Annotated in this window: 34 protein-coding genes (1 of these 34 cut by a window edge); 8 read left to right on the top strand and 26 right to left on the bottom strand. The window is 44.3% G+C overall.

Annotated features, from left to right (window positions below; translation table 11 throughout):
- Both DS891_RS09665 and DS891_RS09660 read left to right on the top strand, forming a co-directional pair.
- Positions 1–287: the 3' end of a family 20 glycosylhydrolase gene (locus DS891_RS09665; RefSeq protein WP_254605787.1), read on the top strand. Its footprint begins 2,083 nt before the window's first position; the window shows 287 of its 2,370 coding nt (coding positions 2,084–2,370); its start codon lies beyond the left edge, outside the window; its stop codon occupies positions 285–287.
- Between the two features lie 7 nt (positions 288–294).
- Positions 295–1,194, top strand: a complete 900-nt coding sequence (locus tag DS891_RS09660; RefSeq protein WP_174169671.1) for an SMP-30/gluconolactonase/LRE family protein — start codon at positions 295–297, stop codon at positions 1,192–1,194.
- Between the two features lie 294 nt (positions 1,195–1,488).
- Here DS891_RS09660 and DS891_RS09655 read toward each other — a convergent pair whose 3' ends face one another.
- The 4 genes from DS891_RS09655 to DS891_RS09640 form a co-directional block, all read right to left on the bottom strand.
- On the bottom strand, positions 1,489–1,914 hold the full coding sequence (locus DS891_RS09655) for a hypothetical protein (RefSeq protein WP_174169670.1): 426 nt from the start codon (positions 1,912–1,914) through the stop codon (positions 1,489–1,491).
- 251 nt (positions 1,915–2,165) lie between these two features.
- Positions 2,166–2,558 (bottom strand): hypothetical protein, encoded by a 393-nt coding sequence (locus DS891_RS09650; protein WP_174169669.1) that lies wholly within the window; start codon positions 2,556–2,558, stop codon positions 2,166–2,168.
- Positions 2,559–2,705: 147 nt separating this feature from the next.
- Positions 2,706–3,338 carry a hypothetical protein gene (locus tag DS891_RS09645; protein ID WP_174169668.1) on the bottom strand — a complete coding sequence of 211 codons (633 nt, stop codon included), beginning with the start codon at positions 3,336–3,338 and terminating at the stop codon, positions 2,706–2,708.
- Positions 3,339–3,639: 301 nt separating this feature from the next.
- Positions 3,640–4,599 carry a DUF3137 domain-containing protein gene (locus tag DS891_RS09640; protein WP_174169667.1) on the bottom strand — a complete coding sequence of 320 codons (960 nt, stop codon included), beginning with the start codon at positions 4,597–4,599 and terminating at the stop codon, positions 3,640–3,642.
- Between the two features lie 1,496 nt (positions 4,600–6,095).
- Here DS891_RS09640 and DS891_RS09635 point away from each other — a divergent pair.
- Entirely contained in the window at positions 6,096–7,007 is a 912-nt protein-coding gene (locus tag DS891_RS09635; RefSeq protein WP_174169666.1) for an AraC family transcriptional regulator, read from the top strand.
- Positions 7,008–7,077: 70 nt separating this feature from the next.
- Here DS891_RS09635 and DS891_RS09630 read toward each other — a convergent pair whose 3' ends face one another.
- The 13 genes from DS891_RS09630 to DS891_RS24820 form a co-directional block, all read right to left on the bottom strand.
- Positions 7,078–8,955: a hypothetical protein gene (locus DS891_RS09630; protein ID WP_174169665.1), complete on the bottom strand. Its 1,878-nt coding sequence runs from the start codon at positions 8,953–8,955 to the stop codon at positions 7,078–7,080.
- Positions 8,952–10,088, bottom strand: coding sequence for an NAD(P)H-binding protein (locus DS891_RS09625; protein WP_174169664.1), 1,137 nt, complete (start codon positions 10,086–10,088; stop codon positions 8,952–8,954). The genes DS891_RS09630 and DS891_RS09625 overlap by 4 nt, the downstream gene beginning before the upstream one ends.
- A 96-nt stretch (positions 10,089–10,184) precedes the next feature.
- Entirely contained in the window at positions 10,185–12,335 is a 2,151-nt protein-coding gene (locus DS891_RS09620) for a TonB-dependent receptor (RefSeq protein ID WP_174169663.1), read from the bottom strand.
- A 269-nt stretch (positions 12,336–12,604) separates the two neighbouring features.
- Positions 12,605–15,934 carry a hypothetical protein gene (locus DS891_RS09615; protein WP_174169662.1) on the bottom strand — a complete coding sequence of 1,110 codons (3,330 nt, stop codon included), beginning with the start codon at positions 15,932–15,934 and terminating at the stop codon, positions 12,605–12,607.
- A gap of 9 nt (positions 15,935–15,943) precedes the next feature.
- On the bottom strand, positions 15,944–16,819 hold the full coding sequence (locus DS891_RS09610) for an ABC transporter ATP-binding protein (protein ID WP_102058257.1): 876 nt from the start codon (positions 16,817–16,819) through the stop codon (positions 15,944–15,946).
- Positions 16,820–16,842: 23 nt separating this feature from the next.
- A complete protein-coding gene (locus DS891_RS09605) occupies positions 16,843–17,673 on the bottom strand; it encodes an ABC transporter ATP-binding protein (RefSeq protein ID WP_217448615.1) in 831 nt (276 codons plus the stop codon).
- Between the two features lie 8 nt (positions 17,674–17,681).
- Entirely contained in the window at positions 17,682–18,755 is a 1,074-nt protein-coding gene (locus DS891_RS09600; protein WP_217448614.1) for an iron ABC transporter permease, read from the bottom strand.
- Positions 18,752–19,765, bottom strand: coding sequence for an iron ABC transporter permease (locus DS891_RS09595; protein ID WP_174169661.1), 1,014 nt, complete (start codon positions 19,763–19,765; stop codon positions 18,752–18,754). The genes DS891_RS09600 and DS891_RS09595 overlap by 4 nt, the downstream gene beginning before the upstream one ends.
- Positions 19,766–19,784: 19 nt before the next feature.
- Positions 19,785–20,741: an ABC transporter substrate-binding protein gene (locus DS891_RS09590; protein ID WP_174169660.1), complete on the bottom strand. Its 957-nt coding sequence runs from the start codon at positions 20,739–20,741 to the stop codon at positions 19,785–19,787.
- 182 nt (positions 20,742–20,923) lie between these two features.
- The gene (locus DS891_RS09585) at positions 20,924–21,622 is read right to left on the bottom strand and encodes a thioesterase II family protein (RefSeq protein ID WP_174169659.1); all 699 of its coding nucleotides are present in this window, start codon (positions 21,620–21,622) and stop codon (positions 20,924–20,926) included.
- Positions 21,623–21,699: 77 nt separating this feature from the next.
- Positions 21,700–26,229: a non-ribosomal peptide synthetase gene (locus DS891_RS09580; RefSeq protein WP_174169658.1), complete on the bottom strand. Its 4,530-nt coding sequence runs from the start codon at positions 26,227–26,229 to the stop codon at positions 21,700–21,702.
- On the bottom strand, positions 26,226–35,978 hold the full coding sequence (locus tag DS891_RS09575; RefSeq protein WP_174169657.1) for a non-ribosomal peptide synthetase: 9,753 nt from the start codon (positions 35,976–35,978) through the stop codon (positions 26,226–26,228). The genes DS891_RS09580 and DS891_RS09575 overlap by 4 nt, the downstream gene beginning before the upstream one ends.
- Before the next feature lie 3 nt (positions 35,979–35,981).
- On the bottom strand, positions 35,982–38,978 hold the full coding sequence (locus DS891_RS24820; RefSeq protein ID WP_174169656.1) for a salicylate synthase: 2,997 nt from the start codon (positions 38,976–38,978) through the stop codon (positions 35,982–35,984).
- Positions 38,979–39,496: 518 nt separating this feature from the next.
- Here DS891_RS24820 and DS891_RS09565 point away from each other — a divergent pair.
- The 3 genes from DS891_RS09565 to DS891_RS09555 are packed head-to-tail and all read left to right on the top strand — an operon-like array spanning position 39,497 to position 44,302.
- A complete protein-coding gene (locus tag DS891_RS09565; protein ID WP_174169655.1) occupies positions 39,497–41,311 on the top strand; it encodes an ABC transporter ATP-binding protein in 1,815 nt (604 codons plus the stop codon).
- Positions 41,312–43,063, top strand: coding sequence for an ABC transporter ATP-binding protein (locus tag DS891_RS09560; protein WP_174169654.1), 1,752 nt, complete (start codon positions 41,312–41,314; stop codon positions 43,061–43,063). It abuts the gene before it with no gap.
- Positions 43,064–43,099: 36 nt separating this feature from the next.
- Complete coding sequence (locus DS891_RS09555) at positions 43,100–44,302, top strand: MFS transporter (protein WP_217448613.1); 1,203 nt, start codon at positions 43,100–43,102, stop codon at positions 44,300–44,302.
- Between the two features lie 125 nt (positions 44,303–44,427).
- Here DS891_RS09555 and DS891_RS09550 read toward each other — a convergent pair whose 3' ends face one another.
- The 4 genes from DS891_RS09550 to DS891_RS09535 are packed head-to-tail and all read right to left on the bottom strand — an operon-like array spanning position 44,428 to position 47,617.
- Complete coding sequence (locus DS891_RS09550; protein WP_174169653.1) at positions 44,428–45,666, bottom strand: ATP-binding protein; 1,239 nt, start codon at positions 45,664–45,666, stop codon at positions 44,428–44,430.
- Between the two features lie 7 nt (positions 45,667–45,673).
- Positions 45,674–46,363, bottom strand: a complete 690-nt coding sequence (locus DS891_RS09545) for a response regulator (RefSeq protein ID WP_174169652.1) — start codon at positions 46,361–46,363, stop codon at positions 45,674–45,676.
- Entirely contained in the window at positions 46,363–46,767 is a 405-nt protein-coding gene (locus tag DS891_RS09540; protein WP_227388036.1) for a DUF3019 domain-containing protein, read from the bottom strand. The genes DS891_RS09545 and DS891_RS09540 overlap by 1 nt, the downstream gene beginning before the upstream one ends.
- Positions 46,742–47,617 carry a MipA/OmpV family protein gene (locus tag DS891_RS09535; RefSeq protein WP_227388037.1) on the bottom strand — a complete coding sequence of 292 codons (876 nt, stop codon included), beginning with the start codon at positions 47,615–47,617 and terminating at the stop codon, positions 46,742–46,744. Before DS891_RS09535 ends, DS891_RS09540 begins: the two co-directional genes overlap by 26 nt.
- Positions 47,618–47,829: 212 nt before the next feature.
- On the opposite strand from DS891_RS09535, the gene DS891_RS09530 reads away from it, so the two are divergent.
- A complete protein-coding gene (locus tag DS891_RS09530; RefSeq protein WP_174169651.1) occupies positions 47,830–49,833 on the top strand; it encodes a beta-propeller domain-containing protein in 2,004 nt (667 codons plus the stop codon).
- A 92-nt stretch (positions 49,834–49,925) separates the two neighbouring features.
- On the opposite strand, the gene DS891_RS09525 is transcribed toward DS891_RS09530, so the two are convergent.
- From DS891_RS09525 to DS891_RS09510, 4 genes are read right to left on the bottom strand one after another with little or no spacing between them, the layout of a single operon-like run.
- The gene (locus DS891_RS09525; protein WP_174169650.1) at positions 49,926–51,179 is read right to left on the bottom strand and encodes a HAMP domain-containing sensor histidine kinase; all 1,254 of its coding nucleotides are present in this window, start codon (positions 51,177–51,179) and stop codon (positions 49,926–49,928) included.
- On the bottom strand, positions 51,179–51,871 hold the full coding sequence (locus DS891_RS09520) for a response regulator transcription factor (RefSeq protein ID WP_174169649.1): 693 nt from the start codon (positions 51,869–51,871) through the stop codon (positions 51,179–51,181). Before DS891_RS09520 ends, DS891_RS09525 begins: the two co-directional genes overlap by 1 nt.
- A gap of 8 nt (positions 51,872–51,879) precedes the next feature.
- Entirely contained in the window at positions 51,880–52,251 is a 372-nt protein-coding gene (locus tag DS891_RS09515) for a DUF3019 domain-containing protein (RefSeq protein ID WP_102058272.1), read from the bottom strand.
- Positions 52,252–52,261: 10 nt separating this feature from the next.
- The gene (locus tag DS891_RS09510; RefSeq protein ID WP_010603906.1) at positions 52,262–53,053 is read right to left on the bottom strand and encodes a MipA/OmpV family protein; all 792 of its coding nucleotides are present in this window, start codon (positions 53,051–53,053) and stop codon (positions 52,262–52,264) included.
- 246 nt (positions 53,054–53,299) lie between these two features.
- Here DS891_RS09510 and DS891_RS09505 point away from each other — a divergent pair, with 246 nt between their 5' ends.
- Positions 53,300–54,457 (top strand): serine hydrolase, encoded by a 1,158-nt coding sequence (locus tag DS891_RS09505; protein ID WP_102058273.1) that lies wholly within the window; start codon positions 53,300–53,302, stop codon positions 54,455–54,457.
- A gap of 46 nt (positions 54,458–54,503) precedes the next feature.
- Here the strand turns inward: DS891_RS09505 and DS891_RS09500 are convergent, their stop codons facing one another.
- A complete protein-coding gene (locus DS891_RS09500; RefSeq protein WP_174169648.1) occupies positions 54,504–57,539 on the bottom strand; it encodes a TonB-dependent receptor in 3,036 nt (1,011 codons plus the stop codon).
- Positions 57,540–57,671 lie beyond the last annotated feature (132 nt).

Here is a 57,671-nt window from a genome sequence, read left to right as displayed (position 1 = left end):
GTGATAACACTGCGTTAGCGCACATTGGCGCGATATTGCAACGTTGGCAAGCGGGGCTTGAGGCGTTAACACTGTTACAGCAAAGTCCCAAACTTACAGAAGCACACTCAACGGCGTTAAAGGTGACGCAGTTTATTGAATTGAGTCAGCAAGTGCTTAAGGTTTGTAAAGGGGCTTTACAGGCTCCGCACCTAGATAGCCATCTGCTAGCGCTGCAAAATTTAACGGATGAAGTGGTCATAACTGGAATATATCCAGTTCGAGCGCTTTACCTTCATTGTAAATAGGAAAGTCATGAGAAAAGTCATATTCAGTTTATTTTTGCTACAGAGCAGTGGTTATGTAGCTGCCAACACGGTTGTAGATACACAAGATTGGATAACGGATGGGGTTTTCACGCAAGGTATTGAGGGACCTGCGGTGGATGCTGCTGGCGTGTTATATGCGGTTAACCATCAACAGCAAGGCACTATTGGTAAAGTGACTGCGCAAGGCAGAGCGGAAACCCTGCTGACGTTAAAAAATGGCTCTATTGGTAACGGTATTCGCTTTGATAAGCAAGGAAATATGTATATAGCCGATTACGTCAATCATAACGTGCTCAAAGTCACCAAAGCAGCTCTTGCACAAGGTGGTGATTTGTCACAATCCGTGTCGGTATTTGCTCACGATAATCGCATGGATCAACCTAATGACCTTGCGATCATGGACAACGGAATTCTTTTCGCCAGCGATCCTAATTGGCAAGCCAGTAGCGGTAAACTTTGGCGTATAAATACAAACGGAGCAGTAACCCTATTAGAAACGGATATGGGCACCACCAATGGCATTGAAATTAGCCCTGACAATAAAACACTTTATGTGAATGAAAGCGTGCAGCGTAAAGTATGGCGCTATGAGTTAGACGAACAAGGCAATATTAGTAACAAACAATTATTTATCTCGTTTACCGATTTTGGCTTAGATGGTATGCGCACGGACAACCAAGGCAATCTTTATATCGCCCGTTATGGCGCTGGTGTGGTCGCTGTAGTTTCACCTCAGGGCAAGCTAATTAAAGAAATTAAACTGAAAGGCAAGTACCCGACCAATGTGGCTTTTGGCGGCGAGGAAGGTAAACGCTTATTTATTACCATGCAAAAACGCGGCGCTATCGAGATGGCTGAGGTAGAGTTTGCAGGGAGAAAGAAATAGTTGGGTTACAGGTGCATATATTTTTCTCCTTGTTACAACAATATTGCAAAGAAGCGCCCATCAATATCTTTACATGTACGCAAAAAGCTTTGCTTTATATAGGAAGTTTATAATGAATAGATAAGTGTTTTTGTATATTCCGCTGTTCTATATATTTCATAAAAATTTCCTGTTTAGGCAAGTGTTTAAAATTCATAGTGAGCGTTACAGTATTTTACTCACTATGAATTATAGGTTTTAAAGTCAGGGTGTACTGCGTTATAATCGAACGCCAATGCCATCAATCTAATTAAACTAAGCTGGTTGAACCAAAATACTATAATTCTTCCTCATGGCATCCACAATAAGCTCAATTAACATCACAAATAGTTTTTGTTCGACCCACTCTGGAAGATATGGTATGTCGAATTTGCCATTCATACGTGATCCAAGCACTGATGCCAATTCCTTTGCATCTTCATCAGAGATACCATCCGAAGTATCTTTAACCAAACCATAAAGTTCATTAGGTAGGTTTTGATATAATAAGCGGTCAACCAGCTTTACAATTTTTACGAAGATAGTTTGCTCGGTCCCTTCTTTAATAAAGGGTATATTAATCTTTTCGTTTAATTTTGTAGCCAACACTTCAATTTCTTCATCGGATAGCATTTCTATTTTATTATCCATTTCTGCTTTAACTATTTCGCGTTGTTCAGTGGTTAATGTAATGGTTGTCATGGCTCTCTCCTTTCGTGCTCCATTAGTTATAGAAGGCAGGTATTGGAGCAACGTATCTGCCTTTAGGAAGCTAATCTACTAGTGATAGCAGTACGATGTTGTAAATTAATTGATGAAGCATGGTCTACTAGGCTTTCCTTTGACCTTATTACTTTATTCTGTAGCAACACGAAAGTATTTTTGTACACTCTAGGCCGGAGAATGTTAATTCTGCTCATTTAAATCTCCCAATTCCTGTTTTGTTACTATATCTAAAACATCCTTTGGTGTTTCTGAGATAAAAAATCGAAATATAAACCTGGATCATCAACAATAGTAAAGTATATGATTTTTGTGGTAACTTCAGGGTCAACTGAAGTAGAGGTTAAATCTCTTAAAGCATCAAAAGTAATTTTATTGTATGGTTTCGTTGTGTAAACATTTTTTACTTCCCTTAGGTTTTCTGATTCTAAATTTCCAAATCGACTTAACGTAAAGACTTCGTTATCAGAAAGGTTTACGTCAACGGGTCTAATTCCGTTGTTTTTTATTGATATTATGACTTCAATACCGTACTTATTCATTTGAGCTACGCTTAATTGATAAATATCAATTACAAACTCTAATGCTACTTGTTTTGATTCAACTCGGTGCACTTCTTTCAATGCCTAAAGAACTGCAATCATAGTTACCTAGTTGTGCCATACTTCAGAGTTAATTTTTCTTCGTTCTATCTTGTCCAAAACTTATCCTCCAATAATGAAAGTAGTCTCAAATCGTAACTTTTAACTATTTTCAAGCTGAGATGAAAATCAGTCGATATCATCACTGTCACAAGAGTGAGGCATCTTTCTGTTTTTTAAACTGGTACATAGAGCTTGACACATGGGCTTACTTAATTGATAGGTATCGAGGTTGTGCATACTTACTAGGATAGACTCGGCTAAGTCCCCAGAAATATAACTGAAGTCACATTTATTGCTGGAACGGGTTTGGTCTCTAGGGTGTATCAATCCAAAGGAATGATTTCTTTCGTGAATAAGCGTATTTGCAATTGCGATTGTTTTTCGGTCTAATCGCCACTTATTGAGGGTTGTGGTGTTTGTGTTAGGCGTCGTTTTTGCCGTTGTTGAAGACCACGGGTTCCATTTCCACCAGAATCTAATCTCCTCTTCGCTGTATGGGCCGTCATTTTCAAATTTATATAATAGCCATTCAGTGGGAGTGCTATGAATTGAAATTTCTTCCATATTAGTGGGAGTCCGTTTATCCCACTCTATGGCACTTTTGCTTTCAAGCTCTCTTAGTATCTCTTTGAAAAGGGGGTTGCTTAAAGCAGATTTTTGCATTGCAACCGCATCAGAGACTTTTGAAGGAAAGTTTTTCGTTCCTGTCGTTGTGCACCCTGTTATTATTATCACAAGTGTCATTAAAGCTCGTTTCATCTCTAACCCCAATCGTTAATTAGTAACATTACAATTTAATACTGACCGACATAGCCATCTTTCTGCTGCATTTAGATTCGTTCATTCAGAACATTAAAAATTTGTTAGTGTAAAAAGACGACGAGTATTCATAGACTCTTAAAATCTTAAAACGTAACTGAACCTGTTTATACGGCTTGCATGCAGCCCAAGAAACCCGATGGTATAGATATTAGCCTAGTTACTGGGAAATTAAATTACACTAAATTACACTTGTGGTAAGTGATTGATTTTTTTTGTGGTTACAATAAAAAGCCTGCTGCTAGCGAACCAGACTTTTTGCTAGGTTTTCAATCAGTAAGAATTGTTTGGCTATGTCTTCGGCCCAGCTGGGATCGTATTCTTTTTGTAGCTTTTTAGGGCTAAATAGGTTGGCTCCATAGTCAAGAGAGATCAGTATATCGCTACCTTCTATAAACATTTGGGCTTTTACTTCGGGGATTTTTAACCCTTTTGGTAGGTGACTGGATGAGAAGAACGTTTTGACTTGCGACAATTGCGCCATATATTCTGGCGTGAGTACTTCGCGGCAGGTTTCTTCATCTTTAGCATAGACTTGATACTCTTTTTCAAAGTCTTTTTGTTCAAATTTAACTCGCTGTAATCCTTTTAAAGATTGACGTCGATTTATCAGCATGTTCCAAAGCCCCGCATCTTGTAACACTACGATTGGAGTATCTACAGGTTCAGGCATACTCAGTTTTATAACTGCACCATTAAACAAACGTTTGCTGTCATTGTTCTGGTGATGCGTGCGTATATGCACTTCAGTAAAGTAAAAGGGAATGCCATTTACTTCGCCGTTAAATCCATCTTCAGCCACAGCTCGGCCTCCTTTGGCTAATATACCTGCACTGATAGCTTCCTCGCAGATAAGTAAATTACCGCCGACTGAATATTCTAAGTTAAGTGCTGAAGCAATTGGCGCCATCATATAAGCTCTAGTTAACACACCCTTAGTGAAAGACTTAAGAGAATGTTTTAACAAAAAGTAAATAGGAATTATTGAGATTAAGAGAAAAGGCGCAAGAAATAGTAAGGGGATTGCAATACCAACCGCCCACCATTTATAGCGCTTAAACGACTTCAATTTATTGTCAAGATCGCTATCAAAGCTGGATGTGGTTTTATCTAAATTGTAATAGGCCTCTTTTAACTGCATCTCAACGCCAGCTAGGCGTGGATCAATATGATGCAGAGACCTCTGTTCTAATAATGGCATAACTTTTCCTTGTAAGTCGCAATGGAGATTGAGAAAAAATTGTACCTTGTAATACTTTATAAAGTAAGTGATAAGAGTGGTGAATATAATAAAAGGCGAGTTCAACTTTTTACGTGACGTCTTTCACTAGGGCGTTTTGACCTTTGCTGTTTGATTTTTATTCTTCTGAGTGTGTTTTGGTCACGACACTCGACTTGCAGGGCATAAACCAGTTCGTACGCAAGCTTTGGCCTATTTAACTCAAACCCATGTCGAACATAAATTGAGTATCCGAATACCTGAGTGTTGTTTACTATCGTCTCGTCAATAAAACCTCGGGATTCCCCGTTGCTTTTAATGGCTTGTTCGCGATAGGAAATGGGACGGTATCAAGATGAATGACGCAAATTTTTCTGGATGCTTAATCCCTTTTTATTATTATCAATGGTCAAGTGAGGTTTGATTTGGCACTTCGACACAGGCAGCGAAATCTATGATCACAAAAGTATCTGAAAAAGTCATCATCTCACATTGGCATATGGTTCTAAGGTCGTTATTTTCCTTGCCTATTGTTGTTAAAAACACTCTATGGTCAATCTACACCTTATAGAAGCGTCATGGTAAAGGGCCAAAATTTCATAAGGAAATATTAAAAACCCGCATAACTTTAGGTGCGTCGGGCTTTTAGTTTATTTATATAAATTGGATAAGATTAAAAATGATAACTGACAAATACCGCGGTGTTACTAATACTACTTTTGAAACAAACTAATGGTTGTAGTCAACACTCAAGGCGATAGTGTCGCTCAAATGCCAGTAGGCTATTACTAAAACAATGCACAGCATCCCACCTTGGCTTAGATACACGACTTATTTAACCTCTGGCCTATTGCAACAAATTTAACGCAGTAGAAAGAGATAACAGCTGCTAGAAAACATATTGTTATCCCGAGTTCAGGTTATTTATCAAGGCTGGCAGTCAAATTACCGCTTATTATACAGGTGCACACAGTCTTTTAGTTTGGGTAGTCGTGACTATGGATAACTAACTCATTTATAGCAGCCTGTTTCGGCGCCAACAGCTGAAATTGGTATAACACCTCAGATTTGGTACCTAGACTTTGGCAGGACACGAGAGCGAAACTATCCCTAAAACTCTCTAGTAAAATAAGGAATGCTCTAACTCTTTCCTTATGCAAATCTCTGGTTGAAAATTGTATTTTTTGGAATTTCTTATTGAGAATGATTTTTATTAGTGTTAACTTCTTAGGGAACATAACTCAGAATTTGTTTTTATCGTTTTTCATTTGTTAATATTTTGTTGTTCTGATGCGGTTAATAATGGGTGATGTAATAGATAGCTATATACGACTGAATAACTAAAAGTGAAATTCATTCTTATCTGACTTGTTGATATGGTGAAACATCCGGCTGTTCTCGGTAACTTACATGTTTCTCTAAAGGAAGTATTAGCTACAGATGCCTGAGTGATACGGGGATTGGAAGGGGGGTTAAAAATGACTATGTGTAGTGACATTGAAATAAGTACAGCGAATAAACAGCAGCATATTGATAATGTGGTTGGGCAGAATTTTGTGCAGTTGATGCCAGGGCTTTCTGTGAGCCTATCTTCAGCGCAGGATTTGGGGGCGGCAGATACTAAACATGTATTTCCTGGCGATGACCAATATATTCACATTAACAATGTTCTTGCGGGGAAGTTTGAAGCGACGGTCGGTAATACGCTTTTACAATGTGAGTGCGGAGACTTTAATATTGGTTTTTCGGGTGGGGAGAATTTTTGTGCTTACCATAGTAATGATTTTAGTAACTTAGAGATCATGATAAAACCCGAAGTGCTTAATGAGCTTGCTGGTGAAGAGCTCAGTGGGGTAGATCTAGGGAAAAGTATGTCATTCTTTGTGAAGCAAAGTGGCCCCAGTAGAAAAGTCAGCACATGTGCGAACCGTATTCATAAGTTGATAAAAGATCAAGAAGCCAACCCTCTGCTGCTGCATTCCGCTACGTTAGACTATCTATATTGGCATCTCACTGCACTGAAATCAGTTGACACGAGCAACCAACTCCCGCTTCGAGAGAAAAAGCAGCTTATGGCAGCAAGAGATTTTCTATTATCCGATCTTAGTTGCCCACCTACCATATCAGATGTGGCTAAGGTGGTTGGATTGAACCAGTGTAAGCTAAAAAAAGGCTTTAAGGTACTATTTAACAATACGGTTTATGGCTGTTTCCAAGAAGAAAGAATGCACAAAGCTATGAATCTATTAAAAGACAATAATGTAACCGAAACAGCCGTCTCGCTGGGTTATAGCAATGTAAGTCATTTTAGCGTGGCTTTTAGAAAACAGTTTGGGGTGTTGCCTAAAGAAGCGAGACTGAACCTCGCTCCCAGTATTGTTTGTGGTTAATCATTTTTGAGAGTGTGCCCTGCGGGCTTTGCCCGCAACACATAAATCCATTCTCCGTCGTCTTTTTCTGTTAACCAACGGCTTGAAGCGTTAGCGCTTTACTCAAAGTGATGTCAACAACACCTTCACCTTTAAAGTTCCAAGTTATGTTCAAATTACTCTGACTGGCTAAAAAGGCTAGTGCTTCTTGCTCCATTTCTCTCACCATGTCTGCAAGCTCAGGACAACCGAGCTCTTTAAACATAGCAGCATACGCACAGTCGGTGATAGAAATGCAAATCGTTGTGGAGTCAGCCTTTGATTCGCTTAGTGTAAATAGGCCAAGTTTGGCGTAGTTTCTAAGCCAAGTGAGCCAGTACTCTAAAATCACATTCTCTTTGTTTTCGAATATATTAAAGGATTCAGGATTAGGCCATAGCCAGCGCATTTCCATTTTGCCTGTCTCTAGAAACATGTCACGATATAATCGGTAGGCTTTATCCTGTCCTAGTAGTTTCCTCGCGTTGCCATAACCTGAGCTAAACATACTCATATCTTTAGTGATGGACTTCCAGATTTCGGTATATTCTCCTTGGTGTCTATCGCGCCAGTGCTGTAAGCCTTTATTATCTCGACGCCATGCTAACAGCGTAGAAATTACAAACTTTGCAAAGCTATACCTACTGGTGGCCTCTTTAAGTGCTCGCCATATCTCTGATTTATAGAGATATTCTTGTTGCCTTTTGGCCATTTTTGGATGTTGCTTTGTTACTGTATACCAATTTAACCCCAAATTTCTGAGACTATTGATGTCTGATGATACGCTGTCTACCCAGCCAAACTCTTGATCTGCTCGATGTGTGTTCTGGGTGTTTGCAGGTTTTGCCGTGACACCATATAAAGCCAATGTTTGCAGTAGCTTTTGGCGCGTTTTATAAGACAAATGCTCTACGGCTTTGACGCCATAGCTGTCAAAGAACACATTGTTTAGCCAACACTCAACCACAACACATGCCATCTTGGCGGTTAGTTCATAAGAAGAAATAACCCCGTGTAACATTAGCCCGGATTGCGGATTATTGTCTGGGTAAACCCATAAACAAGTATCGGGATCTGACTCTTTTTTGGTTTTGAGCTTTTGCCCATTGTTAAAAAACATCTTGGAGAAAAATGTATTTTTACGTTCGCCTAAGCGATATTTACTCATAAACTTTGCAAATCCAAGCGTTAGGTGTTGGATGTGATAACGACTATCTAGGTGCTTTATGTCTAGGTCTTCAGCAACATACTCACAACCAAGCCCAGCGACTTCAGGTGTTGCAAATGGAATTAGGTCGGCTGGCTTTTTCAATGCTGGAAAAGCAAACTGGTGTTGTGTGTCCTGCCAAGGCGTCTCAACCTGCTTGCGAGTCCCTTCTCGCCAGCAGGTTAAGTGATTGGTAAAGCTTGCTAAAATCGCTTGTGGACTGGTCTCGCCGCCACCATAGGCTGCGCCCATATACAAACGACATTGATAATAGCCCGTTGCAGATGCTTTTTTATGCGCAAGCTCAGTTAACAGTAGTGTTGAAATACCAGGGGAGAAGCCCATACCTGTGAGTAGCAAACGTTGTTTTGATTGGGCCTCAGTATTCAGTGCGTGTATTTGATCTGCAGCCTGTAGGCTGTCATTAATGTCGAGGGCATCTATATTCGCGTTCAAGCACAGTTGATGCGCCTGTAGGGCAAATTTATCCATTGGACCTAAAGCAATCACAGCTAAGTCGAACTTTTTGAGTGTTTCAATGCTTTTGGCTTTGTCATTTATATCAAAAGGAACAAAGTTAATATGCTCTGGCAATATGCCCGCTTTTGGTGTTCGCCGTGCCGCACAGCTTATTTTTAAATCTGAGAGGCGTTCACTGAGTAAGTTGATAATGCGCCTGCCCGACTCACCTGTACCTCCCAAGACGATGATATTTTTACTCATGCAGCCTCCTGTTTGGTGTTGTTGTCTGATTTAGAAAGAATAAGCCCTGCAACGACACCTGCTTGTTCGAGATCTTTTATAAAATGATTGGCATCAACAGCTTCATGTAGCATCATTGGACCTGTTTTGGTGATTTGATTGTTTAATAATTGCTTAGCCGTTATGCCGATGATAAAGCCTGTAGCCTGATAGGTATCTTCTAGAATGATTTGGCCATGGTGTACGCGGTTGTCAGCACATTTAATTTGGGCATCGACGGCGTAAATTGGGTCGAGCTTACGCATATCTTTAGCTGAGGCCTTACATAACCATCGCGCCGCACGAGCGATAGTTTTATGGTTTTTGTACATCTTGAATATCTTGGCAATCATGCAAACAAACATAGCGCGTGGTCCTAGATTAGCACCGTAGACTTTAGCTGTTTGTATGTCATGTTCGTTGGCGAGTTGCACAATTTCTTCTGCGTAAATCAACATAGTAGATGCGGTGCCAATGGGAGCTGGAAAGTGTGCTTTAGTACCTGCTTTTGAGAACTTTTCACGTTTAACTTGCTGGTTTTCCAAGTAGCAAAAGCCACGTTCGTGACCAAAGTCTCCTAACCCATTTATAATGTCCCATGCCGAATTGTAGCTCCAAGCGTCTCGGCCAACGTATTGCACTTCTAAAGATTTGATGTCCGCTCCACGACTACATTGTTGAATAAGATAGGCAGGGAATACGCCTGATAAGCCCGGTAGCAAACCGACGTTGATGATGAGCGGTACTTCGCTGCTATGCTTCTTTTCATGCTCGTGGAGAGACGCGTACACTGGATCGTAGCCACCAGCATCAATAATTGGTACGCCTAACTCTTTACAGGCCAATACTATTTGATCGCCAATAATGCCCGAGGGGCCAACACAGGCGACGACCAGATCTGTATTCTTTAACTGGGCTTTTAAATCGTCGGTGTTTTGGACATCTAGTTGTACAGTATTTATTCGGTCTTGATGTTGCAAAATTGCACTGGGCAATGAGGCTTTTCTACGTGAAGCAAACGTAAGTGCGGCTTGTGTATGCTCAAGTAAATACTCAGCTGCTTTTAAGCCTACTTGACCTGTACCACCGAGCAATAACACGGATTGAGCTTGCATGGTAACTCCCTTAATAAGCGTATCAACGCATTGATATTATTTATACAACGTCACGGTGGCGCTTAGTGCGTGCGCCACTTTCCACTCGTCATTGGTTTAGAAATTAGTACCTACAGTGAGGCCTATGGTTCTCGGGTTTCCTGCTTCTGCCGTGACACCGAAACCAAAGTTAAATTCAACTTTTGAGTAATATTCATCAAGCGCATTCTTCACCCATAAGTGCGCGTACCAGCTTTCGCTTTCAAGTCCTACTTTGGCATTTAAAAGGTGATATGCAGATTGCTTCATTTGGTTACCTGCATCAAAGTAGTGATCGCCCATATAAATGTTTTCTAACTGTGTGAATAAGGTGAAGTCGCTGTTGAGTTCTGTACGATTGCTAATGGACAGGTTGGCACTGATCTTAGGCGTGTTTGGTAAACGATTATCGGAATAATCTTCTATTGCACCAGTTGCAAAGTTCACACTTTCATACTCGCTATAAGTGGCGTCAACATAACTACTTGAGAAGCCAATGGTCCAATCCGGGTGAGGCTGGTAGCGCGACTCAAATTCAACACCCCGGCTGGTACTTTCGCCAGCGTTATCAGTGATAATGGTTGTGTTTTCTAACATCTGTTGCACTTGTTGGTCGTCTAAAGAAACGTAAAATGCAGTGATTGAAAAGCTCAGTTGGTTTTCTAGCGCTAGTGCTTTATAGGCGATTTCATAGTTATTACTGTATTCAGGCTCAAAGCTAGGCTTGCTTAAGTTGGGATATAATGTGTCAAATCCTCCTGCTCGGTAACCTTTACTCCAAGACGCGTAAACAAGGTCATTATTGGCAGTTTGATAAGAGAGGGCTAATTTGGGTAGAACTTCGCTGAATTCTTCCTTGCCACCGTGTTGCGAGGTTACTCCAGTGGACTGAGAGTCGATGTTAATATCGGCTTCTCGCTGTTCTTTATGGTAGCGTAACCCTGCAATGACGGTAATATCCTGAGTGATTGCGTAGTCAACCTGGCCAAATACTGCCCAAGCTTGGTCATCTTTCCCGATAATCGAACGATCAACCATGGGTCCACTACCTGGGTACATAGAGGAGAAGTTTAGATCATTTCTTGTCGTACTCTGGGTATCTGATTGATAGGCATAGAACCCGACTAGCCAATGGTAGTCTTCAGTATTTTTAGAGCTCCAACGCATTTCATGGGAGAGCTGATCAAAGTCGTCCTCAGAGTGACTATGGAACTGATATCCTGCGTCATTGCCTGTATCTTGATCCGCGGTGTTCAGGTTATCCCAGTCACGCCAGCTTGTGATCGAGATGAAGTTTACATTGTCACCGCTATAATCCAGTGTAACCGAAGCCCCAAGTGCATCACGATCGTCAACTCCTTCAAAATCATGTTCTATGTGATCTGGGTTGGCTTTGATACGCTCAAGTTGTCCCATCGCATACGAATCGCCACGAAAACGTTCATAATCCACCACAAAATTGGCTTCAAGATTGTCTGACGCGATCCATCTAAGTTTAGCTCTTGCACTCAGATCGTCGCGTGCACCAAAGTCTTTATCTAAGTAGGTATTTTCAAGATGTCCATCGGTGTTGTATGCCGAAGCTGATAAGCCGAGAAATAGATTATCCGCAGTCAAGGGGGTATTCACACCTAATCTAACCCGCTTTGAGCCAAAGTTATCTGCAGCAAAGGCGCCTTTGAACTCCGGCATTTCGTCTGGTTGTTTGGTGATGATATTAATAACACCAGCCAGAGAATTGCCCCCATATAGTGTGCCTTGAGGGCCCCTTAGGACCTCAATACGCTCTATATCCACAAGGTCCAAATCAAAAATACTATTGCTACTATAATTCACGCCATCGACGTAAAAACCTATGGTGGGTTCGGTGAATAAACCCGGGCCTATGCCACGAATAAATACATTACTGTCTCTTCGGCCACCCCAGCTATAAACGTGAACACTCGGGATCGCTTGTCCAAGATCTGTGATTGAATAGGCTTCAGAGTCGACTAGTTCTTGTCCAAAAATAGCCGTTACGCTAGAAGCAACTTCCATAATATTCACGGTACGCTTTTCAGAAGTAACCTCAATTCGTTCCAAGTCGATATGTTTGGCTTGATCATCAGCAAATACTGCTGAAGAGAAAACGCCTAAACTCATTGCTAACAAGGTACGCGAAATGTGATAGTTGAGTTTAGAAGTGGAGAAGAGAGGTTTGGCCGCAGACGTCAGCTTATAACGAAACATAGTAATTTAGCTCCTAGTAACAACGAATAGTAGAGTAGTTGGGCATTGAGTTATGCTGCGCTAGAAATGGGTTTTTAGGCTTACTTCTCGTCAGCGTTGACCATTTGGTCGGCCCTGTTTTTATTGCCCGTTATTGTCTGAATAAGCAAGGAAAGCCACTACCCGAAAACGGCCATTACCCCTCTGTGCGGTTTTTTTTAAAGGTAGCGAACAAGGCTGATAGTAATTAGGGCGCTTATGTGGCAGCCCTAATCGTTTGTAATGGGGGTTTACAGAGATAGATTTTGCACTTTTGCGTCATGTAGCGTCATTTGGTGAAATAATATATCTAGTTGTTTTTCATGTTTAGGTTGATTTACGGCTTGCAACAGCTTCAGGTACAACTGTTGTGCCGATATGGGCTGTGAAGCACTCTGCACTCGATAATGTGCTAGGGTATCATTGATCACATTGCTAAATTGCTCATTATCAATGAGCTGTGACACTTCATAAACAACAAGCTGCGATTTACTTTTGGCGTATGGTTGGTGCGTCAATGCTAAGGCGTTTTTCTCCACACCGGACTCTTTAGTACGTGCTAATAAGTAGTCATTTTTAATGCTAGCCAATAGTTGTTGTGTTGCTTTGCTACTCAATCTTGATTTGGTCAGCGCAAACCAAGTTGGCACTCCCTCAGACAGTATGGGGTAACCTGCGGTGTTTGCGATTGCGATATTCTGCCACCAAACCTGAGCAACTGCATCGTGTACGGTGTATTCTAACCAGTCGGAACTGGATGGATCATTATAATTGTGTTGCCAAGCGGACATTTCGGGGATAAGCACTAAATTTGCGCTAACCGTTTGTTCTCCCATACCCTGAGGTAACGCTGCTATTTTTAAGCTGTTGTATGGGTAGGTTCCAAATATTGCTTCGCCTTGTTCAAGTGCATGTTTTGCTCGTTGTGTCATGGAATGTAGAATGGCTTCATCGGTGTTAAGATAAAACAGTTCTATGGGAATATCTTTGCCGGTTTTTGCGCTTGTCCATGTAGACTGGTGAATTTTGTATCCGGCGCTCACAATGACAGGATCCCAATGACTCGCGGTCATTGTTTGAAATTCATAGCTGTGGCGCTGTCCTTGTGTTTGGTGTTTCTGCAGATCCCCCGGCGCCACAACTACTTGATTGTTGGGGGCGTCAATTTTTAGTTTATAGGTGAGCAGATCGGCGTCGTCGTGTTGGTACAAGTCTAGTGTTTGTGATTGGCTGAAAAAGTCTGGTGCCAGCGGGTCGAGGTTAAACTTCTCTCGTAACACGTTGTCTTTGATGATGTTGTTTTTCTCGAACCCAATGGAGGGCCAAAAACTTGCATCAATATAGCTGGCATTTTTTGTCACTTTGCCAATGTAATCAGTTGCGTGATTACTATAGCCTTGATATTTGACTGAAGCCGTAAAACTGAGCTGACTTTGTTGCTCATGAATGAGAGGCGTACTCAAGCCCCAAACCGAGGCATGATGCGTTTTGTCTAAAGCGAGCAGTGAAAGCGCTTGACCAGAAAGTAAGATTTCATCAAAAGCGGTATAGTTGTTGGTGTTGAGTAGCAACTGCTCGATTGCATTCTGGTGTGAATTAACCAGCGTTAAGTTGGCCGTGTATTGTATAGCGCGCTGATTTGGGTGTAGCGATATGGCAATTTCAGCGTGGCGAATTTTAGGCTGCGGTTGTGTATCGAATTGCCGGTATTGGTTTTCGTAGTCGGCTTGCACAGCATAACCATCGGCTTGTGTTTCAAATTGACCGTTAATGATCATCTCTTGATGAATTGAATAGGCTTGATAGCCAAAAACTGTGCCTGACAACAGCATAATAGCCAGTGATCGCGGTGTAACCTTTTGTGGTAAAGCTATTAATCTTTCTTTAAAAGGTGCAAGCACTCCTCGTGTCCACAGCCAGCTACTTAATACTAGCAATACACAATAAAAACTGAGCCAGTAGAGCATAAGATTGAGATCTCTGATGATAAATTGCTCGGTAGATGCAATTTCGGAGAGTTGAGCAATAGATGGCCATGCCCATAAATACATAAAGTTCTCTATCGCGTGAGTTTCATTGAATATCGCAGGAGAAATACAGAGCACCACGGCACATACCTGTGCGGCAACTTTAGACTGCAATAGCCCGTAACTAATGATGGCTATAAACACGTAAGCGAGCATTAATGGCAGCAAAACAAGCGTACTCAAATGCAATAAACTTTGCCAATCGGGGTCAAAATAACCTTGTATAAATTGTGTACCCAATAAGCCTGAAATAGGCACTAGCATTAATACGAACGCAACAAGAACAGCGCAGATTATATGGCTCAAAGGAGCTTGCCAATCGGGCGTTGGGCACACAGCGACCAGCTGTGCGGTATTTAGCTGGTGGTCTTTGTGGCACTGATCAACTATAAAAAAAGCGGCGGCAAGCATGGTAAAAATCAAACTGGGATAAATTAACACGGGAAGCAGCGTGTGCGTTCTTGGCAAAATAGCTGCGCTGCCCTCCATGCCCGGCAAACGGTAGCTTAAACCGGCGATGATCAGCATCAACGAAAGCGTCAACATTGATAGGTAAAACGCCTTATTAGTAATGATTTGGCGAGCTTGAAGATAACCGGAGTAGGCGCTGAATTTAAGCCAGTAGACTGTGGCTTTATTGGTTATCAAGGTTAATGGGTTCATATTTAGTTTGCTTGAACTGTGCGTGTGTTGTTGCGCTTTTGCAACGGGTTTTGCTGAGGCTTTTTTGTTGTTACTGGTTCTAAATTTCGTTAAATCGAAGCGCCACCATGCAAATACTAGCAAAGCTAATGCTAGTGCTAAATAAAGCAAACGATTGTAAAGTAACGCCCCATCTAAACTTAAAAACTGGGTCATTCTTTGCTGTGCCGTCCAGTAAAAGATTTGTCCTTCAACTGTAACCTTACCCAATGGATCAACAACTTGCAGCCAAGGGGCTTGTGGTGCGCCGTCACCAAACAAAGCGGTGATAATGACAAACGAGCCAACGGCTATCATCATCGCTGCATAAGCTGGTGTAGCGCGTCCAGTGAGTGCCGTGAGCGCAAACGGAATAGCGGTATAAACAATGCAAGCTGGGAGTACCCAAAGCAGTATAGCGTGTAAAATATGGGGCAATGAAGTTGCTATAAAATCACTATCTGGGTAGAGTCCAAAGAGGCTTGAGATCAGAGGTAAAGTCACCATGGCGATGACAACTGAGCTCATGACTAACAGCACAATAGCTAAACTCGCTAAATATTTACCGATAAAATAGTGTTTGCTATTGATATCAAAACTATACAAATAGTCTGCAGTTTTAGAATTAAGATCCCTGAGTAATGTTGGGACTACCAGTGCGCTACCCACCGTGGCAGCCCAAAATGTGTAGTACATAAACAAGTAGTAGATTGCATATGGCGAGTTGCGTGCAACCCTGCCACTTTGCATGAGTGTATCCCATTCACCGCCTAACATTTCTCGGTAGCCCATGGCTATCATGGCTATTAAACAACCCCAAGTGGCTATGGAGCGTAGTCGATATTTTAACTCAAACAAAAAACTGGTGAACATACATGCTCCTTAAACCGCAAGTTCAGGGACGTAGCTGAAGTAAAAGTCTTCTAGGTCCGCAGTGCTTTGAATAAAGTTTGCGGTGGGTGCGGTGTCGCTTTGGATAGTGGCTTGGATGTTGCCTTTAACAATACGTGTCGAAATCACTTTGTAATTGTCTCGTAGTGTTTTCAACTCATTTCTTGATACTGATTTGTGCCAAATCTGGTGCTCTATTGAGGCGACGAGCTCATCGGGCTTGCCGCGTGCCAGTAGAGTTCCTCGGTTGAGGATCCCCATATCATCACAAAGGTTAGTGACGTCTCCTACAATGTGTGTGGAGAGGATCACGATGGCACTGTCAGTGAGTTGGTGCAAAATACTATAAAAGCGGTTGCGCTCTGCAGGGTCTAGTCCTGCGGTTGGTTCATCAACAATGATGACCTTAGGGTTGGTCAATAAAACTTGCGCTATACCAAACCGCTGGCGCATACCACCTGAGTATGTATCTACCGCTTTATGACAATGCTCTGTGAGGTTAACCAGCTCCAACAATTCATTAATTCGACTTTTTCGTTCCTTGGCATTGTGAATACCCTTTAAACGAGCGAAATAGTCCAGCATATCGGTGGCGGATGCATTTGCATAAACACCAAAATCCTGAGGCAAGTAGCCCAGTTGACGACGGAACTCAGCAGGGTTTGTGAAGATATCTTGCCCATCAAAATATATTTTGCCACTGTCGGGCGTTTGTAGGGTGGCAATGGTGCGCATAATACTGCTTTTACCAGCTCCGTTGGGACCAAGCAGGCCGAACATGCCCTTGCTTATGGTTAAATTGATATCTTTTAGTGCATGAACACCGTTTGCATACGTTTTTGATACGTCACGAATTTCTAATTCCATTTCATTAGCTTCTGTTGTTGATTTTAGATTGCGACACTGCGCAGTGGTGCCGCTGAATTAGAGGTAAATTGATCCTCTGTTCCAAGTGGTAAGCACAGCGGCTTAGTTATCTGGCCATAGCACTGAGACACAATTGCAACATCAATGTTGAACAGCCGTTTAATGATTTGCTCTGTGACGACTTGTTGCGGTGTGCCATCAGCTATTATCGAGCCATTGTTAAGAGCGATAATTCGGTCACTGAATTGACTGGCTTGATTGATATCGTGTAGCACCATCACAATGGTTTTGTGTTCATGAATTTGTAACTGCTTAAGTAATTCTAAAAGCTGAAACTGATGACCTAAGTCTAGATAAGTCGTGGGTTCGTCTAGGAGTAAAATTTCAGATTGCTGTGCCAAGGCCATTGCTAACCATGCTCTTTGGCGCTCACCACCAGATAAATGCTGTAACGGCTTATGTTGCAACGCTTCAAGTTTGGTCTTTTTGAGCGCCCAAGTAATGGCATCCTGATCATGTTGCGATAATGTCTTGAACATTCCCAAATAGGGAAATCGACCATGACCAACAAGCTGTTTAACGAGCATACCACTTGGAGCTTGTGGACTTTGGCCGAGTAATGCGAGTTTCTTTGCTAACGTTTTAGGGGACCATTGGTGAAGCGGCTGTTGATCCAAAGAGATAGTCCCTTGCTGCGGTTTAATGAGTCCCCCAAGTAGTTTAAGTAAGGTGGACTTACCACTGCCATTAGGGCCGACAATTGCGGTGATTTGATGGCGTGCGATGGAGACAGACAAGTCTTTTAGCACCGGCCTATGTTGATAATGTAAGGTTATTTGATCTGCATTTAACATGATAAATCCTAATTTTGGCGGCGGATCAATAACAGCAAGATGGGAATGCCCATCAAGGTGGTTAGTGTGCCTGTGGGGATCTCCAAAGGAGAGATGAGCGTTCGGCTTGCAATGTCTGCCGCCAGCGTTAATGAAGCCCCAGCTAACATACAGACCACCATCAGGTGGGGGAGGCTGGTACCTAAGCCGAGTCGGTTAAGTAGCACTTTGGCAAAGTGTGGCACAATTAAACCAACGAATCCGAGTGGACCCGTGATTGCGGTGGCACTGGCCGCCAGTGCTACCGCAATCAATAAGCTAATTAAACGCCACCTAGTGACGTTTAGCCCTAAAGTTCGTGCGGCATCGCTATCTAATTGCAGTATCGACAAATACTTTAATAATGCGAAGCAACTAAGCACGCCAACAAATGTCCAAGGAAGAAGCAAAAACAATTGGCTAAAGTCCCTGCCATACAGGCTACCTGCTAACCAAATCAAACTGGTTTCTGTACGATTCCCTCCCCATGCCAAAATGGCCCACATAACTAAAGCATTTAACACCGCGCCTATCGCGACCCCGTTAAGCGCCAATTGATTAGGCTGTAGTTGCTGTCGCCAACTAAGTTTCAACACCAAAGCCGTGGCTAGCACCCCACCGAGCAATGCTACAGCGGGAAGCCAAGCAAAGTTAAAATTGAAATCACTGAAGCCGAATACATGAAGTTGAATATAATCCACCACAAGTAAACAAAGTACGATGGCTAAACTCGCGCCACCATTGACTCCTAAGATACTAGGGTCGGCAAGTGGGTTGCGGATCACGGCCTGTAAAATTAGTCCTGCCAGCGCAAAATGGATCCCAACCAACATGGCTAACAATGAGCGAGGTAAACGCAGCTGCCAAAGAATATTCGAATCACTATTTTGTGGTATTGAGGAAATCAGTATCTGCCAAACAGATTGCATCGACAGTGGTACAGACCCCATACTTAGCGCGGTAAAAAATAAGCAAATAAGTAGCGCGATGAGTGAGATTAATAAACCATAGAAAAGCCAAGGCTTAATTTCTCGGCAAGCGGATATAGTCATTGTTCGATTCATATAGACGCCTGCTGATAGCGAGATTGGATGAGCCAAACTAAGCTTGGTCCGCCAAACAGCACGCATAGTATACCCACAGGGATCTCCTGATAATTTGCCAGTAAGTCGGACAGACTGACAAGCACAGCACCGCTTAGCGCGCTGCCAAATAAGACATAGCGGTATTCAAAAGCCAAGTGCTTGGGCAGTAAAGTGCGGCACAGGTGAGGAGCAACCAGTCCCACAAAAGCGATGGGGCCCGTAACAGCCACGGTGGTAGATGTTAGCACAACGGCAACGGTGAGCGTTTGAATACGCCAGCGTTTTACACTTCCCCCAATACTTTTTACGACATCGCTATCGAGTTGTAAAATGGTGAGCGGGCGGGCTAACAGTGCACATAAAATAACACCGAGTAATGCGATAGGAGCTAATAACGAGACATGTTGCCAAGTGCGATTTGCAACGCTGCCAAGCAACCAATAAAACAACCCTCTAGTGTCAGTGCTTACCGAGATTAGTAGCAAAGTTGTTGCGGCGGCGCAAAACAGAGAAACGCATAAACCAGATAGAATAAGATTCACAGGCTCTAGTTTTTGCTTCCAAGAAAGCCATAGTGTGACTGACATCGCCAAAGCACCGCCAAATATACCCGCTATAAATTGGAAGTAGGTACTTAAACCGGTAAAAGTGAGGACCAGTACAATAGCCAATGCGGCTCCAGAAGAGACGCCGACGAGGCTTGGGGATGCGAGCTCATTTTGTGTTACTGCCTGAATAATGGCTCCTGCTATGCCAAGTGTTGTACCTGCGATGATAGCCAATGTTAGACGAGGTAGTCTCAGCTCCCAAACGACAAAACTAGCTTGTGACTTTGACGGGTTAATAAGTACAGACCAAACTTCTTTTAATGTGAGCTGATAGTCGCCGATTGTTACAGACAGCAGTAGGCTGAGTAGTAACATACATACGCCGATTAGATATAAGCCAGTGGGCGTTGTAGCGAAGCGAGGTCTCTCTGAGTTAATCATAGCGTGCTTACATTACCTGCTATAAATGACCAAATTGCATTGGTGTGGCCCGTGCTTTATTAGCTAGGTCGCTTGGTGGGGCAAATTGGTCAGGGTGCAATAGATGCGCTAATTCTTGTAAGACGAGCCTTCTAGCAATTGGGCCGTGAGGCATCACGTAATGGTCTGCGACTCGGTAGGCGCGGCCATTGGTAACGGCTTTGAGCTGCTTCCAAACTGGATGTGATTTAAAGGGCCCAGGTTCGCCTTTGAAGGAAATAATTACATCAGGGTTAAGCTTTAACAACGACTCCATCGAAATCGGGGCGGAATCAAGCTTTTTTAAGTCCGGCTGTGGAGAGGTGCCGACGCTATTTTTACCTTTGAGAGTTGCCATCATTTCAACGGTAAAATGATGGTCGTAAAATGCATAAGGTACATCTGACCAATGCCACAAAAACACCACAGATTGTGCTTTTAGAGGTGTAGCTGCAAAATGCTTGAGCTGATCTGCAAATACTCGGTTTAATTCAGCACCTTTTGCTTCCTTGCCCAGCGCTTTAGCCGCAGAGATTATAGCCCGATCTGAGTCGGATTTGGTGACCAAGTCATAAGCTAAAAAGGGACTGATTTCCTCAAATTTGGCTTCAAATGGCTCGGTGTAGGTACGCAGTCCGATGGTGAGATCGGGTTTTAGCGCAGTCAACACTTCCAAGTTCGTCTCATGAATTTCACCAAGATCTAGCATATGTTTAGTTTGCTCACCGAGGTAGGGTGACATCTGATGATTGAGTGTTGAGATCGCTACAGCTTGCATACCTAGAGCACTGAGTAAATCAGCACCAAATACTGAGACCGCGGCGACCTTTTTGGGTGAAGTGTTAATAGTAACAAGTTTGTCGCGGTCATCTTTCACTACGACAGGAAACTGAGCATTAACGCTGAGAGACGATAATGTTGATAAACATGCACAAAATAGCAATATGAAGCGACGCATTAGCGTTTCCTTGCGAATAATTGAGTTGGTTTAATAGGTACATTTTGCAATGCTTAAAAACCCAGCACTACCCAAATCGGATTTGTAATCCCCAAAAGAGATAATTTTTAACAGCGCTGGAAGAAGGAGCTGGGGGGCAGCTCCTAGTTTGAACAAACTTTACCCTCAAGGGGGGTTGGTTACTAAGGTGCACACAACCATGTTTTTTGCACTGGGAACAGCGTGCCCAAATGGGTCAAAATAGCCTCGACATGATTGGCTAAGTAGAAATGGCCACCTTCATAGACCTCAATGTTGATGGGCTGACTACTCACTTGTTGCCAAGCTTGGGCTTCTTCATAGGTGAGCTCGGTATCAGTTGACCCGAGCATCACTGTGATTGGAAGCTGCAATTTTGGTGCATTGAAGTTTGGTTGATAAGTCTCAATTAACTGGTAATCATTGCGCAGCAACGGCAACATCATTTCTAGCAGCTCTGGAAGGGCATTGAGATCAACCTCCGTACCATTAAGACGTTTAAGCTCATTAAGCATGATTTCATCGGGGGCTTTGTGTACTTCGGTCGCATGGTGGCAACTAGGTCCTTCAACAGCAGACACCACCAGTTGAGTTGGAGGCGGATAGCGATAGGCCTGAATGCGCATGGCAAGTTCGTAAGCGATACCACCACCCATACTATGTCCAAACAAGATATAAGGCTTGTTGAGTATTGCTTTAAGACCTGTGGCCAAGTTGCTGACCAAACGATCCATGTCTGGAATCAAAGGCTCAGCCATGCGGTTTTCACGACCTGGATATTGTACAACCACGACTTCTAAATCTGAGTCGGCGATATTAGCCCAGTGACGAAAGTAGCTTGCACTGCCCCCTGCATGAGGCAAAAATGATTAACCGTTTAGAGGCATTGGGGCGTGCTTTAAAAATGCGGTAACACGCACTGTTGTTGGTGTATGTGGTATTAAGCATTGTTGTACTTCTGTGTAAGTGGCTTGAGGTAATCGCGGCTGACCGCAAAGTTTGGGAGACTGAATTGGGCCAATATGGATTTTAGGTTATCTGTGGCGTATTGGTGGTGACCACCTGAGTCCATACCTTGCTTGAAGTAAAGCTCAACAAAGCTGCGCACAAAGTTGTCATTGAGTTTGTCTTTCCATGTTATAAAATCAAGTGGTTGAATATCGCAACCGAGTTCGTTAAACCAATTATAGATCTGTGCTACATCGGTACTTTGGTCTGACACTAAGTGGAAGTTACTGTTTTGGCCCGTCGCACCTTTCACTATGGCCGTGATGCAGGTTGCCACATAGTCTACGGGAACAATGTTTACCGCCAGCTCGGACGCAGGATAGGCGTGAATATTCAAGCAAGCACGATAAAATTTTAAGAATGCATCATCATTAATAAAGGGTGTTTCTGTGGTTGCCCAAGTGATGGTTCCGGGACGTAAAATATTGACTGGTACGCCGTGTCTTCTCGCTTCAGTAAATAAGGTTTCAGCCATAATTTTTGACTGCTCATACGTTAACTCCACTTCACGCCATGGCACCACTTGGGTATGTTCTACCACAGGCTGAGGTACATCACTTGGTAACGCGTGGTGTACTCCGATAGTAGAAATATAATGCACTGGCTTCACTTGATGCGAGCTTGCTAAGCGGATAATTTCACGGGCGCCTTCGACGTTGGTTGGGTAAAGAGCAGAAAGCGGATCCATGAGGTTAATGATCGATGCATTGTGAACTATCACATCCACTTGTGCACTCAGAGCTTGATAGTCTGTATTGCTTAAACCAAAGTAAGGCTCAGACATAGTACCGCTGATTATCTGAATACGCTCGTGAGGTATAGCTGTAGGCAGGCCTTTTTCTGCTGCGGCCTGCTCCAAGCGTGAGAATCCATGCTGAATATCATCACAGCGCATCAAGCATAGAATACGATAATCCGTAGTATCCAATATTTCGCGCAAAACATAGCTACCTAAATACCCCGTGCTGCCAGTCAATAATAGGGTTTTTGGTTCGGAATTCGAATCATACAGTAGGGCATCAGCAAGGCCTTCGAGTGCTTCAGTAGCCATGCGGTTTAAATCAATGCTCTCAAGCCATGCTTGTTTTGCTTCATTTGCTTTTGCCAGTGCTTCGGACATTTCGCTGAATACGGCATGATTGAAAATCAGGTCAATATCTGCATCAAAACCTGCTGCTAGAAATGCGCTTAGCAGGTTGATGGCATTTAAGCTGGTACCACCAAGTTGGAAAAAGTCATCGTGACGCGATACCTCCGTCACGTTGAGTAAATCACGCCAGATTTGCGCCACGGTTTGCTCAACATGATTGTCAAATGGTGCTTCATATTGTGTTGTCAGTTGCTGCTGTAATTGCGTCAGTTGTACTTTAAGCTGTTTTCTATCAACTTTACTGTTCTGACTAAGAGGAAGTGTGTCTAAGGTAAAGAAATGCGTCGGTAACATGTATTTAGGCAACTTGTCATTAAGTAAGGTGCCCAATTCAGTGAACATGATTTCGCTATCGGTTACTTCTTTGACAACCAGTGCCGCAGCTAAGTTACCATCAGTAGATAGATTGACCACCGCGACGTCTTTTACAGCTGGGTGTGCGGCAATAGTTGACTCTATTTCACCCAACTCAATACGATGACCATTGATTTTGACTTGGCCATCTTCGCGCCCTTGAATGGCAATGATGCCGTCATCCATAATGCAGCCTAAATCGCCAGAGCGATAAAGCCTTTCACCTGTTTGTGGATGTTTAATAAATAGCTCAGCAGTTTTTTGTTTATCGTTTAAATACCCTAATGCCAAACCATCACCTGCAATATACATTTCGCCGGTGACCCAAGTTGGGCAAGGCTCTAGTCGGTCATTTAAAATGTGAATTTGGTGGTTTGCTAGTGGCTTACCATATGGTACTGAAGCAGCATCATCCGCGATGTCTTTGACAGTGTGCTGGATACACCAAATCGCGGTTTCTGTAGGGCCACCTTGGCTGTTCAGGTCAATATGAGGCAGTTGTTGGATTACTTGCTGTGCGAGTTGGACAGGGATCCAATCGCCAGAAAGCATGGCCAGCCTAAGTGTACTGAGCGTCTGATCTTCCGCCCATGGCAAACTGGTCATCAGCATTTGCATTTGCGCAGGCACCGAATTCCACAGACTGACCTGATGCTTGGCGATCACTTGATGCCAGTGGTTTGGATCTCCTCGCAGCTCTTGAGCTGGTAATACCAAAGTCGCTCCAGCTGAGAGTGTACCAAAGATATCCCAAACTGAGAGATCAAAGCCGTAGCTCACCAGTCCTAAGGTTTTATCTTTCGGGTTGATATCATACAGGCGATTAATTTCCAGCACGGTATTCAGTGCTGCGCCGTGCGATAGCTGCACCCCTTTTGGCTGACCTGTCGTACCGGAGGTGTATATTACATAAGCTGGCGCTTCGACAAAAATTTGCTGCTGTCGACGTTGCGTGAATATTTCCAATAAACCTTGAAGGTCCTGCTGCGGAATAGCCGGTAGTAATTGATCTAATGCAATAACAGTGACATCAGAGCCAAAGTCTAGGTTAGCATATTGCAACTCTGTGAGTACGATTTTGGCGCCTGAGTTAGCGATGATTGATTGCTGACGAGCAAGCGGGTGTTTTGCCTCAATAGGTACATACACACAATCGGCAAACAATACAGCAAACACTGCTGCAATTTGTTGTGTGCTTTTGTCTGATACGATTGCAATATGGTCGTTCGGTTTTACCGAGTCGACAAAGGTGAGCCTGATTTGAAGTGCCAACTGTGCAAGTTGTTGGTAAGTCATTTCGCCGTTTTGGTCGATCACCGCAATTTGATCAGGGGTATCTAGAACATGTCGTGCAAATCCAGAGTGCAAATATCCTTTAGCTTGCTCTGTTTTGGTGTCGTTTAGCGCGGTGATGTGTACTTGCGTTTGCTTTGGCAAACTCACCGGGCTGGTGGACTGCCATAGTGCTTCATTATTAGCCAGCCCGTGTAATAGTTCACAAAATGCTTGATGTGCTTGCTCAATCACACCGGCTTGGAAAATCCCTTGACGGATATCCCAATCTACGATCAGCTCTCCACTGCGCTCCGTTGCTTGACAATCAAGCCAGACTTGCGGCGTTTGAGTAATTCCGTAACGCAACTGTGCATCATGCATAAATTGGTTGCTGTCTAACTCATCACCTGACAAACCAAGGGTGCTAGTGTAGACAATTGGTACTATGGTATTGCTTTGCTGTATTTGGTTCATAGCTCGTAATACTTCAACGCCAGTAAAGTCACTGTGTTCCAAATCACGCCAAAGTTGTTGCTGTAACTGACTTGCCCGCTTCGCGAAACCTGCTTGCGGATCTGGCGATACCCCTAACACGTTTACTGCGATAAAGTCGCCAACTACGCCACGGACATCTGGGTGTACATTGGCGCGATTCAACATGGTGAGGTTTAAACAAAAATTAGGATGGCGAGACCAGCGTCCAATTACCTCTGTAAATGCGGCTAATACAAGGCTAGAAGGTGTTAGTTTATGCCTTGCCGCTCGCTCGCCAAGGCGCTGCCAAAGGGTGGGGTCTAACTTAAAATGTAAGCGAGAAAACGCGACGCTTTCCTCGTTGCCTGTACTTTTTGCTCTTGGTAGCTCGGGAGGAGCTGGCAGCGTTTTAATGCGTTCTAGCCAATAGGCTTTGTGCTGTTCATAGCGCTGTGCTGTTTTAGGATGTTCTAACAAGGCTTTGCGTGCGATAACAATATCTCGGTACGAAACCCCCAGAGGCGCAAGAGCACGCTCTGGATGGTTATATAATTCACCGAGCTCGGCGAGCATAATTTGAATGCTAGCAAAATCGGCGATAAGCAAGTCGATAGAAAAATGTAGAATTGACCCTTCACCGGTTTGGCTAAGGTGTAAGTCATATTGTGGCCATTTATCCGGTTGATAGTGGCGGTGAGCCAGCTGTTCACGCAGGCCTAATAGTTTTTGCTGACGAGTTTGCTGGTCAAGCGCTACAAACTCATGCACGCGGATCGCTTTTGGCGTAACCTGTGCGATAATTTGTTGAGTACCATCAAGGTTGATAATAGCGTGTAGCATATCGTGACGCTCAACTAACTTGTGCCAAGCCGTTTGCAGGCGTTTTGCATCAATATTCGGTAGGTCCAACTCAATGTAACTATGACAGCCAACACCACCATACTCAACGGCATTGTTACGGCCAACTAAGTAAGCGACCTGTAAATCGGTTAGTGGAAACGGCTGATAGCGGTCTGCATAATTAGGCTCTATAGCTGCCATTACAGGGTCGCTTAAATAGTCGATAAGCGCTGCTTTGTTGTCTTGTAATTGTGTTTTTAGTGCTGCTGTCATTACTCCAGCAGGGGCCTTAAATTTTAAGTTGCCTTGATCGGCCCACAGGTAAACGCCGCGGCTTTCGAAGTCAGCGATAATACTGGCGATTGTCATAATGTACCCTCTTCAAATAGTTCATCTGTGTCACAGGTTGTGCCGCTTAGGTCACGCCAAGCTTGTGTTATGGCATTAGCGAAGCTGGCAATACTTGGGGCGCTAAATAGTGCTGTAAGTGACACAGATGTTGGAATAATGTGTTGTTGTTGTAGTGTTTGGATAAGCTGTGTTGCACTCAAGCTATCACCACCTATGGCAAAAAAGTCGTCGTGACGAGAGAGCTGAGGGCGTTTTAAAAGTGATTGCCAGATTTTTGCAAGTTGTTCTTCAAGCTCACCTTCAGGCGCCTCGAACTCAGCTTGCTTTAGCTCCAATGCCATAAATTCATTGAGCAATTGCTTTCGGTCAATTTTACCGTTGGCGCTTAGCGGTAATGTCTCAAGTTCTAATAAATGGCTGGGCACCATGTATTCTGGAAGTTGCTGTTCCAGTTGTGCAGTAATTACCTGTGTATCTAGCGTGGCTTGGGCTTCCTTAACAAAGGCGGCAACGAGCTTTTTCGGCTCACCAATCGTTAGTGCAACACCGCGACTTAAGCCTTTAACCTGAGCCAAGGCGGCGTCGATTTCACCAAGCTCAATGCGATGTCCGCGAACCTTAACTTGGTGATCTATTCGGCCTAAGAACTCGAGGTTGCCATCCGGCCAGTAACGACCGCGGTCACCCGTGCGGTACCAACGCTTACCATCAGCCATCACAAAGCGCTGAGCTGTAAGTTTTTTGTCTCCTCGATAGGCAGTGGCAAGGCCCATACCGCCGATCCACAGTTCACCTGCAACCCAATCTGGACAATCACGGCTACATGGGTCTACCACACGATATGTTTGGTTCGGGAGCGGTTTACCGTATGGAATAGATGACCAATGTTCAGGCAACTCACCTTTTACCTCACAGCTGTTTGACCAAATGGCTGCTTCAGTGGCACCACCCATGGCAACTAATGGGATCTGTGAGTGAGTCTTGGCTTGTAATCTTGGCGGTAAATCTAGGCCAATCCAATCACCCGATAGCATCACTTGCGAAAATGGCAGTGGGCGTGCATCGTTTTCAGCAACGACCAGTAGCATGTCGAGCAATATCGGCACTGAATTCCAAGTAGTGACTTGATGTTGATGCACTAGTTCAAGCCACGTAGCTGCGTCTCTACGGCTTGCCTCATTGAGTAATACAACACTGCCGCCAACGCTTAACAAGCCAAATAGATCGTATACCGAGAGATCAAAATCCAATGCAGAAACAGCAAGTACTCGGCTATTGCTGTTGATAGCATAGTGGCGATTTAGCTGGTCAATGGTATTTGCAGTCGCTTGATGACACATTTCGACCCCTTTGGGTTCACCGCTAGAACCTGAGGTAAAGATCACATATGCGGGTGCATCTGTTGCTACTGTCAAGGGGGTTGCCAGTGGCGTAAAGTCCTCTGCATCCGTTACATTGAGGCGAGTGACACCCTGCTCAACGTCTTGGTTGATGTGTGCTTCGTTCGTAAGTATCCAACGGATCCCCGCAGTGCGATGAATTTTCGCTTGACGGCTGGTGGGTTGATGAATACCAATTGGCACATAGCAGCCTCCAGCGGCCATAATGCCAAATACGGCAGCAACCTGATCTACCCCTCTTGGCAAGCTCACTGCCACCGCTTCACTTAGCGATAATCCTCGTTGAGTAAGTAAGTGGGCGATACGCAGTGCTTTATCTGCCAATTGGCCATAGGTCACTATTTGCTCATCAGCTATCAGCGCAACGGTATCGGGGTGCTGACGGGCATAGTCAAACATCGCTTGGTGCAAAGTACGAGGCGTTTGTTCAGCGTAGGTGTTGTTTACTCGGTCTCGCACCAACTGTTGAGATTTGGGTAATGCGTGGCTAAATGCTGTATCCGTTGAAATAGATACTTCGTCCAGTAATGTTAAGAAACGGCTAAACATATTGTCTAGCAACTCAGCTGGAAACAGTGCATCGACGGCATCCCAAGATAGAATTAGCTCACCTCTGAACTCATACATTTGATGATCAAGCCAAACCTGTGGGGTTGCTGACAATCCGCCATCGGTAAATTGCGGTAAATCTTCATTGAAAGAGTCTGCCAGTAAGTCGTCAGCCATCCCTAACGTACTGGTAAAGACAATGGGCAATGCAGCTGCGGTGCGCCCCATAGTTCGGCTACGCTCTCTTTGCACCCACACTGATGAAACTGCTCGGTGATCAAGTACATCAGCAAGTTGCTCTTGTAGTTGCTTTGCATGTTGAGCAATTGTGATGTGCTCGTCAGGGTGGTAAGCAAGGGGGGCCAGAGACGTAAAATCACCAACAATACTGCCAACTTCTGGATGTACATTTTGACGATCAAATAGAGTTAAATTTAAGGTATGTGGATGGCCACCACTGTACTGACTGAGTACTTCCGCATAGGCACTCAGCACTAAAATACTTGGTGTTACATTTTGCGAGCGAGCCGCTTGTTTAATGGCTTGCCACTTGGCTTTTGGCAATCTTGCACTGCGGCGAGAGAATTCGCTGTGTTCAATTTGCAGTGGATCTTGTGCCAGTGGTAGTGCCGCAGCATCCGGCAAGGTAGGTAAACGTTCTTGCCAGTATGCTTGGGCTTCATCTGTGGCTTGCTGGCTATGTTGAACTTGGGTGACATAGTCTCTAAAGGTTAAGGAAAGTGGCGTTAGTTCAGTATCTGGCGCTTGGTATAAAGCAGCGAATTCGCGCAATAACAACATGATGCTATAGCCGTCTAGTGTCATGTAGTTAAACATCAAAGCAAGACGCGTACGCTCAGTTTCACCCGCTTGATATCTTGCAACTTTAATCGTTATCGCATCATGTAAATGTTGGCTATTTTTAGTTTGCCACCATGCGTGAATTTGCGTTCGTGCTTGCTCTAAACAGGTGTAAGTCATTGGATCGATATCCAATTTTGGTATGCCGCTTTGCTGCAACACAACCTGTTGGTTATTATCGCTCACTTGGGCGCGCAACATATCATGGCGTGCATACAGCTTTTTCCATGCGAGCATCATTCGCTCGGTATCAAGCGTTAAACTATCGAGTTCGAGTAAGTAGTGAGTGCCGCAATTAAGCGGGAAGCCCGGGGTTTGGCCTAACCAATAAGCACTTTGTACTTCAGTCAGTGCAAATAGTTCAAACTGATGTTCGGGTCTAGCTACAATTTGCTTGCACTGTGTGGCTTCATGCATCTCAAGTGTTGCTGCAAATGCACCAAGCGTTGGGCTGGCAAACAAAGTGCGTAAAGGTTGCTTGGTCGACAACCCTTGTTGGGCGAGCTGAGTTAGGAATTGGGTCGCGACCAACGAATCGCCACCGAGTGCAAAAAAGCTGCTTTCTAGGCCAACATTGGCAACCCCAAGTAAGTCTTTCCAAAGCTGTGCAACTTGAAGTTCGTTATCTGTTTGTGGCGCTGTTACAGCCACTTCAACGCTAAGTTGGTCGTCAAACTGGGTAGCAAGTTGTTTTCTATCTACTTTCCCATTAGCGCTTAGTGGCAGTGCATTTAAGGCTAAGAAGTGACTCGGTACCATATAATCTGGCAAAGAAAGAGCAAGTTCTGTTTTTACTGCATCGAGATCCAGTTCCGTGCTTTCATCCATTACCAGTGCAGCAACCAACATTTTAGGCTCGCTAATGGTTAATGCCACTCCACGAGAAATGCCTTTAATACGGGCGAGAGCCGTATCAATTTCACCCAGTTCAATACGATGACCGCGTACTTTCACTTGGTGATCTATACGCCCTAAGAACTCAAGGTTGCCATCTGGCCAGTATCTACCTCTATCGCCGGTACGATACCAACGAGTACCTTCGTGGTTGACAAAGCGCTCAGCTGTGAGCTTTTTATCTCCCCGATACGCACTAGCAAGGCCTGCGCCACCTATCCATAGCTCACCTGCAACCCAATCTGGGCAGTCGCGTCCGTAGGCATCGACGACACGGTAGGTTTGGTTCGGTAGTGGTTTACCGTAAGGAATGGAGTTCCAGTGAGCTGGAATGTCGTCTCTTACCTCACAGAAATTCGACCAAATAGCTGCTTCTGTTGCGCCACCCATAGCGATAAGTGGAACTTCAGCTTTATTTTTGGCTTGTAAACGCGGTGGAATATCTAGGCCAATCCAATCACCTGACAACATCACTTGTTTGAAAGGCAGTTGCCTGTCATCTTGCTCTGCAACGATGAGCAACATATCCAGCAGGACGGGTACAGAGTTCCAGACAGTGATATTATGTTGGTGCACGAGCTGTAACCATTCGCTGGCATCGCGGCGGTTTTCATCACTGAGCAACACAACTTGGCCCCCCACACCGAGTAAGCCAAAGATATCGTATACCGACAAGTCGAAATCCACTGCAGACACTGCTAATACACAGCTATGTTTATCAATTTTATAGAGTTGATTGATTTGATCTATGGTGTTTGCGGTTGCCTGATGGCACATTTCCACCCCTTTTGGTTCACCAGTCGAGCCCGAGGTAAAAATAGTGTATGCAGGTTGTTCTGGTGATACTTCTATAGGCATTGCTTGTGGTGTACTTGCTGTAGCCACGTCCAACCTTATCACTGACTCGATGGATTCGACTTCTAAGTGATCACTGTCAGTAAGCACTAATCGGATCCCTGCTATGCGATGTATTTTTGCCTGACGGCTCGCAGGCTGATGGATCCCGATTGGCACGTAACAACCGCCCGCAGCTATAACTCCCAAAATAGCCGCAATTTGATTTATGCCACGTGGCAAAGTGACTGCAACAGGTTCTGCTGGTTCGAGCTGATGTTGCTGCAATAGCGCTGCAATACAGAGCGCTTGCTCACATAGCTGTGCATAACTGACATGCGAGTTTTCAAATACCAGTGCCGTGTCGCAGGGATTTTGCTGTGCGTGCGCAAAAATAGCATGGTGCAAAGTGCGTGGTGTTTGTGGGCGTTCGGTGTGATTTACCGCGAGACGTGTATGCGCTTGTGCATCAGGTAATGGTAAGGACAACTCCTCTTCCCAGCTGCTATGACACAGCTTTTCAAGCGCACCAACATAGCTGTTGAACATGTCATCAATCATACCGGCTGGGAAAAGTGCATCCACCGCATCCCAAGATAGAATAAGTGAACCATCAAATTCGTATAATTGATGGTCGAGCCAAACTTGCGGTGTTTGTGATAAACCTCCAGGTACAATCTTGGGGAAATCGCCGTTTGAGTTTTCAAATAAGCCGCCACCAAGACCCAAGGTGCTGGTAAATACCACAGGCAGCGCTGCTGATGTGAGTGTGCTATGGCGAGCTTGTTCGCGCTGGATCCAAATGGATGAAATTGCTTTGTGTTCAATAGCCTGTGCAATTTGCAGCTGCGCTTCCTGCGCTTGTGCCAATAATGAGTCACCAACATTTTTACGAAATGCGATGGGGGCTAATGTGGTGAAGTCACCAAACACTTTATTGATATGCTCGTGCACATCTTGGCGGTCAAACAGGGTTAAATTGAGCGTGTGATCACCTTCGCTCCAGCGCCTCAGCACATTGCTGTAGGCCGTTAATAGTAGTACTGAAGGGGTAATGCCATAGGATCTCGCTTTATTCTTAAGTGCTTGCCAAGTAGTCGCATCTAGTTGTGCTTCGCGGCGCACAAATTCAGGTTTAGTAATATTTTGTGGGTCTTGTACCAGTGGTAATTGTGGCGCAGGTGGTAAGGTATTAATCTGTTCTCGCCAGTATGCTTGTGCAGCTATACGCTCAGCATCATTGTGTTGCACTTGGATCACGTAGTCTCTAAACGAAACATTAATCTCAGGCAAGTGATAAGCGGGATCGTTATAAAGGCTTGCAAGCTGATCTAGCAGCAATTTAATGCTAAACCCATCGAGCGTTAAGTAATCAAAAATGATCCCTAAACGGGTCTTATTAGCACCATAATTTACGGCGCAAATACGGTGGTTGGGTAACGTCACAGACTCATTTTGGTCGTGGCTTTGTAGCGCTTGTTCACAAATTCTACGCCAAAACTGGTGGAGATGATCCCGAGCAGCATTGGCGTGATTATTGGTTTCTGATTTCAAGCTCACTTGTGCGATAGACACCGCAGGTAAATGAGACAGCAGTTGTTGCTGACCGTCTGGTGTGATCACTGCTCGCAGCATCTCATGGTGCTCAACCAGTTGGTCCCAAGCTTTTGCCATACGTTGAATATCGACATTTTCTCCCTCCAATTCTAGCAAATACAAAGTGCTGCAGTTAAGCGGCAATCCCGGTGTTTGGCCCATCCAATAAGCACGTTGTACCTCGGTGAGAGGGAATGGTGCATAACGATTATCTAGATCTGGCACTATTTCGAGTTTTGTTATCGGCGCGATGCTTTCTAAACGCGCTGCGTAGGCGCTTAATTGAGGAGATGAGAATAAGTCGGGCAGTGGTTTTGGAGATGCCAAACCTTGTTGTTTGAGCTTTGCAATAAGCTGAGTCGCAATTAAGCTATCTCCACCTAACTCGAAGAAATGGCTTTGCTGACCGATTTGCTCAATCCCCAGTAAAGACCGCCATATATTGGCAAGGCATTTTTCGTTGTCTGTTTGCGGCGCGGTTAAACTCAATGCACACTGCTGCTGCGTGGCAGCCAGCTGGTTGACAAGTGCTTTTCGGTCTATTTTACCATTGCTACTGAGTGGCAGCTGCGGTGCAAATTCGATATGGCTTGGCACCATATAATCTGGCAGTAGCTTGTGTAATTGGCGTTGTATGGCAGCGTTATCTAACGTGTTTTGAGCAGCTAAGACCACAACACTCGCTAGGCTTTTAGGCTCGCCAATGGTCACGGTAACAGCGCGCTGAACACCATTAATATTGGCAAGGGCTGTATCAATTTCACCCAACTCAATACGATGCCCGCGTATTTTAACTTGATGATCGATGCGTCCTAAAAACTCGAGGTTGCCATCAGGCCAGTAACGACCTTGGTCGCCAGTGCGATACCAACGCTCGCCATGTTGCTCAACGAAGCGTGCTGCCGTTTGTATGCTATCACCACGGTAACAAGTTGCTAGACCAATACCGCCAATCCACAGCTCACCAGGAACCCAGTCTGGGCAATCTTGACCGTGCTTATCAACAACGCGATATTTTTGGTTTGGCAGAGGTTTACCGTATGGGATTGAGTGCCAATGCAGTGGCAGTGGTGAGCGAACTTCACACCGGTTTGACCAAATCGCTGCTTCTGTTGCGCCACCCATTGCAATAATAGGTGGATTGGTGGCGCTGATATGTTGTAGCCGAGGAGGAAGGTCTAAGCCTATCCAATCACCAGACAACATCACCTGCTCAAAGTGCAGTTGGCGGCTATCTTGTTCCGCCGTGGTCAAAAGCATATCTAGCAATATCGGAACAGAGTTCCAAATAGTTACCTTGTGTTGATGTACCAGCTCAAGCCATGCTTGTGCATCACGGCGCTGCTGCTCATCAATAACGACTAGCTGTCCGCCAACACTTAACAAACCAAAAATATCATATACAGAAAGGTCAAAATCAAGCGCTGAAACCCCGAGCGCACAGCTATCTTGGCCAATTTGATAGTCTTTATTGAGCTGATAAATGGTATTGGCAGTGGCCTGATGACTCATTTCAACCCCTTTGGGTTCACCTGTAGAGCCCGAGGTGAATATGATATAGGCGGGATTTGCAGGGTCTGTGATAACAGCTGATTCAAGTGGCTCAGCTAAAAGCGCTTGTTGAATATCAATACATTTTACTGCTGGGTCATGTTCTGGATCGTCACCAATAGCAATTGCTAGCTTGACCTCTGCGGTTCGATGGATCTTTTCTCGCCGTGATTGAGGCTGGTGAGGTCCTATAGGCACATAACAGCCACCGGCTGCCAGTACTCCAAGTATCGCTATGATCTGCTCAGCGCTTCTGGGTAATGTTACGGCTACAGGTTCTGCACCATTCAGCCCTTGTTGCTTCAAATAAGCGGCTATGCGTAGCGCTTTTTCTGCGACGGTGCGATAGCTTAACCGTTCGGTGTTGAATATTAATGCAGTCTTATCTGGGTGTACCTGAGCACCTCTAAAAAATGCTTCATGCAATGTATGTGGGGTATAAGGTGCATCGGTGTTATTGGCTGCTTTGCGTTGGATTTGCTGATACTCTGGCAGGTCAATAAGATGTAATGCGTGCCATGCGCTGCTATTTGCCGCTAGGTTTTCAAGTAATGCAACATAGCTTGCAAACATGGAATCAATTAGCGACTCTGGGAAAATCTCATCCACAGCATCCCATGCCAGCATCAAACCTTCATCAACTTCATACACTTGATGGTCTAACCACACTTGCGGCGTCTGCGAGATCATATAGTTAAATTGACCCAATACCGTGTCTTGTTGCGACAGAAGTGGGGTGCCTAAGTTACAGGCAAATACGATAGGTGCGCTCACACCCTGTGCATAACCGTGTTTTACTAAATCGCGTTGGATTTGCACTGCGGAATAATCACTGTGTGCAACGTTTTGGTGAAATTGGCTTTGTATTGCTTTTGTATGATCAATAAAACCTTTAGCTTCACTAAAATCACAATCTAAAAGCAATAGATTGGTGAAGTCGGCAACCACGTTTTCAATGCCTGGGTGCTGAGTCTTGCGATCAAAAAGTGGTAAGTTCAGTGTGAATTTCTGCTCGGTACTAAATTTGGCAAGTACGTACGCATAACTAGTGACGAGCAACATAGCGGGCGTCACTTGATGCTGTTGTGCGGTATTTTTAAGCGTCTTCCACTGGTACTGGCTCAAGGTGTGCAAACGGCGAGAAAATGTTGGTCGAGTGATCGCTCGAGGGTCGCAACGAAGGGGAAGCTGTGGGCCCGAAGGTAGAGTTGCTAAACGCGTTTGCCAATAAGCTTTGTCTGCTTCAAACTTATCTTTATTTTGTGCATTTTCAAACGCTAGGTACTTTGCGAAGCTCCAGTGTGGATCCGTGTTGAGTGTACCGCCATGATAAAGCACCGCAAGATCTTTCAATAAGATATTTAAGCTCTGCACGTCAGCGATCAGTAGATCTACATCAAAGTGGATCCGACATTTTCCTTCGGGAAGTAAACTCAATTCCAGCCCAAGGGTTTGACCATACTCAATACCTAATTTTCGGTGTGATAGACGGCTGCGGATTTGTTCTGCCGCTTTAGTTGCCTCATCAAGAGTTAGTGACCTAAAGTCGTTAATTGCAAGCCCCGGAGTGGGAAGCTGTGAATGCACTTGCTGGGTACCAGATTCAGTAAACTGCGCACGTAGCATGGGATGATAGTGATAAAGTGCATGCCAAGCTTGTTCGAGCCTAATTGGATCGATGTCTTGATTGTCTATTTCCAGATAGGCGTGACAACCGACGCCACCAAGCTCTTGCTCATCTTGGCGACCAATCCAATAGGCATATTGCACGTCAGTGAGCTCAAACTCTGCGTAGGGATCTATATCGGGTAGTTTAGGGGCTTCAGTAACTTCGACATCAGTATCAATTTGCGTACATAAAAGTGTTATCCAGTCGCTAAGAACTGGTTGTTCAATCAGTTTTGAAAAGGTCACTTTTGCGCCTTGTTTTCGCCACTGATTGACCAAACGCATCATATGCATTGAGTCTAAGCCAAGTTCAATAAGGTTGGCATCTAGCTTGTCTTCAAGCGGTGTTTGCACAAACGCTTGTACATGTTTTAACAGCTGTTTCTTATTTAGGGGGGTCTTTACCTGTGCCATGTGTTAGCCCTGCGCCTCTTCTAACGTTTTTTCATCAATTAGGTAGTTGGCGATGCAACTGAGTTTTTCGATGGTTTCTGTCAATTCACGCTCAGGCTTAGATTGATCAATGACACCAGCGCCAGCTTGTAGCCATGTACTGTTATTGGCGCGATAAATTGAACGCAGCACTAAAGCTGAGTCCATAAACCCGTCATTATCTACAATCATTACACAGCCGCTGTACCAATCTCTGCTATTTGGTTCAAGGCGCAATATGGCTTCTATGGCCTCACGTTTTGGGATCCCTGACGCCGTAACCGCAGGGAAGAGCGCTTGAAATGCATGCCATGGGTTTTTACCATTACTTAGTTGACCGCAGACGCGAGAGGCTAGGTGTTGTACACTGCCGCGACGGCGCACAGCCATAAATTCACTTACCGAAATTGAACTGGGTTCACATATTTGCTCCAATTCTTCTTGGGCTAATTTTACTGATACAGCGTGCTCGGCTATTTCTTTGGTGTCGTTAAGAAGTTCTTCTCGCAGCTGCTGCTCTTCTTGTGGCGAGTTACCAAGTGAGCGAGTACCAGCTAGAGGCTGTGTGCTGATATATCCCTTGTTGCTGGCTTCAAGTAGGGTTTCTGGGCTGAAACCTGCAATTGAAAAGTCGTTTAGCTGGTAGAGGAATGAGCGTGCAGGGGAATTATGTAAACGGCCGTAGCGGAAGCTCTTATTCAAGCAAATGCTGTCCGGTACATGAATACGGCGAGACAAGATCACTTTTTGATATTGCCTGTTGCAAATTTCTTCAATGGCTTTAGCAACCGATGTTTTATATTCATCTTTATATTGCGTGTTGATCTGTGGTGTTTTTAGAGGCTTAAAGGCAGCCGTACTTTCCGTTTGTAGGCATGATGTATCTGCTTTTAACACTAATGTTTCAAGCGCTTTGAGGTCAGCCTCAGTCAACGCGCGTAATGTCGCTTTATTTGCTTCAAGGCGTACCTCTAGTTTTGGCACAAATAATTGCAAAGACTTTTCATGCTCAGTACATGTTTGAATACCGTGAAATACGCTGGCTAGTTCAAACTTAGCTACGCCATATAAGCGCCAGTTTTCGAATTGAATACTTTGCAGGGCCTGCGCCATCAGCTCGGGAAAAGGCTTGCCATTAAAGTGTTTTGTCTTTTCACCTTGTTGTAAGGTTATTTCGTTGCCGTTAGAGTGCAGTTCAGCTACTTTGCCAAGGCCAACAGACCAAGCAGATTTACACTCGTATACGGCTTTAAATGGATGATTACTGAGCTCAGAAATACTCGGGGCTAACTGCGCTAAAGTTGACTGGACAGAGATGGTTTTTTCAACATAGGGTATTGGTTTTAACTGATTCATGGTGGTCTCTACATACTCATCTTCAGCACGTTTTATTAGTGCTTTTTTATTGATCTTTCCTATAGCAGTGAGTGGCCAAAAGCTGAGCGAAATGATTTGATCTGGATATTTAAAGCGCGCAACCTGCTGTTCTTGCAGTAGTTGATAAACTTCACTGAGGGTAACAGGCTGACTAGAAATAATGCAGGCACAGCTACGTTCGCCAAGATATGCGTCTGGTACGGGCACTAGTATGGCTTCATCAATATAGGGGTGGGAGAGCAGGCGTTGTTCTATTTCTGCGACAGCGATTTTTTCTCCTGCTCGGTTAATCTGTTCTTTGATCCGCCCTTCAACAATTAGGTTACCAACTTGGTTCATACGTACTAAATCACCCGTACGGTAAAAGCCATCGGCGGTAAAGGTTGTTTGGTTATGTGCTTGTGCTTTGTAGTAACCCGCGATGGTATAGGGACCTTTGGTTTGTAGCTCACCAACGCTACCTCGTGCTACGGGGTTGTCTTGTTCGTCAACAATGCGTATTTGATCGAGGTCGCAAAGTGGACGACCTTGGGTATGCATCACTTCATTTAACGGATCATCCAGGCGGGTGAAACACAGTAATCCCTCGGCCATACCAAACACTTGTTGCAGTTGACAACCAAGTACATCAGGCACTTGTGTCGCTTGCTCGGTAGTGAACTTAGCACCACCCACTTGTAACAGTTGCAGGCTACTTATATCGGTTTCATCCCATTGTTTAGCCTCAAGCCATAGTTTCGTTAAAGCGGGTACCAAAGCGGTGTGAGTAACTTTGTGTTGTTCTATAAGTGGAAACGCTTCGTCTGGCCCAGGTGTTGGACACAGCACCACTGTTCCACCCTGACAAAGCGTGCCAATGATCCCGGGACATGCCAAAGGGAAATTATGGGCGATTGGTAAAACCGCTAAATAAGTGGTTTGCTCATCAAATTGACATAGCTTGGCAGAAGCTTTGGCATTGAAGTAATAGTCATTGTGACTGCGTGGAATAAGTTTAGGGGTACCTGTAGTACCACCAGAAAGCAACATGAGTGCCGTGGAGGTTGGATCAATATTAGAAACCTGCATGGGCTCGGTGCTGTCTAACTGAGAAAGGGATGTATACGGGGTATCGCTTGGTGTATCACTCGTGACCAAGACATGCTCAATACTTGAACATTTGGACACAATACGTTGGGCCATGGCAATATAATCGTGACCCAAATAACTGCTTGGCACTACGTATGCTACAGGGTTACTGAGTTCACACAACGCGACAATATCGGACTCACGCTGCGCGGGCATGGCCAAAATTGGGATGACACCTAATTGGAACATTGCGAAGCAACTAATTACAAAATCGAGAGAATTAGGCAATTGCATCATCACGTGGTCGCCGGCTTTTAAGCCGATATTGCAAAATCCAGCACGGCGCGCTACCACGCGTTGCTCAAATTGAGCGTAAGTGAGCTCAGTTTCACCTTCAATCAGGGCGACGTTATCTGAAAATTGAGACCGCCAATCGGCGACAAGGGAACCAAGACTTTGTTGCTGCCAAATATTTTTTTCAATATAGAGGTCTTGCTCAGCCTTCGGTCGGACTGGCGTATCAGTTGTTGTTTTCACTATTGTTCTCCGGTTATGAAGCACGGTCGCGGTTTATTTTTTGAGTCGAGGCAACTGCGAGTGTTATTTGTCATGAAGTTTTCTTGCCCAAAAAATATGTTTTTGGACAATTTGTTCCCACCCCAAAAAGTTGTTGTATGCCCCTATCGGTAATTTTTTCGGGAAAATTTGCGTGGATATCAGAGAACTTATACTTATTTCCGATCTGGGGGATATTGAACGGATGAGGGGAGCGTTGTCAGGGTTGCTGCAATAGGCTTAGCGCTATTTTTTATTGTGCTTAGATAAATCACGGTGTGGTAAAAGTGGCAGCATAAACCAGAGATACAAACTAGGTATTTGTTCTAGTCTTTAATGATTGACTCTGCTGTTCAAGTTGCACGTTTGGTTGATATAAACCTGATATCTCTAAAAGCTATGGGATCGGCAAGAGCATATTTGCGTTGTTGCACGATTTTAATACCGCTTAGGGTTAGTTTATACGACAGATTTTTAACCGCATTTAAAGGAGTAGGTATATGCGTGTTGAATCGCATGAAACCGAGGGACATTGCAGTCCCAGGTCAATTATTTTTGCTATCTGTGCACCTTATAAAGGCAAAATGTTGATAGCTTTTAGCCTAATGGTGCTTGTCACTTTGCTTGAAATCGTGCCTGTGTATTTGTTATTTCTTTCTATTCAAGCCTTACTTAATCCTTTATCGGCTTCGATTGAACAATTGTTATGGATTGCTGCAGGGATTTGTGGCGCGATTTTATTGAAATCTGGGTGTGCTATGGGCGCCTATTACTTCAGCCACCAAGTCTCTTTTAAGGCGCTCACTAAAGTTAGAATGACACTCGCAACCCAATTGGCAAATATGTCGTTGCTATGGCTCAGTGCTCAAAACCCCGCCGTTTTAAAACAAAATATATTGCAAGATGTTGAGCATATTGAAAACTTTATAGCCCATCAAAGTGTTGAGTTGTTTAACGCAATCCTTACACCTTGTGTCGTCTTTACGGTGATCGCATTTATAGATTGGCGGCTTGCACTCAGTGCGGTTGTTGTTGTGCCGCTAGCATTTTTTGTTAGTGGTTTATTTATGCATAAAACAGCTGGTCAGTACGAGCGGTTTAGCCTTGTGTCAGAGGATTTGACCACGACACTAAGTGACTACGTTAAAAATATGCCGTTGATGAAGCTATATAATTTAGACAGTAAACGATTTGCCGTTTTAAATCGAAAGTTGGATCAATACCAAAAGTTGGTACTCGAACTCACCGGCCAAACGGTACCTGGCTGGACGTTATACACCGCATTGCTGAGTGGATCTTTTGTTTGCTTGCTACCCGCAGCGATTAGTTTACATAGTGCGCAAAGTGTCACTACTGAGCAGGTTATTTTAAGTATATTATTGGCTGTTGGCATGCTTAACCCAATCATCAAAGTGAGTCGTTTTTTTATGGAAGCAAACGAGTTACTAGCTGGCGTTAAACGGATCACGCCTATCTACATGGCGCGCTTTTCTAATTCAGCTAGCACACCTGTTAAAGTTGATAAAAGGTTGCCGCTGATGCAGTTTCATCACGTGGATTTTGCTTACCAATCTCATCAGGTTTTGGCGGGCGTGCACTTTAAGCTAGTACCCAATTCATTGAATGTTATAGTCGGTGCATCTGGTAATGGTAAATCCACGCTTGCGATGTTGGCATGTGGTTTATTGTCTCCTTCATCAGGTAAAGTGCAACTATTCGGGCAGGATGTGTGTTTAATGAGTGACAGTGTCCGATCACACTTTATGAGTGTGGTGACGCAAGAGTGTTATTTATTTGAGGGTACCCTACGAGACAATATTTTGTTTGGCCGTAACCATATTAGCTCCGATGCGATAGAGCGCGCCATTATGGTCGCTCAACTAAAGCTTTGGATAAGTCAATTGCCTGATGGCCTCGAAACCCAGGTACAAGTACGCGGACAAAATTTGTCTGGGGGAGAAAAACAACGTATTGCTATTGCACGTGCTTTGGTGGCCGAGCCCCCTTTGGTGATTTTAGATGAAGCTGCGGCCGCAATGGATAATGTGACACAATCTAAATTCTATCAGGCTATTCAAACGTACTATCCAAACACCACTTTCTTGGTGATCACCCACAAGTATTTAGGTCTTGAAAATATCGGTCAGATCCTTGTCTTGAAAGAGGGGAAAATTGTCTCACAGGGAACTCATGGCGAATTGTTGTCGAATTGTGATTATTATCGTCACAGCTGGTTGCTACAACAAAGCGAAGGAGAGCAACAAAGTCCGATGAAAGACTCGTCAAATTTCCAACCTATACATTATGAGATTTAAATGGACAGACAAGCATTATTGAGTATTGGTCGTGTGATAGAGCATGCAAGCTCTGGCAAGTGGCGCTTTTATACTGGCGTTGTTTTTCGAGTGTTGGAACGTAGTGTGGCAATTGCACCGCTGCTGTTATGTTTCCACTGGCTACAACAGCAGTTTTTAACCACGCCAAAAATGATGCCTTGGCTTTCAACACCAATGGATTATTTGATGGCGCTAGGTGGTTGCTTTGTGATGCAACTGATATGTGCATATATAGGCCAGTATCAGAGCTTTGTCGGCAGTTATCAGGTTGTTCATGCGTATCGTATTAAATTGATTAATCATGTACGACATCTGCCTCTTGGTCGTGTGCGACGCACCCATAGCAGTGAGTTTTTAGAAATGCTCACTGAGGATATAAAGAAAATTGAAGGTATTTTTTCCCATATCGCTCCCGATCTGATTTCTGCTTTGGTGACACCTGTGATTGGTCTAGTGGTGATGTTATTTATCAATCCTATTTATGCCCTTAGTGCATTGATACTATTGCCTTTAGCATTTTGGGTAATGGAGGTGTCGAAACGAAAGTTTGTGCAAGTCGCTAGCGCTAAGCAGCAATCATATCGGCAAAGTGCCAGCACTATTACCGATTATATTGAAGCGTTAAAAACCCTCAAGTTATATGACCAAGCACAAACATGGTTGTCCCATCTTGCCAAGCAGCTAGAGAAAACAAAGCAGCATAGCCTACAAGTGGAAATGTGGGGAGCCGGCCCCGTATTAACCTATCGCATAGTGCTAAATATGGTGCTCAGTATGTTTGTGATAATGCTAGCCATAACCTTACCCGAGCAGCGTTTTTCAGGCGTAGATTTTACCACTATTCTATTTGCCCTGCTGCTAATCAAACTACTTGAACCTCTTCAAGAAGTTGGCGAGTATCTAACGGTTTTACGTCTGGCTATGCAGTCTGAGCGCAAGCTTGAGGTTATTCTAAATGAGCCTGTGTTGGTAGAGCCAGATAGCCCCCAATTGCCAAGCAATTTTGATATAGAGTTTGAGCGAGTATCGTTTCAACACGGGGCTAAAAAGGTCATAGATGATGTGAGTTTTTGTGTGCCACAAGGCACGACAATGGCCATTGTAGGTGCATCTGGTAGTGGCAAGTCTACATTATTAAATTTGTGTGCCCGCTTTTTTGACCCTAATTCAGGTTGTGTGAAAATCGGTGGCCTAGATCTTAAAGATATTGGCTCCAAGGGCGTGCATCAGTTAGTTAGTATGGTGTTTCAAGATATTCAGTTAATCGATGCCAGTATTGTTGAAAACATTCGTATTGGTCGGCTAGATGCCAGTGATGAAGAAGTAAAAGATGCGTGCAAAACGGCTAACTGCTTAGAGTTTGTTGATACGTTACCAAATGGCATAAATACCCGAGTAGGCGATGGTGGTTTATTGCTATCTGGCGGTCAAAGACAGCGTATTGCAATTGCCCGAGCACTATTAAAAGATGCACCTATTGTACTACTTGATGAAGCCACAGCCTCACTTGATCCTATTACTCAATCAGAGGTAATCATCGCCATGAATAACCTGTTGCACAATCGTACCGTGGTGACCATTGCACATCGGCTTTCTAGTATAGAGGGTGCTGATCACATTATTGTACTTGAGCAAGGTAAAGTAGTGGAGTCGGGTTGCCACCATCGCTTGTTAGCGCAGAGGGGGCACTATACATATCTTTGGAATACGCAGGCTATGCAATTTGTGTAAAAGGAGTTTGTATTGCCATCATCAAAAGGAAACCAAATGACTAATTTAGCCAGCAATGAGGGGATGCCAGAGGCGGGTGATGCATTTAGCCTGAAGCCGCTGATGTTTGAGACATTTGTTTGCACTATGGCTGTGATGGGGTTTACTGCGTTAGCAGGTCCTATTGCCCATGTGATTGGGCTCAAAGCATGGCAAATTGGCGCGGCGATGACAGTTGCTGGAGTTGCTTGGGTTATTATGGCACGGTTCTGGGGAAGCCTTAGTGACCGAAAAGGTCGGCGCCCGGTGATACTGTTTGGGCTTACAGGTTTTGTCATTAGCTATGCATTTTTAGCAGTCTTTATCGACTTTGCGATGCAGACCGCATTAGTGCCCGTGCTTGCATTTTCAGGCATAGTGGTTGGACGTGGATTCGCTGGGATGTTTTATGCTGCGGTACCTGCGACTTGCGCCGCTTTAATCGCGGATCATGTTGTGCCTAAACAACGTGCGGCAGCGATGGCGGGGATTGGTGCGTCAAGTGCGGCTGGTATGGTGATTGGTCCTGGGTTTGTTGGGCTACTTGGACCTCTTAGCTTAAGTATGCCTTTGTATATTTCCGCAATGTTGCCCCTTATTGCCCTGATTGTTCTTTGGCGGGTACTGCCAAGGTACGAACGACATGCAAAACCCAGCAACAATCGCGTTCGTTTAACGGATGTAAGGCTACGTCGACCTGTTACCGTGGCTTTTATAGCAGCTTTTAGTGTGGCTGTTGCGCAGATCACAGTTGGCTTTTTTGTCCTTGATAGGCTTCAGCTTGACCCTGCTGACACTGCACGTGCTGCAGGGATTGCACTTGCGACTGTTGGTGTGGCACTGATTATCGCGCAAGTAGCACTCCAGAAGCTTGAATGGCAGCCTGCGCGACTAATTCAATTCGGTGGAGTCATCGCTGCCGCTGGATTTGTGTCTGCGATTTTTGCATCAGCGCCTATCTTGCTCTGGGTTTGCTATGGTGTCGCTGGCTTTGGTATGGGATGGATATATCCGTCTGTCTCTGCTTTGGCTGCCAATTCGGTGGAGGCTGATGAGCAAGGCGCGGCTGCCGGAACGATATCAGCGGCGCAAGGACTGGGTATTGTAATTGGCCCGATTATTGGAACTGTTATTTATGAAATAGAGATTGGGTTGCCGTATGGACTAATAGCAGGAATGCTATTATTAGTCGCTCTGATCCCAGCTCGCACTCGCGCTTAATCACTCAAAACTTGGGATAGTAACTTGCTCTTTAGCCGTTGTTATCCCTTAGGGTAGCGTCCGTCAACTTCTATATGCCTTGAATACACGCACATAGGTCAGCAGGTGTGCGTGTGATAAGCGTTTTAAGATGAAGTGCGGGGCAAAGTCAGAGTGAATTTAGCACCGCCGAGTTCGGAGAACCCAACATGGCAAGTGCCGCGATGCCAAGTGGCGATTTTGCGTACGATAGCCAGCCCTAGGCCATAACCACCGTTATCTTTGCTGCGACTTTCATCTAAGCGTGAGAAGGGAATAAAAACCGATTCCCACTGAGATTTAGGGATCCCATCGCCATCATCCTCAATATGAAGATAAGCGTTGCTTTTGTCACATTCAAGACTAATTTCGATGTTTGAGCGACCGTACTTATCGGCGTTTTGCACAATATTTTGAATGGCTCGAGAGAGGTAGTAAGCGTTACCTGAGACGATAACCTGCGTGCTCTTTTTATTAAGAGTTATTTGTTTATCGGTGAGCTGACTGAGTTTGTTTATCTGGTCGTCGACAAGCGCGCAAAGATCCAGTGGTGTTACTTCAAGTTTATCTACTTCAAATTCAAGCCGTGCGTAGGCCAGCATTTCATCTATCATGGCTTCCATTTCGACCACATCATCCGCCATATCATTTGCTTGCTCACGGCTTTGCTCTGGTAACATGGCGAGAGCAAATTTGAGTCTGGCAAGTGGAGTTCGCAGGTCGTGAGAAACCGCATTAACGAGTAGTTTTTGATTTTCAATTAGCCTTGCGACTTGAGATGCCAAATCGCGGATCTGCTCGGTTAAATTTGAAATAGCAGAAAACCGGGAATGTCGGGTCGCTTTGGGCAGTTGACCTTGAGTGAGATTTTCGGTGATATACCTCAGTTGCAATAAATCAAGCCACAAGGGCCGTATCCACAGCATAAGTAAAAATGCGAGCACGGCATAAGAAAGCAATTTGATGACCCACTGTTTATTGGCAGCTGAAGCGGCTGGTGCTAATGGCCCTAGCTGCATCAGTAATGTTGAATCAGGTACTTTGAAAGTCAGCCATGCGCTACCTTCATCGTCAAAGCTCGTTAAAATACCACCTTGAACTAAAGTGCCGGCTTGCTCTGGAAGCCAAGCGACATCGTCCATGTTGAGTATTTTCACGGTTTCCGACTCTTGGGGTAAGTTGTGTGAGGAAATACTCGCTTTGAGCGTATTAGCAACTGCTTTTGCGTGTCGTAACTCATCGGGCGCGGAGTGCACCCAATGAGACCAAATAGCTTCGCTCACTTGGTTAATAACGACAATGCTGGTAAACACAGCCAAATAGAGGCTGAGCAATAGTTTTAGCACAAATACACTAGCCCCAAGCAGACTTAGAGCAGAGGTAGCCCTTGCCCCACACGGTAATAAGCCTTGCAGGTTGCTCTAGATTGTCGCCAAGTTTTTTACGTAAACGGCTAATACGTACATCAACGCTTCTATCTAATCCGTCATATTCGCGGCCAACAACATGTTTATAGATATAGTCTCTACTCAGCGTTTCGCCCGCATGGCCTGCCAATGTCTTTAGTAAATCAAATTCATAACTGGTTAGTTCAACTTCGTTACCTGCCAAGTAGACCTTACGGTCCGATTTATCTATTTGTAATTCCCCTAAGGTAATGGAGTCAGACTGAACTTCATCATTTTGTGTGCGTCTTAATAGCGCATTCAAGCGGGCAAGTAGCACATATGGCTCAACGGGCTTGATAATGTAATCATCAGCACCGATTTCAAGTCCTTTTACATGGTCGAAGTCGCTATCTTTGGCGGTAAGAAATAAAACCGGCCCTTTAAAATCACCGCGTGCAGCTTTGCAAATAGAAAAACCATCAAGGCCTGGAAGCATAATATCTAAAATTAAAATATCTGGTTTTTCGGCTTCTATCGCTTTAATGGCGTTAATACCATTGTGTAATTGAACGACTTCAAAGCCATTATGGATTAAGAACTTTGCGGTTAACTCCGCTAGTTTTACATCATCTTCGACAAGTAATACCTTGGCCATTAAAACACACTCCAATCGCTTCTGAGTTTGCGTCTATATTGTTGGTTGACGCTTGTGTGTACTTCAATATTTTGTTTTGCAACAACGTTATTTTTAGCATCTTTTAGGGTAAAGAGCATGGACTTTGAGAGGTGGATAATTTGTGTTGATTTTGCCTCCTTGGCCTGCTCCCAGCATTGTAATTTTTGTTTTTCCTGAAATAAACAGAGGTCCATTTTAGCGGGCGATTGCCAAGCAATTTTTGCCGTCATTTCGCAGCGTTGCCCTGCTTGTTTCACCATACATGTAATAGGTTTTATTTCTAATTTAATGCCATTGTTGGGTTTGGTTAAAGCTTTACTTGGTGCGCTGAAAATTATAATTGTGATTAAGTACAGCCTAAAATTCATATTTTCCCCCGACAAAAACCGTCGCGGTATAGCTATCCTCGACTATCGGGCTATCTGTCATTGTGCTATCAAGTTGCTGATATTTAGCGTTAAATTTGAAGGTCCAAGACTCACTTACGGGATAAGAGTAGGCAAAGCTAACATAAGGCTGGAAGCTTGAACTGCCTTTATACCATAGCTCACTATTCGGTGTATCCGCTTTGTCTATGCCGTAGTAATAGTCCACCAGTTGTCGACTTTTCCATTTTAGCCCCGCTTTAATAAACACATAAGTGTTAGGTGAATTATTGAACCTAAAACGATAGCTAACCCCAACATCGGCATTGTAACCTTGATAAGTGTTGGTGATATCGGTGAGCCATGATGCGCTGATTTTTACGCTATCACTTATTATCCAGTGGGCTAAAACGCCGCCATCTATGGCCCATTTTCTCGATTCGATATCGTCTAAGGAGATAGCGGTTTGCTCTGCGGCAAATTCACCGCCAGGTAGCTCATTGCTGGCATCAAACCCCATTTTTTGCACGAATATATTACTCGGGTGAAATTTTTCGAAATAGGCCTGCTCGGTATTAAACGTGCCGATCAAGCTAAGATCAAATTTATCAGTGTAGTGAAAGGTATAGCCCAAAGTCCCATTATCAAGAAAGAGGTGTTCACCGTAATAACTAATATAGGGCACAACAACCAAGGGAATATTTTCACCGTCATGGAGTGGGTTGGAGATCACGCCGCCGCCAAGCGCAATGCCAAATCGCCATTCATCGACTGGCGTACACTCGCTGTCATTGGCGTCACATGGCACCACCGTGGCATTTACCTGAGTGGTAACCAGCAAGGTTAAGGCCATTAATAACTTATTCAACTTGGAACTCCAGTTCTGAATTTGGGCTTTGCACTGGTTTTTTTACGAGGTGTCAATCAAAGCGCATTATTACTACCAGTGTAATTTACCAGTCGCTGTACAAATTACCAGAAAGGGTAACATTAAATAACAAAACAAGTTGCCAAGATAACAGAAATTTTAGTGTGAAAGTTTAGGCTTACGTTGGCACTTAACTTACAAGGAAACATATCATGAGATGCAAAATTTGGCTCAGTCTTCCGCTTGCCGCTAGCCTTTGCGCATGTGGTGGTAGTAGCGACAATGATGAAGATAAATTACCAGAACTCAACGCGCTTAATAATAGCTCTGCGCCGTTGAAGTCAGCTTCATCAGCTCAGTTTAGTCAGTTTATCAAAAACGGCATTTTCGTTGCCAGCGGTGGGTTGAATAATGGCGATGATTTAGAAAATCCATCAGCAACCACAGATAATGCACCTTACTCAGGCACCAATCAACTGGTTGAAGGGGTATCAGAAAGCGACCGGATTAAATTCGATGGCCGTTACTTATTTATCGGCGGCTCGACCAGCGTTGCATACACGGATACAGACAGTAAAACCTTCGTTAGGATCTTGGATACTGAGGCTACGGATGTCCCTACACAAGTTAATGAATTAGCGGTATCAGATTCAGAGTTTGCAAGCCAAAATCTTTACCTTAAAAACAATCAACTCATCAGCGTATTAATGGACTATGAGTATGACTTTGCTGATGGTATGTCTGAACTGGATGTTCAACCTGAAGTAAATTATCAAGGCGTGATTGAGCTTGCTTTTAGTAACGTATCCCTACCCGCACAGGCTGAGGTCGAAAAACGCTTTCAAATTGATGGTTCATTAGTTGGCAGCAGATTAATCGGTGACAAACTCTATGTTATCGCCGACCACACTATACGCTACAATGGTTTTAATAGCGCTGACAAAGTAGCAAGCTACAATCGCTTAATGGATACTAACATTAACGATTTATTACCCCAATTTAGAAATTTAAAGCAAGGAAGTGTAGCGCCACTGGTTGCCGCAGATGGCTGTTATTTGCCAGCAGATGCTACCACGCAAGATGGATATAATGGCTTAACAACAGTCACGGAAATTGACATTCGCAATCCTGATGAGGTGAAAACAACTTGCGTCAGCACGCGCACCTTTGGTTTTTATATGTCTGCAACAGCAGTGTATCTTTACAATTACTCGTTTAATGGCAGTGATGGTGATGTCAACACATCAATCTGGGATCCATCAGGCATAGTATTACATAAGTTATTGTTAACGGACGAAGGGGTGACATACCAAGCAACAGGTGAGGTGGAAGGTCAACTTGCTCGTGTCAGCGAGACGATGGCTGCGACTCGATTTGATGAAAAAGATGGCGTTCTGCGCGTAGTAACGAGTCAGTATGATACAGATATCGGTAATAGCCATAAGTTGTATATGCTCAAACCAGAAGGGAATGAACTCAACACTGTGGCGACGCTACCAAATAGCCAAAATCCAACCCCTATTGGCAAGGTTAATCCGGATACGGGGCTTGTGGATGAAGATATTTATGCGGTTAGATATTTTAACGATACAGCTTATATCGTGACCTTTAGACAAATAGATCCTCTCTACGTTCTGGACTTATCTGACGCATCACAGCCTAAAATCGCGGGAAGTATAGAGATCCCCGGTTTCTCTTCTTATTTGCACCCTGTTGGTGACGGTTTGCTTCTTGGGGTAGGTCAGCACCTTGGAGACCCTGATGGAAACGTGCAGCCCGGCACCAAAGTGAGTTTGTTTGATGTTGCAAATCCTGCTGAACCCAAGCTATTAAAAGATCATACATTTGCAGGGGGGTTTACACCGCTGGAATATGATTATCGCGCTTTGGCCATGCTAAAAGACAATGCCTCAGTAACTCGGTTCACTTTGCCGATTGTTTACTGGAATACAGAGCAAGTGAATGAAAGTAGTTATAACTGGTATAGCCAAAACGATCTCGCCGCATTTGAAATTATCCACGGCGTGGACTCAACACTCAGTTATCGCGGGAGTAGCCGTGCCGAGGTAGCAACGCCCATAGAGAGTGACAAAGCACTCGGGTATACCGAAGCAGATAGAGGGCTTATTCAGGCTGATAAACTGCTTTATATCCATGGCAACTACGTGTGGCAGAGTAATTGGCAAACGCCTGCTGACAACAGTGGACCACATTAATCCTAACTCCCTTTGAATATTAGGTTGTTGTACACTGTTTCGTTGCCAAGCGGTGAACTGTAGCACTGCTTACCACAGCTTCAGAGTTAACGTTACTTTTGCTGAGTCTGTATCAGCGAAACAGTGATTTTGGCCCCGCCCAGCGCGGGGCTTTTTTGAATTACGATGGTACCACCAAAACGAGTGACTATACGTTGCACAAAGGCTAAGCCAATTCCATACCCTGATTGTGATTGAGAATCGTCGCGATAAAATGGTAGTAACACTTTGTCTCGAACCTCGTTACTTATACCTATCCCGTCGTCTTCAATAATAAACTTAACCTTGTCATTATCGACTCGGGTTTCTAGTGATATTTTAGCGTTGGCATATTTTATCGCGTTAGATAATAAGTTATTGATTAGCATGCGTAAGTACTGACCTTCACCGATTATCCAGCAAGGTTTTGACGAAAGTTTTAGTGTTAAGTCATGATGGTGGGCGTTATTGGCTAACTGGTGAGCCATCGCATTCAAGTCAACAGGCTGAAGTTCCACGTCGTCAAGGCGGTGCTGCAATCTTGCGTAATCTAAAATAGCATCAATCACTTGCTCCATTTCATCAAGGTTTTGGTTGATCCTATCTTCGTACTGTGCCCGCAGCTCATCATCATGAGTTTCAACCAGTGTGTCTAGCCCCATTCTTACCCTTGCAAGTGGCGTACGTAGTTCATGAGAAAGTCCGCTGCTTAATAGCTTCATGTCAGTCATTAACCCGGCTATTTGTCGTACCATTTGATTAAACGCTTGCTCAATATCCTTTAAGTACCATACCGTACCGACTTGCACGCGGGCGTTGAGTTCGCCTTTACCCAGCTGATGTGCGGCATTTTTGAGCTTTAACAGCCTAGCAATAAATGGGGATAAAAAGGCGACGACAACAATCAGAACGATAGTGTAAAACAACAAGGTCATGAGCAGGCCATATTTAGTCTGAAATTGCTTCGGCATTGTCAGGATGTAGATATTATCTTGGCTTGTAAGTATGCAAGCGCTTACTGATGATTCGCTTTCGAGGTAAATAAGTCGCTGTTGTGAGAGTGTGCTGCTTAAGCTCGCAGGGAGTGGATAGTCGGCCCTTGGTATAAGTTGAGCGGTTATTGTTTGGTGCAGTGGAAGCGCAGTAATTTGTGACTCAGGTATGTTGTCTTTAGCCATTGCGGCAATAATTGGTGCGGTTGTGCTAAGTGGATCGTAATGCGCTTCATTACTCTCGGAGGATGCGGCGATAAGCTTATCAAACACCTGACCTGTGATAACGCTTGTAAGCGTTAAGATGGTCAGTAAAGCAAACACAAAGCGCCACATTACCACACGTCCTTCGCCAACTGATATCCTTTACCCCATACCGTCTTTATTTTAAATGGGTTTTGGCCATCATCACCTAGCTTCTTTCTCAGTCGTGAAATACGCAAATCTATAGAGCGGTCAAACCCATCATAATCAAATCCTCTGAGTGCTTTAGTAAGCTCATCTCGGGTAACAATTTGTCCGGCTTTACTGGCAAGCACCCAAAGCGCATCAAACTCATTGCTGGATAAGTTAACTGGCTGCTTTGCAAGGGTAACGTTCCTATCTTCTTTATTAATGTAGAGTGTGCCAAACTCAAGTGTTGCTTTGGGCGCTTGGTGTTGAGGTTGATGACGCCTTAATAGCGCTTTGATACGAGTTTCTAATAACCGGCCTCTTACAGGCTTTTTGAGGTAGTCGTCAGCCCCCATTTCTAAGCCGATAATTTCGTCAATTTCCTCATCCCGTGCGGTGAGCATTAATATTGGAATGCTGAGCGACAGACGCAGTTGCTTGCAGACTTCAAAGCCATCTAAACTTGGCAGCATACCATCTAAAATCACCAAGTCGGGGGGAGAGGCTAAAACGTGCTCCAGCCCGTCTTGACCATCATGATATAGCCGCACTGAAAATCCTTTGGTAGAGAGGTAATCACTCAGCCACTGGGCCAACTCTTTATCGTCTTCTATTAGGACTAACTCGGCTACCACAACTACTCCTAGAAAAGTCGCCAACGCACGGCGTTACTTTTTTGTTGTTTAAACACCCAAGCATATTGCAGAGCATAGCTTGCGAGAATATCCTTGTTATCTTCTAAGGTAATGAGCAAATCTTTCTCAACTAAAATCTCGCCTTGCCAACTCGCGGTTTTTTGCTGCTGCCAACAAACCAGCTCTTTTTCATCGGCATGGAGACAAAAGTTACCGGTCACAGAGGTTTGCCAGGTCACTGAGAGGTCGATAAAACATTGCTGACCTTGTTCGAGCGCAACACATTGCCCTGGTTTTACGGTCCATACGGGGACCTTAATTTCTTCTTTCGCTTGAGTTTGCATAGCGAGTAGGGCTAAGCCAAATAGTCGTTTTTTCATATTTAGCTCCTTAAAATACGTAGCTAAGTGACAGGCCAATGCTTTCACCGTGCTCAATTCTATCGTTAAAACTGACAATTGCTTTAGTGATAGGGCTATCCATAATACCTGATGCATATTTGGTGTAGCTGACGTGGCCATCGACTATCCAATTTTCTGTTAAAGCTCGTGAAAATCCGAGCTTTACCCCAAGATTAGCCCCACCTTTGGCATCGTAATCTTTAAATGGTGCGCCACCGTAGTAATAATCTAACATGGCCGAGTTTCGGTATTGTGCACCGACTGCGCTATAAAAGTGCCAGTTTTTGTATTGCCAAGGCTTAGAGATCCATAATGAAGCGTAGCGACCATCTGAATAATCTGAGTTAATCACTTTTGGTGCAACAATAGCTCTAATTTGTAAGCCAAATACATTCCCTGTAGCTCTTACCCCAAGATAAGACGAAGTGTTTAGCTCATAGCGAGTCCCGCCAAAACGGTAATTTATTCGCCCATGAGCGGTTGAGAGTAGGGCATCAAATTCCCAATTTTCTGTTTCATAAAACTGATAACCGAGTGCAAGTGCTGGGTCATACTTCTCAGCGCGGCCTGGAAACTCGACAAATAGACCATTACTAAAATAGTAGGCGCCATGTACAGTGGGCGAAAGCGAGGTCTCGGCATTATTGTAAATATCGCTGTTGTAATTGATCCCGTAACCAATGGCCAAATAGCCGTGACCTTCTTTTTTTGCGTCAGTGCTTTTGGCCTGCGCTGCACTTGCGGCCATAAGTGAGGCTGCAATCAATAAATGTGTTTTCATAGCAATTTCTATTAGTTATTAATTTGCTAGTTACTGTAGTGAGTGTAAGCGAGTATAGCTGTATCGACTTTCTGCAAGTTGTATCGAATTGTATCAAGCTTGTTCTGGCCTTCCATAATGGTCTGACATTATGCATGAAAATAAAGGAAGTCGTTACTGTTTGATACATTTTGAAAAAGTCAGAGACAGCATGGCGTACATACCTTAGTTATTGTTTTATCACTTAAACGAAACGAGGTATTTCTCATGAGAACACTAAAACTGGTCACATTATTGTGTGGTGGACTGTCGTTATTTGGCTGTAATGATAGTCAGTCGACGTCTAACCCTAAACCGAGCCCTGTCTCTCCTCCCGTAGCCGAAGTTGATTTTCAAGCGATGCTCGAACAAAGTGTTGAAGCGGGTATCCCTGGTATTGTGCTCTATATTGACTCGCCTACGCTTCAATTTTATGGTGCTGCAGGGTTAGCAGATAAAGAAAATACGATACCCATGACCACGGACGCTAGGATCCCAAATGGCAGTGCGGGTAAAAAAGTAACTGCGCTCTTAATGGCGATGTTGCATGAACAACAGTTATTAGATCTAGATGCACCGATAAGTGACTATTTGTCTCACGAACTTTTACAACAGATAGAAAACAGTGACGAAATGTATGTTCGGCAGTTACTCAATCATACGGCTGGATTATATGATTATCTCAATGATGCTAACGGTGAATTTTTTGCTGCAGTATTACAACAGCCAGACTTAATAAAAACGGACAGCTTTGCACTGCAGTTTGCTCTCAATCAAGACGCCAATTTCAAACCCGGAGCTGCGTGGAAATATTCTAATACTGGATATTTATTGGCGGGTCTAATTATGGATAAAGTTTTGGGGGAGCATCACTCAAAGGCGATGCGTGAGTATATCTTTGAACCATTTGGCTTAAGTAGTATGAGTTATGGAGGGATCGAAAAGGCGTTTGGTGAAATTGCATCAGGGTACTTTGTTGATGATGAGGGCAATGAAATTAATACGCAACCTTACTATGCCAATATTGGTGTGGCTGATGCACCGATTGTATCGACGGCTAAGGATCTTGGTGACTTATTTAAAATCATGATAACGAGCCCAGATATTCCCGCTAATGTGCGTGAGCAATTGCTAGGAGAATCCGTATGGGTGGATACTGATGTCACCGGACAGCAATACAGCATGGGTATCTTTAGTGAGCACGTCGGAAATGAACCTGTTTATCATCATAACGGTGCTGAGATTGGGTATGCGACGTTAAATTGGTATCTGCCGTCAAAAAACATGGTTATGAGTGCAATTATTAATTGCCAAGGCTACAACCAATGCAATGCAGAGATTGACAAAATCTCAGATAAGTTACGCGATACACTTTTTGGTTTGTAAAGATAAGGGGCTACTCAGTGGTAGCCCCTCGGATCAATGCAGAAGTCTAAAACTGGTATTTTGCTCCAATAAACGCAAAACGGCCAACACCTGAGCCATAGGCGCTATCAAAATTACCTGTACCGCCGACGATGAACGGACCTTTTTCGTCGAACAGGTTATTCACACCACCATAAACAGAGAGAGTGCGGTTATCGCCTAGCTCCATGCTGTAGTTTACCGTTAAGCTATGAGTCGTTACTGATGGCAGTGCACCTTGCCATAGGGGCTCTGGATTGGCTATACAGGTTGTTTCGCCTGTTGCACAGCGTTCATTATTCTTCTCGATAGCAGCTTGCCAGTCTTCATATCTCGAACGGCTGGCTTCCACTGCACCTTTATATTTTGTGCTAAAGCGTACACGCCAGTCATTCTTATACCAAGTTAGTGAAATAGCGCCTTTGTCTTCAAAGATATCGGTGCTGAGGTAGCCTTCATAAAGGTCTTCGTATTGTCCATCAGGACCCGTACTGGTGATTGAGTATTCGATAACATGTGTCCAGTCTGCTTTCACCTTAAAGCTACCGTAGTCGCTAGCGTCATACACATATTCGAGTGCGATGTCGTAACCTTTAGTGCGGATCTCATCGGTATTAATGACACGTTGATTAACTTCATAAATCTGGCCTTCTTCATCGCGTTTAACATCACGACAAAACTCGTTACCGTCACCGAATTCCATTGATGATGCATAACAGAACTTAATGATGTCTTCGTTAGCAAGTGAGCTTACCGCATCATCAATTTGAATGTCGTAGTAATCTAGCGCAATTCTAAAATCCGGTGCAAAGGAAGGCGCTAAAGATAAACCAATGGTGATGGTATCTGCGGTTTCCTCAAACAGCTCGCTATTTCCTGAGTTGGGTGAGTAGCCGTTATTTTCGTCTTCAAAAGTACCGTCAGCGGCGATAGCGGCTTGTATTCCCGCATCTTTGCGGCAGTTGTCGTGGCCTGCATCTGTTGACGTCGCGGTAACACCATCACAGATATCATCAAAGCTATCATAGTCTCCACGAGGTGGTGACATTAGCTCTGTTATTGTTGGAGCTCTCATTGCTCGAGCCCAATTAGCACGAATAGAGTAGCCTTCGATTGGTTCGTAAATGAAACCTGCTTTGTAGCTTTGGATTAATCCCGTATTTGCCCAGCTGTAATCTGCAATACGTGCAGAGACCTCAGCGCTAAGCGATTTTGCCATTGGCGCGTCTTTTAATAGCGGTAACGATAATTCACCGAAGATTTCACGAACGCTGACATCGCCTTCAAATGTGGGCACATAGTTAAACGTTACGCCACCATTTGGCACGTTGGTCGATACGCTCTGTGTATCTTTTCGATATTCAAAACCAAAAGCTGAAGCAACGGCGCCTGCTGGAAGTTCAAATAAATCACCAGTAATAAAGCCAGAAATAGTCACTTGGTCTATATCAGTCGTAATAGCGGGATTAGCGCGAATATAATCCGCCGCTTCAGGTGTGATCGAGCCTTCGCCGAAAAGGTTGACTGGTACACAGCCTTGGCTACGTGCTTGCTCATCTTTACACTGAACCGTACCATCATCAAGGCGTTCAGCATTTAGCGCTTGTTTGACTCGTGCAACGTAAATTTCGTTACTGCGGGTTTGCTCTTGCTTAAATTTGCCGTAGCCAACAGAAACGTCCCACTCCCAGTCATTCCAAATATAACCACGTAACCCACCCCAAGATCTGATAGTTGTTCTCTCATTACTAGTGATTATATTTCCCACTTCGGTGAATAGCCGATCCCACTTCACGCCTTTGGAGCTAGCCTCTGCACGAATTGCTTCTGGCATATAGGGGTTATCATAAGGAATCCGACCCATACAGTCTGAGCCAAATTGACTGCTATTTGGATCATAGGTAACAATCGCATCACATTCATCCTCGCTTTCAGGCGACTTTACGTTGCGCGAGGTATTTCGGCTGTATTGCATTTGAAAGTAAGCTTCAGTACCCGAGTCAAACTCATACTCTGTTTTTACTGCCGCAGAGAGGTCTTTGTCCGGTACTCTCAACATAGTGAACTGGTTGATGTGGATACCATGGAGCTCTTCTTGCCAATCGTCGCGTAAGGTTGTGCCATCATACCAAAAACCTGAGTTTGGCTTAGTGCTACTTGACTCATCAAATACACCACCAGGGATAGAGTCGCTCAAACTAGTCCATTGTGATTTATCAATATCTTTCATGCAACGGTAAGCGCTTTTGGTATCTGGATCGTAGTTTGCTGTGAGCATTACATTGCACATACGATCATCATCATAATCCCAGCTATCTTGTTGCTGAGCACGTTTCCTGTCCCAGTAGCTCAATCCTTTTTCTTCGTCGTATGAGGTACTAATGAAAAGGTAGCCTCTGCCATCATGGTAAGTTGTGCCGTAGTCCGCACTTATTGTGTATTCCTGAGCGCCACCTTCGGTACTTTCACCGCCTCGGGCACTAAATGTTGCCCCTTCCTGGTCTTGTTGAGTAATAATATTAACGACACCTGCAATGGCATCGGAGCCATACGCTGCAGAAGCGCCTCCAGTGATAATTTCAACTCGCTCAACCATACCTTTAGGGATGGTTGATAGGCTGACATAGTTACCCGAATAGCTGTTGGATACGACTCTTCTTCCGTCGATCAAAGTCAGTGTTCGGCTAACACCCAATTCGCGCAAGTCGATAGTTGAAAGTCCGGTATTTTGCACACTGCTTTGCGAGTTACCATTACCGGTCCCCTCACTCACTTGGGGCATTTCTTCAAAAAGAATATCTGAAAGCGAACCTAAACCTGCATCATTTAGCGACTCGGCTCCCATTGTGGCGATAGGGGTTGACACTGAAAAGCTATCACGTTTGATGCGAGAACCGGTGACGACGATCTTTTCTAGTGATTTATCTTCATTTTGTGCTTTAACTACCGCATTATTTTGTTCAACTTGCTGACGGTCGATTTGTTGCTCTTCGGCAGTTGCCATATTGCTGCAGGCGAGCGCGATAGATAGGGCGAGTAATTTAATATTATTGTTAGGTGACACGGGAGTCCCTCTTTTTTAATTTCTGATTGTTGTTTATTTTTGGGGCTTGAAGAAAGAAGTACGTATCTTATTGTGCTGATTAAACTACAAAAAAGTACGGCTTCTCATTTTACCCATTGTGACTATCGCTAA

Source organism: Pseudoalteromonas sp. JC28 (assembly GCF_013319255.1).
Lineage (GTDB): Bacteria > Pseudomonadota > Gammaproteobacteria > Enterobacterales > Alteromonadaceae > Pseudoalteromonas.
The sequence above is the reverse complement of the archived record's forward strand: the minus strand, read 5'-3'. Positions and strand labels throughout refer to the sequence as shown.

Coding starts and splice junctions, on each gene's coding strand:
- DS891_RS09545 (WP_174169652.1), bottom strand. CDS start 46,363: ATGGCCAAGGTATTACTTGTCGAAGATGATGTAAAACTAGCGGAGTTA.
- DS891_RS09595 (WP_174169661.1), bottom strand. CDS start 19,765: ATGATTAACTCAGAGAGACCTCGCTTCGCTACAACGCCCACTGGCTTA.
- DS891_RS09555 (WP_217448613.1), top strand. CDS start 43,100: ATGACTAATTTAGCCAGCAATGAGGGGATGCCAGAGGCGGGTGATGCA.
- DS891_RS09635 (WP_174169666.1), top strand. CDS start 6,096: ATGACTATGTGTAGTGACATTGAAATAAGTACAGCGAATAAACAGCAG.
- DS891_RS09565 (WP_174169655.1), top strand. CDS start 39,497: ATGCGTGTTGAATCGCATGAAACCGAGGGACATTGCAGTCCCAGGTCA.
- DS891_RS09600 (WP_217448614.1), bottom strand. CDS start 18,755: ATGAATCGAACAATGACTATATCCGCTTGCCGAGAAATTAAGCCTTGG.
- DS891_RS09620 (WP_174169663.1), bottom strand. CDS start 12,335: ATGTTTCGTTATAAGCTGACGTCTGCGGCCAAACCTCTCTTCTCCACT.
- DS891_RS09560 (WP_174169654.1), top strand. CDS start 41,312: ATGGACAGACAAGCATTATTGAGTATTGGTCGTGTGATAGAGCATGCA.
- DS891_RS09510 (WP_010603906.1), bottom strand. CDS start 53,053: ATGAAAACACATTTATTGATTGCAGCCTCACTTATGGCCGCAAGTGCA.
- DS891_RS09615 (WP_174169662.1), bottom strand. CDS start 15,934: ATGTTCACCAGTTTTTTGTTTGAGTTAAAATATCGACTACGCTCCATA.
- DS891_RS09645 (WP_174169668.1), bottom strand. CDS start 3,338: ATGAAACGAGCTTTAATGACACTTGTGATAATAATAACAGGGTGCACA.
- DS891_RS09640 (WP_174169667.1), bottom strand. CDS start 4,599: ATGCCATTATTAGAACAGAGGTCTCTGCATCATATTGATCCACGCCTA.
- DS891_RS09575 (WP_174169657.1), bottom strand. CDS start 35,978: ATGGCACAGGTAAAGACCCCCCTAAATAAGAAACAGCTGTTAAAACAT.
- DS891_RS09655 (WP_174169670.1), bottom strand. CDS start 1,914: ATGACAACCATTACATTAACCACTGAACAACGCGAAATAGTTAAAGCA.
- DS891_RS09610 (WP_102058257.1), bottom strand. CDS start 16,819: ATGGAATTAGAAATTCGTGACGTATCAAAAACGTATGCAAACGGTGTT.
- DS891_RS09515 (WP_102058272.1), bottom strand. CDS start 52,251: ATGAAAAAACGACTATTTGGCTTAGCCCTACTCGCTATGCAAACTCAA.
- DS891_RS09530 (WP_174169651.1), top strand. CDS start 47,830: ATGAGATGCAAAATTTGGCTCAGTCTTCCGCTTGCCGCTAGCCTTTGC.
- DS891_RS09505 (WP_102058273.1), top strand. CDS start 53,300: ATGAGAACACTAAAACTGGTCACATTATTGTGTGGTGGACTGTCGTTA.
- DS891_RS09525 (WP_174169650.1), bottom strand. CDS start 51,179: ATGTGGCGCTTTGTGTTTGCTTTACTGACCATCTTAACGCTTACAAGC.
- DS891_RS09605 (WP_217448615.1), bottom strand. CDS start 17,673: ATGTTAAATGCAGATCAAATAACCTTACATTATCAACATAGGCCGGTG.
- DS891_RS09625 (WP_174169664.1), bottom strand. CDS start 10,088: ATGCAAGCTCAATCCGTGTTATTGCTCGGTGGTACAGGTCAAGTAGGC.
- DS891_RS09660 (WP_174169671.1), top strand. CDS start 295: ATGAGAAAAGTCATATTCAGTTTATTTTTGCTACAGAGCAGTGGTTAT.
- DS891_RS09590 (WP_174169660.1), bottom strand. CDS start 20,741: ATGCGTCGCTTCATATTGCTATTTTGTGCATGTTTATCAACATTATCG.
- DS891_RS09630 (WP_174169665.1), bottom strand. CDS start 8,955: ATGAGTAAAAATATCATCGTCTTGGGAGGTACAGGTGAGTCGGGCAGG.
- DS891_RS09580 (WP_174169658.1), bottom strand. CDS start 26,229: ATGACAATCGCCAGTATTATCGCTGACTTCGAAAGCCGCGGCGTTTAC.